The organism is Streptomyces sp. NPDC034049 (genome assembly GCF_055575575.1).
The window spans coordinates 115,343-173,013 of sequence record NZ_JBVISJ010000017.1 but is presented as its reverse complement, the minus strand read 5'-3'; the positions used below and the strand labels follow the sequence as shown (position 1 = coordinate 173,013).

Annotated in this window: 47 protein-coding genes (2 of these 47 running past the window's edge); 20 read left to right on the top strand and 27 right to left on the bottom strand. The window is 71.9% G+C overall.

The genetic code is table 11. From position 1 onward, the window contains the following. The 6 genes from ACZ52C_RS35755 to ACZ52C_RS35730 form a co-directional block, all read left to right on the top strand. Positions 1-772, top strand: the 3' portion of a protein-coding gene (locus tag ACZ52C_RS35755; protein WP_469078695.1) for a GTPase. It extends 1,475 nt beyond the left edge of the window; 772 of the gene's 2,247 nt are visible here — the last part of the coding sequence; its start codon lies beyond the left edge, outside the window; it ends in the stop codon at positions 770-772. Between the two features lie 255 nt (positions 773-1,027). Beyond that, on the top strand, positions 1,028-1,510 hold the full coding sequence (locus ACZ52C_RS35750) for a single-stranded DNA-binding protein (protein WP_469078694.1): 483 nt from the start codon (positions 1,028-1,030) through the stop codon (positions 1,508-1,510). 278 nt (positions 1,511-1,788) lie between these two features. Further along, positions 1,789-3,222, top strand: a complete 1,434-nt coding sequence (locus tag ACZ52C_RS35745) for a Cys-Gln thioester bond-forming surface protein (protein ID WP_469078693.1) — start codon at positions 1,789-1,791, stop codon at positions 3,220-3,222. 249 nt (positions 3,223-3,471) lie between these two features. Then, on the top strand, positions 3,472-5,136 hold the full coding sequence (gene ettA / locus ACZ52C_RS35740; RefSeq protein WP_469078692.1) for an energy-dependent translational throttle protein EttA: 1,665 nt from the start codon (positions 3,472-3,474) through the stop codon (positions 5,134-5,136). A gap of 6 nt (positions 5,137-5,142) precedes the next feature. Continuing rightward, positions 5,143-5,553, top strand: a complete 411-nt coding sequence (locus ACZ52C_RS35735) for an acyl-CoA thioesterase (protein ID WP_469078691.1) — start codon at positions 5,143-5,145, stop codon at positions 5,551-5,553. Beyond that, positions 5,550-6,242 (top strand): DUF8010 domain-containing protein, encoded by a 693-nt coding sequence (locus ACZ52C_RS35730; protein ID WP_469078690.1) that lies wholly within the window; start codon positions 5,550-5,552, stop codon positions 6,240-6,242. Before ACZ52C_RS35735 ends, ACZ52C_RS35730 begins: the two co-directional genes overlap by 4 nt. A 24-nt stretch (positions 6,243-6,266) precedes the next feature. Here ACZ52C_RS35730 and ACZ52C_RS35725 read toward each other — a convergent pair whose 3' ends face one another. Further along, entirely contained in the window at positions 6,267-6,680 is a 414-nt protein-coding gene (locus ACZ52C_RS35725) for a globin (RefSeq protein ID WP_319099437.1), read from the bottom strand. Positions 6,681-6,804: 124 nt separating this feature from the next. On the opposite strand from ACZ52C_RS35725, the gene ACZ52C_RS35720 reads away from it, so the two are divergent. Then, the gene (locus ACZ52C_RS35720; RefSeq protein WP_469078689.1) at positions 6,805-7,785 is read left to right on the top strand and encodes a methyltransferase domain-containing protein; all 981 of its coding nucleotides are present in this window, start codon (positions 6,805-6,807) and stop codon (positions 7,783-7,785) included. Between the two features lie 90 nt (positions 7,786-7,875). On the opposite strand, the gene ACZ52C_RS35715 is transcribed toward ACZ52C_RS35720, so the two are convergent. From ACZ52C_RS35715 to ACZ52C_RS35700, 4 genes are all read right to left on the bottom strand, one after another. After that, a complete protein-coding gene (locus tag ACZ52C_RS35715; RefSeq protein ID WP_469078688.1) occupies positions 7,876-9,738 on the bottom strand; it encodes an FHA domain-containing protein in 1,863 nt (620 codons plus the stop codon). Between the two features lie 148 nt (positions 9,739-9,886). Next, positions 9,887-11,233 carry a vWA domain-containing protein gene (locus ACZ52C_RS35710; RefSeq protein ID WP_469078687.1) on the bottom strand — a complete coding sequence of 449 codons (1,347 nt, stop codon included), beginning with the start codon at positions 11,231-11,233 and terminating at the stop codon, positions 9,887-9,889. Between the two features lie 142 nt (positions 11,234-11,375). Then, positions 11,376-12,695 carry a PP2C family serine/threonine-protein phosphatase gene (locus ACZ52C_RS35705; RefSeq protein ID WP_469078686.1) on the bottom strand — a complete coding sequence of 440 codons (1,320 nt, stop codon included), beginning with the start codon at positions 12,693-12,695 and terminating at the stop codon, positions 11,376-11,378. Next, positions 12,696-14,978 (bottom strand): serine/threonine-protein kinase, encoded by a 2,283-nt coding sequence (locus tag ACZ52C_RS35700; protein ID WP_469078685.1) that lies wholly within the window; start codon positions 14,976-14,978, stop codon positions 12,696-12,698. On the opposite strand from ACZ52C_RS35700, the gene ACZ52C_RS35695 reads away from it, so the two are divergent. Further along, a complete protein-coding gene (locus ACZ52C_RS35695; RefSeq protein ID WP_469078684.1) occupies positions 14,956-15,285 on the top strand; it encodes a hypothetical protein in 330 nt (109 codons plus the stop codon). The genes ACZ52C_RS35700 and ACZ52C_RS35695 overlap by 23 nt on opposite strands. Before the next feature lies 1 nt (position 15,286). On the opposite strand, the gene ACZ52C_RS35690 is transcribed toward ACZ52C_RS35695, so the two are convergent. The 11 genes from ACZ52C_RS35690 to ACZ52C_RS35640 all read right to left on the bottom strand — a co-directional run bounded on the left by ACZ52C_RS35690 (position 15,287) and on the right by ACZ52C_RS35640 (position 28,141). Further along, positions 15,287-16,612 carry a hypothetical protein gene (locus ACZ52C_RS35690; RefSeq protein WP_469078683.1) on the bottom strand — a complete coding sequence of 442 codons (1,326 nt, stop codon included), beginning with the start codon at positions 16,610-16,612 and terminating at the stop codon, positions 15,287-15,289. A gap of 67 nt (positions 16,613-16,679) precedes the next feature. Beyond that, complete coding sequence (locus ACZ52C_RS35685; protein WP_469078682.1) at positions 16,680-17,711, bottom strand: glutamate ABC transporter substrate-binding protein; 1,032 nt, start codon at positions 17,709-17,711, stop codon at positions 16,680-16,682. A gap of 35 nt (positions 17,712-17,746) precedes the next feature. Then, positions 17,747-19,225, bottom strand: a complete 1,479-nt coding sequence (locus tag ACZ52C_RS35680; protein WP_469078681.1) for a CHASE3 domain-containing protein — start codon at positions 19,223-19,225, stop codon at positions 17,747-17,749. A gap of 274 nt (positions 19,226-19,499) precedes the next feature. Then, on the bottom strand, positions 19,500-20,456 hold the full coding sequence (locus ACZ52C_RS35675; protein ID WP_469078720.1) for an N-acetylglucosamine kinase: 957 nt from the start codon (positions 20,454-20,456) through the stop codon (positions 19,500-19,502). Between the two features lie 95 nt (positions 20,457-20,551). Then, the gene (locus tag ACZ52C_RS35670) at positions 20,552-21,817 is read right to left on the bottom strand and encodes a 6-phospho-beta-glucosidase (protein WP_469078680.1); all 1,266 of its coding nucleotides are present in this window, start codon (positions 21,815-21,817) and stop codon (positions 20,552-20,554) included. Between the two features lie 7 nt (positions 21,818-21,824). Next, on the bottom strand, positions 21,825-22,724 hold the full coding sequence (locus ACZ52C_RS35665; RefSeq protein WP_469078679.1) for a carbohydrate ABC transporter permease: 900 nt from the start codon (positions 22,722-22,724) through the stop codon (positions 21,825-21,827). Then, positions 22,721-23,665, bottom strand: a complete 945-nt coding sequence (locus ACZ52C_RS35660; protein ID WP_469078678.1) for a carbohydrate ABC transporter permease — start codon at positions 23,663-23,665, stop codon at positions 22,721-22,723. The genes ACZ52C_RS35665 and ACZ52C_RS35660 overlap by 4 nt, the downstream gene beginning before the upstream one ends. 6 nt (positions 23,666-23,671) lie before the next feature. Continuing rightward, positions 23,672-25,009, bottom strand: a complete 1,338-nt coding sequence (locus ACZ52C_RS35655) for an ABC transporter substrate-binding protein (protein ID WP_469078677.1) — start codon at positions 25,007-25,009, stop codon at positions 23,672-23,674. Between the two features lie 136 nt (positions 25,010-25,145). After that, positions 25,146-26,393 (bottom strand): ROK family transcriptional regulator, encoded by a 1,248-nt coding sequence (locus ACZ52C_RS35650; RefSeq protein ID WP_469078676.1) that lies wholly within the window; start codon positions 26,391-26,393, stop codon positions 25,146-25,148. A gap of 154 nt (positions 26,394-26,547) precedes the next feature. Next, complete coding sequence (locus ACZ52C_RS35645) at positions 26,548-27,381, bottom strand: hypothetical protein (RefSeq protein WP_469078675.1); 834 nt, start codon at positions 27,379-27,381, stop codon at positions 26,548-26,550. A gap of 223 nt (positions 27,382-27,604) precedes the next feature. Then, positions 27,605-28,141, bottom strand: coding sequence for an HNH endonuclease (locus tag ACZ52C_RS35640; protein WP_451274134.1), 537 nt, complete (start codon positions 28,139-28,141; stop codon positions 27,605-27,607). 314 nt (positions 28,142-28,455) lie between these two features. On the opposite strand from ACZ52C_RS35640, the gene ACZ52C_RS35635 reads away from it, so the two are divergent. After that, a complete protein-coding gene (locus tag ACZ52C_RS35635) occupies positions 28,456-29,550 on the top strand; it encodes a mechanosensitive ion channel family protein (protein ID WP_469078674.1) in 1,095 nt (364 codons plus the stop codon). A 120-nt stretch (positions 29,551-29,670) separates the two neighbouring features. Here ACZ52C_RS35635 and ACZ52C_RS35630 read toward each other — a convergent pair whose 3' ends face one another. Genes ACZ52C_RS35630 through ACZ52C_RS35620 form a run of 3 tightly spaced genes read right to left on the bottom strand, consistent with a single transcriptional unit; the run spans position 29,671 to position 32,269 of the window. After that, entirely contained in the window at positions 29,671-31,029 is a 1,359-nt protein-coding gene (locus ACZ52C_RS35630) for an ABC transporter permease (RefSeq protein ID WP_469078673.1), read from the bottom strand. Beyond that, positions 31,026-31,739, bottom strand: a complete 714-nt coding sequence (locus tag ACZ52C_RS35625; RefSeq protein WP_469078672.1) for an ABC transporter ATP-binding protein — start codon at positions 31,737-31,739, stop codon at positions 31,026-31,028. The genes ACZ52C_RS35630 and ACZ52C_RS35625 overlap by 4 nt, the downstream gene beginning before the upstream one ends. After that, entirely contained in the window at positions 31,736-32,269 is a 534-nt protein-coding gene (locus ACZ52C_RS35620; protein ID WP_469078671.1) for a PadR family transcriptional regulator, read from the bottom strand. The genes ACZ52C_RS35625 and ACZ52C_RS35620 overlap by 4 nt, the downstream gene beginning before the upstream one ends. A 186-nt stretch (positions 32,270-32,455) precedes the next feature. Between ACZ52C_RS35620 and ACZ52C_RS35615 the strand changes: the two genes are divergently transcribed. From ACZ52C_RS35615 to ACZ52C_RS35605, 3 genes are all read left to right on the top strand, one after another. Then, positions 32,456-32,692, top strand: a complete 237-nt coding sequence (locus ACZ52C_RS35615; RefSeq protein ID WP_220648762.1) for a hypothetical protein — start codon at positions 32,456-32,458, stop codon at positions 32,690-32,692. Further along, positions 32,693-34,813 carry a 4-alpha-glucanotransferase gene (malQ, locus tag ACZ52C_RS35610; RefSeq protein WP_469078670.1) on the top strand — a complete coding sequence of 707 codons (2,121 nt, stop codon included), beginning with the start codon at positions 32,693-32,695 and terminating at the stop codon, positions 34,811-34,813. A 204-nt stretch (positions 34,814-35,017) separates the two neighbouring features. Continuing rightward, positions 35,018-35,269 carry a hypothetical protein gene (locus tag ACZ52C_RS35605; protein ID WP_451274120.1) on the top strand — a complete coding sequence of 84 codons (252 nt, stop codon included), beginning with the start codon at positions 35,018-35,020 and terminating at the stop codon, positions 35,267-35,269. A gap of 130 nt (positions 35,270-35,399) precedes the next feature. On the opposite strand, the gene ACZ52C_RS35600 is transcribed toward ACZ52C_RS35605, so the two are convergent. Then, on the bottom strand, positions 35,400-35,993 hold the full coding sequence (locus tag ACZ52C_RS35600) for a TetR/AcrR family transcriptional regulator (protein ID WP_469078669.1): 594 nt from the start codon (positions 35,991-35,993) through the stop codon (positions 35,400-35,402). A 109-nt stretch (positions 35,994-36,102) separates the two neighbouring features. On the opposite strand from ACZ52C_RS35600, the gene ACZ52C_RS35595 reads away from it, so the two are divergent. After that, positions 36,103-37,617, top strand: coding sequence for an FAD-dependent monooxygenase (locus tag ACZ52C_RS35595; protein WP_469078668.1), 1,515 nt, complete (start codon positions 36,103-36,105; stop codon positions 37,615-37,617). 99 nt (positions 37,618-37,716) lie between these two features. Here the strand turns inward: ACZ52C_RS35595 and ACZ52C_RS35590 are convergent, their stop codons facing one another. Then, entirely contained in the window at positions 37,717-38,235 is a 519-nt protein-coding gene (locus ACZ52C_RS35590; protein ID WP_469078667.1) for a MarR family winged helix-turn-helix transcriptional regulator, read from the bottom strand. A gap of 131 nt (positions 38,236-38,366) precedes the next feature. On the opposite strand from ACZ52C_RS35590, the gene ACZ52C_RS35585 reads away from it, so the two are divergent. Then, a complete protein-coding gene (locus ACZ52C_RS35585) occupies positions 38,367-39,377 on the top strand; it encodes an EamA family transporter (RefSeq protein WP_469078666.1) in 1,011 nt (336 codons plus the stop codon). 156 nt (positions 39,378-39,533) lie between these two features. Here ACZ52C_RS35585 and pepN (ACZ52C_RS35580) read toward each other — a convergent pair whose 3' ends face one another. Next, positions 39,534-42,113, bottom strand: a complete 2,580-nt coding sequence (pepN, locus tag ACZ52C_RS35580; protein WP_469078665.1) for an aminopeptidase N — start codon at positions 42,111-42,113, stop codon at positions 39,534-39,536. A 139-nt stretch (positions 42,114-42,252) separates the two neighbouring features. Further along, the gene (locus ACZ52C_RS35575) at positions 42,253-43,281 is read right to left on the bottom strand and encodes an aspartate-semialdehyde dehydrogenase (protein WP_469078664.1); all 1,029 of its coding nucleotides are present in this window, start codon (positions 43,279-43,281) and stop codon (positions 42,253-42,255) included. 356 nt (positions 43,282-43,637) lie between these two features. Between ACZ52C_RS35575 and ACZ52C_RS35570 the strand changes: the two genes are divergently transcribed. After that, the gene (locus ACZ52C_RS35570) at positions 43,638-44,168 is read left to right on the top strand and encodes an RNA polymerase sigma factor (protein ID WP_469078663.1); all 531 of its coding nucleotides are present in this window, start codon (positions 43,638-43,640) and stop codon (positions 44,166-44,168) included. Position 44,169: 1 nt separating this feature from the next. Further along, a complete protein-coding gene (locus ACZ52C_RS35565; RefSeq protein WP_469078662.1) occupies positions 44,170-45,108 on the top strand; it encodes a hypothetical protein in 939 nt (312 codons plus the stop codon). A gap of 105 nt (positions 45,109-45,213) precedes the next feature. On the opposite strand, the gene ACZ52C_RS35560 is transcribed toward ACZ52C_RS35565, so the two are convergent. Further along, positions 45,214-48,549 (bottom strand): S8 family serine peptidase, encoded by a 3,336-nt coding sequence (locus ACZ52C_RS35560; protein WP_469078661.1) that lies wholly within the window; start codon positions 48,547-48,549, stop codon positions 45,214-45,216. 224 nt (positions 48,550-48,773) lie between these two features. Here ACZ52C_RS35560 and ACZ52C_RS35555 point away from each other — a divergent pair, with 224 nt between their 5' ends. The 3 genes from ACZ52C_RS35555 to ACZ52C_RS35545 all read left to right on the top strand — a co-directional run bounded on the left by ACZ52C_RS35555 (position 48,774) and on the right by ACZ52C_RS35545 (position 52,633). Further along, positions 48,774-49,238: an NUDIX hydrolase gene (locus ACZ52C_RS35555; protein WP_469078660.1), complete on the top strand. Its 465-nt coding sequence runs from the start codon at positions 48,774-48,776 to the stop codon at positions 49,236-49,238. A gap of 355 nt (positions 49,239-49,593) precedes the next feature. Next, entirely contained in the window at positions 49,594-51,375 is a 1,782-nt protein-coding gene (locus ACZ52C_RS35550; protein WP_469078659.1) for a TIGR03767 family metallophosphoesterase, read from the top strand. A 112-nt stretch (positions 51,376-51,487) separates the two neighbouring features. Then, entirely contained in the window at positions 51,488-52,633 is a 1,146-nt protein-coding gene (locus ACZ52C_RS35545; protein WP_469078658.1) for a serine hydrolase domain-containing protein, read from the top strand. Positions 52,634-52,720: 87 nt separating this feature from the next. On the opposite strand, the gene ACZ52C_RS35540 is transcribed toward ACZ52C_RS35545, so the two are convergent. Then, the gene (locus ACZ52C_RS35540; RefSeq protein ID WP_469078657.1) at positions 52,721-53,788 is read right to left on the bottom strand and encodes a hypothetical protein; all 1,068 of its coding nucleotides are present in this window, start codon (positions 53,786-53,788) and stop codon (positions 52,721-52,723) included. Positions 53,789-54,080: 292 nt separating this feature from the next. Beyond that, positions 54,081-56,675, bottom strand: a complete 2,595-nt coding sequence (pepN, locus tag ACZ52C_RS35535; protein WP_469078656.1) for an aminopeptidase N — start codon at positions 56,673-56,675, stop codon at positions 54,081-54,083. A gap of 155 nt (positions 56,676-56,830) precedes the next feature. Here pepN (ACZ52C_RS35535) and ACZ52C_RS35530 point away from each other — a divergent pair, with 155 nt between their 5' ends. Further along, positions 56,831-57,484, top strand: coding sequence for a mycothiol-dependent nitroreductase Rv2466c family protein (locus tag ACZ52C_RS35530; protein WP_469078655.1), 654 nt, complete (start codon positions 56,831-56,833; stop codon positions 57,482-57,484). A gap of 31 nt (positions 57,485-57,515) precedes the next feature. On the opposite strand, the gene ACZ52C_RS35525 is transcribed toward ACZ52C_RS35530, so the two are convergent. Beyond that, positions 57,516-57,671, bottom strand: partial view of a hypothetical protein gene (locus ACZ52C_RS35525; RefSeq protein ID WP_469078654.1) — the 3' portion only. Its footprint extends 63 nt past the window's final position; only the last 156 of its 219 coding nucleotides appear in the window; the start codon falls outside the window, past its right edge; it ends in the stop codon at positions 57,516-57,518.

Here is a 57,671-nt window from a genome sequence, read left to right as displayed (position 1 = left end):
GGTGTACGCCAATCAGCGGCGCGCGGGACTCAGTGAGAGGGCGCGCGACGAGTTCGCCGCGCGCCTCGCGGACGCCGTCGGTGCCACCGCGGCGGGCGAGGCCGCCGAGCGCGCCTGGCTGCGCAACGCCAACCGGGCGTGCGGGACGCCCTGGCTGCGGCTGTGGCGCTGGTACCAGGGCCGGAGCGAGCCCCCGACGGGGCGGCTCGCCCTGACGGCGCCCGTGGACGAGGAGGCCACCGCCCGGCAGCGCGTCGAGCAGGCCGTGCGTACGTTGTCGGAGCGCGCGGCGAGGGGGCTGCCCCAGCCCTGGGCCCAGGCGGTGCGCGAGGCGGCCGTACGGGGGGCGCAGGGGCTGCCCGAGGCGCTGGACGAGCTGGCGGTGCGGGCCGGGGCTCCGACGGGTCGACCGCCGCGGCCGGGCTGGTGGCCGGCGGCGGTGCTCGCGCAGGCTTCCATGACGCTGGTGCAAGTCGTGGGTGGGCTGTGGCTGTTGGGGCAGATCATCGGCTTCATGGCACCGAATCTCGGGGTGCCGGTACTGCTGATGGTGATCGGCATCGTCGGTGGTCCGGCTGTCGAGTGGGGCTGCCGGCTGGCGGCACGCGGTCCGGCACGGCGGTACGGCGATGAGGCGGAACGGCGGCTGCGGGAGGCCGCCGCCGGGTGCGGACGGGCGCGGGTGCTGGAGCCGGTGGCCGCCGAGCTGCTGCGGTACCGGGAGGTGCGGGAGCAGTACGGACGGGTGCTGGGGGCGGCGCCGGTGCGGTGAGGCGCGGTGGCGCTGTCGTGGCGGTGGGGTGATCGGCGGCTCCCGCAGGGCCGGTTCACCCCCTCGGGTGACGGGGTTTTCCACAACCGGCGAGTAGCGCACAGGGCTCAGCGGGCTCGGCCCGACGGCGGCAGTCTGGACACGCGGCGAGCACAGCACCGCCGCACGACGGACGCAGCAGCCGTACGGGACGGGCCCGTGCGCGTGTCCGATGCCGTCGGCGTCCGACGCCGGCGTGAAGGAGGGGTTCGCGAGATGAACGAGACGATGGTGTGCGTGGTGGGGAACGTGGCGACGCAGCCGGTCTGCAAGGAGCTGTCGACGGGGTCCTCGGCCCGTTTCCGGCTGGCGGTGACCTCGCGGTACTGGGACCGGGAGAAGAACGAGTGGACCGACGGGCACACCAACTTCTTCACGGTGTGGGCCAGGCGCACGCTCGCCGCGAACGTGGCGTCGTCCGTCGCGCTGGGCGATCCGGTCGTGGTGCACGGGCGGTTGAAGGTGCGCACCGAACAGCGCGACGGGCAGACTCGGGTCTCGGCGGACGTCGACGCGGTCGCCGTCGGCCACGATCTGTCGCGGGGGACGTCGGCGTTCCGCCGGACGCCCAGGGGCGATGCGTCGATCACTGCCCCGTCCCCGTCGCAGCCGGAGCCGGCCTGGGAGACACCGCCGCCCGGCAGCCGGCTCGACCTCGCGGGCACCGAACTCCGCCCGGAGCCGGTCGGTGTGACGTGAACTCAGGCCCCCGGCCTCGCAATGCGGGTTCCGGTCGTGGTTCATAGGCGAACGCTCTGTGAAAGGTCAGTGCGTGCCCCTCATCGATTTGTCGATAGGTGCTGTTCGTGAGCTGTGCACCCGATAACGATTCCGATTCGGATCGGTTGTCCGACGATACGACTGGGAAGAGTGGTGCGCCGCATCCCTAGGATGCCGGACATAGCTCACGGGGCTTCTGATTCTGCTGGTGGGACCACACCCCCCACGTCAACGGGTCCTGCTCGAAGGGAAATTCTGTGGTTTCTTGGTTCACGGCGTCGATCTCCGGTCGGTCCGGGCGGGCCGCGCGCAGACGAAAGGCCGGCCGCATCGCCGCCGTCTCGCTCGCGTCCGGTCTCGTCGTCGCGGGTGCGATCGCCACCGCGAGCCCGGCCGTCGCCGACGAGGCACCGCGGAGCTCCGGCGGTGCGACCGCCACCATGGGCGGCCTCAAGACGTACGGGACGGCCGTGCTGCGTACCGACGAGGGCCAGGAACAGCAGCTCCCCGCAGGGCTGTTCGAGATGTTCGTCGACGGAGGCGGCACCCTGCGGACCTACTGCGTCGACGTCCAGAACCCGACGCAGAAGGACGCCACGTACCAGGAGACCCCCTGGAGCGGCACCTCGCTGGGCGCCAACAAGGACGCGGGCAGGATCCGCTGGATCCTGCAGAACTCCTACCCGCAGGTGAACGACCTCGCGGCGCTCGCCGGCAAGGCCGGGGCCCAGGGTCTCACCGAGCAGGACGCGGCGACCGGCACGCAGGTGGCGATCTGGCGGTACTCCGACGGGGCCGACGTGACGGCCCAGGACCCGGAGGCGGAGAAGCTCGCCGACTACCTGGAGAAGAACGCGCGGAACCTGGCGGAGCCGGCCGCTTCCCTCACCCTCGATCCGCCCGCGGTCTCCGGACGGGCCGGTGAGCGGCTTGGCCCGGTCAGGGTGCACACCAACGCCGACGGTGTGACCGTGGTCCCGCCCTCGGACGTGACGGCGGACGGCGTCCAGGTCGTCGACGCGGACGGTGAGGCCGTGACCTCGGCAGGTGACGGCAGCGAGCTGTACTTCGAGGTGCCCGAGGACGCCGCGGACGGCACGGCCGAACTGACCGTGCAGGCCTCGACCACCGTCCCCGTCGGCCGCGCCTTCGCCTCCGAGACCCGGAGCCAGACCCAGATCCTCGCGGGCTCCAGCGAGTCCACGGTCTCCGCGACGGCGACCGCGCACTGGGCCGAGAAGGGCGCCATACCCGCACTGTCCGCCGAGAAGAACTGCGCCGAGGGCGGCCTGGACATCACGGCCGCCAACGAGGGCGACAAGCCCTTCACCTTCGAGCTGATGGGGATCACGTACACCATCGAGGCCGGGGAGACCCGGACGGTCACGATCCCGCTGCAGGAGGACCAGGCGTACGACTTCACGATCGAGGGGCCGGGCGGCTACGCGAAGCAGTTCCGGGGCGTACTCGACTGCCGCACCGAGACCGAGGCCGGTGCGGGCGGTGACTCGGTCCAGACGCTGAGCGAGCCGAGCCCGGCGACGGTCGCGGGCGGCACGGTGACCGACACCGGCACCGACCTCGCCGAGACCGGCAGCTCCGGCGCGACCCCGGTGATCGGCGGCATCGCCATCGGACTGGTCGTGATCGGCGGCGCGGTGATGGTCGTACTCCGCAAGCGCAACCCCTGAGGAAGACGCCGGACGGAAACGCCGGTACGAGGACGGCGAGGACGTCAGGGAAAGAGCTCCTTGGCAACTCAACAGTGAGTGACCGCGCGATGACACGTGCGCCCGGCGCGGCCCCGGTACGCCCCACAGGCATCGGGGCCGCGTCGCTCGTACGGGAGGTTCACCATCCGGTTTCCGTCGAGGGCTGGCCGTGCGGCAAGATGGGTGGTACTGCCCACTGCCAGATCTCAAGTTGCCGGACGGTTTCTCTTGGCTGAGTACATCTACACGATGCGCAAGACGCGCAAGGCGCACGGCGACAAGGTCATCCTTGACGACGTCACGCTGAGCTTCCTGCCCGGCGCGAAGATCGGTGTGGTCGGCCCGAACGGTGCCGGTAAGTCCACCGTCCTCAAGATCATGGCGGGTCTGGAGCAGCCGTCCAACGGCGACGCGTTCCTGTCGCCCGGCTACACCGTCGGCATGCTCCTCCAGGAGCCGCCGCTGGACGAGTCCAAGACGGTCCTGCAGAACGTGCAGGACGGCGCCGCCGAGATCATGGGCAAGCTCCACCGCTTCAACGAGGTCGCGGAGCTCATGGCCACCGACTACTCGGACGCGCTCCTCGACGAGATGGGCAAGCTCCAGGAGGACCTGGACCACGCCAACGCCTGGGACCTGGACACCCAGCTGGAGCAGGCCATGGACGCCCTCGGCTGCCCGCCCGGCGACTGGCCCGTCACCAACCTGTCCGGTGGTGAGCGCCGCCGCGTCGCCCTGTGCAAGCTGCTGCTCGAGGCCCCCGACCTGCTCCTGCTCGACGAGCCCACCAACCACCTGGACGCCGAGTCCGTGCAGTGGCTGGAGCAGCACCTCGCGAAGTACCCCGGCACCGTCGTCGCCGTCACCCACGACCGGTACTTCCTCGACAACGTCGCGGGCTGGATCCTGGAGCTCGACCGTGGCCGCGCCATCGGCTACGAGGGCAACTACTCCACCTACCTGGAGACCAAGCAGACCCGTCTCAAGGTCGAGGGCCAGAAGGACGCCAAGCGCGCCAAGCGGCTCAAGGAAGAGCTGGAGTGGGTCCGCTCCAACGCCAAGGGCCGCCAGGCCAAGTCCAAGGCGCGTCTGGCCCGCTACGAGGAGATGGCCGCCGAGGCCGACAAGATGCGGAAGCTGGACTTCGAGGAGATCCAGATCCCGCCGGGCCCCCGCCTGGGCAGCGTCGTCGTCGAGGTCAACAACCTCAGCAAGGCCTTCGGCGAGAAGGTCCTCATCGACGACCTCTCCTTCACGCTGCCCCGCAACGGCATCGTGGGCATCATCGGCCCGAACGGCGCCGGCAAGACGACCCTGTTCAAGATGATCCAGGGTCTGGAGGAGCCCGACTCCGGTTCGATCAAGGTCGGCGAGACCGTCAAGATCTCCTACGTCGACCAGAGCCGCGAGAACATCGACCCCAAGAAGACGCTGTGGGCCGTCGTCTCCGACGAACTGGACTACATCAACGTCGGCCAGGTCGAGATGCCCTCCCGCGCGTACGTCTCCGCGTTCGGCTTCAAGGGCCCGGACCAGCAGAAGCCGGCCGGGGTGCTCTCCGGCGGTGAGCGCAACCGCCTCAACCTGGCGCTCACCCTCAAGCTCGGCGGTAACCTGCTGCTCCTCGACGAGCCGACCAACGACCTCGACGTCGAGACCCTGTCGTCGCTGGAGAACGCGCTGCTGGAGTTCCCCGGCTGCGCCGTGGTCGTCTCCCACGACCGTTGGTTCCTGGACCGGGTGGCCACGCACATCCTCGCCTACGAGGGCGAGTCCAAGTGGTTCTGGTTCGAGGGCAACTACGAGTCGTACGAGAAGAACAAGATCGAGCGCCTCGGTCCGGACGCCGCCCGTCCGCACCGCGCCACCTACAAGAAGCTGACCCGGGGCTGATCGATCTTGCGGCACATCTACCGCTGCCCACTGCGCTGGGCGGACATGGACGCGTACGGCCACGTCAACAACGTGGTCTTCCTCCGCTACCTGGAGGAAGCCCGTATCGACTTCCTGTTCCGCCCGGAGAAGGACTTCAAGCAGGGGTCCGTGGTGGCACGCCATGAGATCGACTACAAGCGGCAGCTGGTCCACCGGCACCAGCCGGTGGACGTCGAGCTGTGGGTCACGGAGATAAGAGCGGCGTCGTTCACGATCACCTACGAGGTCAAGGACCCGGACCAGGTCTACGTCCGGGCCTCGACGGTGATCGTGCCGTTCGACTTCGCGACCCAGCGGCCCCGGCGGATCACCGCCGAGGAACGCGAGTTCCTGGAGGAGTACAGGGATGACGAGGAGGGGGCCGTCGCCGCATGACGGTGCTCCACCTCGCCGACGAGGGGGAGGCCGCGGATCTCGCGGCCTTCCTCTCCCGGCTGCTCCACTACGACCGTGGAGCCGCGGTGCGCCTCCAGGGGGCCGGCACCGCGCTCGCCGTCTTCGGCCGACCGCCGTCCTTCGAGGTCCTGGCCATCCGAGCCGTGCGCCTCGCCAAGCCCTACGAGAACGGGCTCGACGCCACGCTCGACGTGACCGTGTCGGCCGGTGAACTCCTGGAGTCCATCGACGAGGCCGGCGCCACGGCCGTCGTCCCGGCGGCGGTGACCGGACCGCCGTGGGCCGGGGTGCTTCCCCCGCGCGGCGGCTGGCGCCCGGAGGAGGGGCTGCCCGCGCCGGACGCGCTCCGGGCGATGGTCTCCGCCGCGGTGCGTGAATTCCGGTCCCGCACCGAGGAGTTGCCGCCTGAACACCGGACCCGGGCCGAACTGGACGGGATCGGGCGGGAGATCTGGTCCCGTACGGTCGGGGACACACCGCTGCCGGTGCGCGCCGTGCACGCGGCCCAGTCGCTCGGCTTCCTCCGCACCCCGCGCGCGTCCGGCACGCCCGGGACGGCGACGCCGGGACTGTTCTCGTCGGGCGCGTGGCTCCGGCTGCGCACACCGTACGGGTCGATCGCCGTACGCAGGGCGGGACTGGGGACCCTGGGCGTCAGCGTCCGCTGAGCCCGGTGGCGGCCCTGGCTGTGCCTAGCCCGGGGCGTTGACCATCGAGGCGGCCGCGTAGGTGAGGTAGTTCCACAGGGTGCGCTCGTGCTCCTCGGAGAGGCCGAGGTCGTCGACGGCGTCGCGCATGTGCTTCAACCAGGCGTCGTGGGCGGCGCGGTCCACGGTGAACGGGGCGTGGCGCATACGGAGGCGGGGGTGGCCGCGGTTCTCGCTGTAGGTGGTGGGCCCACCCCAGTACTGGATCAGGAACAGGGTGAGGCGGTCCTCGGCCGGGCCCAGGTCCTCCTCGGGGTACATCGGCCGCAGGATCGGATCCTCGGCGACACCCTCGTAGAAGCGGCGCACGAGGCGCCGGAAGGTCTCCTCGCCACCGACCTGCTCGTAGAAGGTCTGCTCCTGAAGCGTGCCGCGCCGAATCTCATTCACGTTCCCCATGGTCTCAGACGCGGCGACGGAGGTCTTGAGGCTTAGGACCGGCGTGAAGCGGGCGGACCGGGCTATTCCGGACCCGCGGGCCGGGGTGCTCGCCTCTGGGGGCGTCCGGCCGCACAGTGGAGGTATGGGCACGCACTCTGTGGACCACGACTTGGAACGTCTCGCCGCCGAGGCCCGGTCGGCGCTGGTGCGTGAGATCGAGGCGAGCGGGGCGTGGGACGCCGATCCGCAGTGGCGGAAGGCCTTCGAGAGCGTCCCCCGACATCTCTTCGTCCCGTACTACTACGTGGGCGTCATGGGCGGCTTCGAGCGGCTGTGGGGCGAGGAACGCGACCCCAGGCGGCGGGCGCGCTGGATGCGGGGCGCCTACGCGGACACGCCGCTCGCCACGCGGGTGCGGGACGGCGAGCTGATCTCCTCCAGCAGTCAGCCGTCGCTGATGGCGAAGATGCTGGCCGAACTGGAGGTGCAGGACGGTGACCGGGTGCTGGAGATCGGTGCCGGCACCGGGTACAACGCCGCCCTGCTCGCGCACCGGCTGGGGGACGACCTGGTCACGACCGTCGATCTGGACGCCGACATCACGGAGGCGGCACGCAGGCATCTGGACGCCGCCGGATACCACCCGACCGTCGTCACCGGGGACGGGGCGCGCGGGGTGCCCGAGCGGGCGCCGTACGACCGGATCATCGCGACCTGCACGCTGCACTCGATCCCGCGCGCCTGGCTCGCCCAGTGCACCCCCGGCGCGCGCATCCTGACGCCGCTGGCCACGGGGCTCGTACGGCTTCGGGTGGAGGACGCCGAGCGCGCGGAGGGGCGGTTCCTGCACACCTCCGCGTACTTCGTGCCCCTGCGCGGGGGCAGTGAGCCGGAAGCGGTCCATCCGCATCTGGGCGGGCTGCCCCACCGGGCCAGGGACCACGAGCTCTTCCGGTTCCTGCTGGCCCTCACGGCGGCCAGTCTCGACCCGCACGAGGCGCTCGCCCTGTGGCAGCGCGAGGGGATGCCGTCCCGCGAGCGCTACGGCATCACGGTCCGCGGCGACCGTGCCTGGGCCTGGCTGGACGACCCGGAGGGGGCGTACGCCTGGCCGCTGCCGTGACCGGGGCCGGGGCCCGGGGCGGGCGGCGACGACTCAGGGCCGACCGATGTGCTCGGTCGGCCCTGAGCCGGTGTACTGCCGCGGGGCGGGTCAGCCCCGGCGGATCGTGATCGTCGTCCACGCGCCCACGTGAACCCGGTCCCCGTCCTGGAGGGGGATCGGCACGAAGGGCTGGATGGGCTCCTCGGAACCGTTGACCGTGGTGCCGTTCGTGGAGTTCTGGTCGACGACCGCCCAGCTGCCGTCGGGCTGCTGCACCAGGACCGCGTGCTGGTGGGAGACGCCCGGGTCCTCCGGCGGCACCGAGAGATCGATGTCGGGGGTGTCGCCGGTGGAGTGGCGGCGCCGTCCGATGGTGATCTGGTTGCCGGTGAGGGCGCGCCGCTGCTCCGGGGAGTACGCGGGCAGGTTCAGGCCGGCGGCCTCGGGGCCCGAGCGCTGCATCATCGCCATGAAGTAGTCGCGGTCGGGGCCGATGGTCGCGCTCCAGGTCGTCGGCGCCTGCGGGTACGCGGGGCCGGGCGGGGCCTGGGTGGCACCGGGCTGCGGGTAGCCGTAGCCACCCGGACGGGCACCCGCGCCGCCGGGACCGCCGGGACCGCCCGGGCCGGTCGACGGCGGGGAGATCACCCAGTCGTCGTCACCGCCGAACGAGGGGCCGCCTCCGGAACCGGGACCACCGGGGCCGCCGGGACCTCCGGGCTGCGGTCGCCGGGTCTCCTGCGGGAAGCCGGGCGGAGCGGGAGCGCCCGCCTGCTGGAACGCCTGCGGTGCTCCACCGCCACCCGGACCACCACCGTGACCCTGACCACCAGGACCCTGACCACCGGGTCCGCCCGGTCCGGGGCCGCCGGGGAAGCCGGACCCGCCAGGTCCACCCGGTCCGCCCGGTCCGCCCGGCCCACCAGGTCCGCCCGGCGTAGGCCCGGGGGGCGGCGGGACAGGTCGTGAGGGGTCGCCGCCGAAGCCGGAAGGACCGGGGCGTGAGGGATCGCCGCCGAAGCCCGAGGGGCCGGGGCGCGAAGGGTCACCGCCGAAGGCCGAGGGGCCGGGGCGCGAAGGGTCACCGCCGAAGGCCGAGGGGCCGGGGCGCGACGGATCCCCGCCGAACGCGGACGGACCGGACTGTCCAGGGCCGGACTGCCCCGGACCCGGCTGCCCCGAAGGCCCGCCGCCGAACCCGGAGGAACCCCCCGGACCCGACGGGCCGCCGGGACCGCCCGGACCCCCGGGACCACCCGGGCGTCCAGGGCCGCCGGGACCCTGACCACCGCCGGGTCCGCCCTGGGCCCCGGGACCGCCGGGCCCACCAGGACCTCCTGGGCCGCCCGGTCCGCCGAAGCCGCCGTTCGCGCCCGGTCCTCCGGGCCCGCCCGGAGGACCGGGCTCGCCGCCGAACGGCGGGCCCGACGGGATCGGCTCGGCAGGGCGGTTCACCTGCGAGGGGCGGGAGCTCTGGTAGTCGTACCCGTCACCGCCGCCGTAGGACGGCGGAGGCGGCTGCTGGAAGCGGAGCGCCGGGTTCCCGCCGGGGCCGCCCGGGCCGGGGCCGGGACCGCCGGGACCAGGGCCGCCCGGACCCGGTCCGGGCGCCGGAGGCCGCGGCGCGGCCGGGGTGTACGTGGTCGCCGTGTTGGTCAGGAAGTTCCACCGGCACTCCTCGCAGAAGGGCGCGCCGCCCTCGCGGGGCGTGCGGCACTGCGGGCAGAGTTCCGGCTCGGCGGCGAGGTGCGGTCGTCCACCGGGACCCCCAGGTCCCCCGGGACCCCCAGGTCCCCCGGGTCCTCCGGGGCCGCCCGGAGGCGGCGGAGGGGAGCCGGGCGGCGGGTATCCGTAACCGGCGCCCGGGGGCGGCGGTGGTGGCGGCGGGGGTACGGCACCGGCCATACGGTGACCGCAGACCTCGCACCAGTCGTCGGAACCCGACTGGTGTCCGTTCGGGCAGGTCGGCATGTCGGCGCTTCCCCCTCTCCTTTCCGGCCTCACGGCCGGTTCCTGTGGCCGCGACGGGCCGGTGTGGCCGCTTACCGACCGGATCCCCGGTGGGGGAGCCTGGCTCGTGTGCAGCGGTGTTTCCGGGTGTTTCTTGCTCTGTTTCCAGCTACTTCTTTACACGAACAGTCTTTGTCGACCGTGTCTCGAGAGTCATCTCGTCGGCCTCCGTGACCTTCGCCTTCAGTCGCACAGTACCTGTCGCCGCGTCGACCACGTCCACCACCTTCGCAAGCAGTTTCGCAGTATCCGCGTTCCCCGAGGCGCTGGCGAGTTGAACGGCCCGCCCCAGCTTGGCCGTTGCTCCGTCGAAATCTCCGGATTTACGGGCATCCAAACCTTGCTGGATGACTTGTGCCAATTCGGCCTGACCCGTGTAGTGCGCGACCTGGGGGTTGATCGACGTCGACGCGACCATGTCGTCGGTCCACACGGCCTTCACCAGCCCCTGGGCGCCGAGATTCTGCGCGGTGCCGTCGGGCTGCGGGATGACGAGGGAGACCCGGGCGGCCAGCATCTCCTGGCCGAGGTTCGCGGCCGGGACCTCGACGCACACGTGGTAGTCGCGGGACTCGTCCCCCCACGAGCCGGTCGGGTAGTCCCCGGCGCGCGGTCCGGCCTCGGTGCGGCGGTCGGTCAACTCCTCGACCGTGGGCGCCACTTGCTTCACGAACTTGATCCGGGTGCCGACCGGGGTCCACAGCCGGAGGGCGACGTCCGCGACCTCCTTGCCCATGGCCGCCTCCATCATCTGTGTGAAGTCGGCGGACAGGGCGGCCGGGTCCGCGACGATGTCGGCGGTGCCGAGCAGCGCGGAGGCGATGCCGGTGACCTCCTTCACCTCCCAGTCGGTACCCACTCCACGCGCGTCACAGGTGAACCGTCCGGCACAGGCGTCCAGCGCGGCCTTCAGGTCCTCCGGGGACTCGTGCTCGTTGCGGCCGTCGGTGAGCAGGATGCCGTGGCGGATGGCGACGTCCGCCGAGGCGAGCAGCCGGTCGGCGAGCCTCAGCCAGGTGCCGATGGCGGTGCCGCCACCCGCGCTGAGCCTGCGCAGCGCCTGCTTGGCCTGGTCCCGGGTGGCGGAGTCGGCGACCGCGAGCCGGCCGCCGCCGGGGTAGACCTCGCGGGCCACGTGGGTGCCGTCGATCACGGCGAAGTGGACGCCGTCGCGCAGGGTGTCGATCGCGGCGGCCGTGGCGTCCCGGGCATTGCGCATCTTGGTCGGCGGGTAGTCCATCGACCCAGAGCAGTCGACCATGAGCGCCACGGCGGCGGACGGGCCCTGCCCGGGTGAGTACAGGTGCGGCGCGGCGACCGCGCTGCCGATGGTGCCGCCGCCCGTCGCGCCGACCGTCACGATGGCGTTCACCTCACGGCCGCCCTCGGGCAGGTACTCGTTCTGGTACACCTCGACCGAGAACTGCGGCACGTTCGACTTCGAGAAATTGGCCATGCCTACTCTGATCCCCCTAGCGGCCCCACAGTGCGTGGGGTGATGACTGTGCGTGCCCGTACCCGGACCGGTCCCCTCCGGTCCGTCGGCCCTTCCCGTCCGGCCGCCGGGGCGCACGCGAACATCCGGCCCGCGCGCACCCTCAGGCCGATCCTGCCCCCTGCGGAGGGGCCGGGAACGGCAGGATCGCCACTGTTACGTTGTCGTGGCCACCTCCGTCGAGCGCGCGGCCGACCAGGACCTGCGCGCAGTGCAACGGCCGCTCGGCCGCGTCCAGGGGCACGGCCTCGGCCATCTCCTCGGCGGCCTCCGCGTAGTTCCACAGTCCGTCGGTGCACACCACCACTACACCCGGCCGGTCCGGCTTGAAGGAAGCGGTGTGCGGCTCCAGTTCGTACGCGTCGGCGCCGAGCCAGCCGGTGATCGCGTGGGCACGCTCGTCGGCGTACGCCTCGGCCTCGCTCATCAGTCCCGCGGACACCATCTGTGCCGCCCACGAGTCGTCCTCGGTGAGCCGGGCCGGGGGTGCGCTGCGGTCCACCGGCACCCAGTAGGCGCGGCTGTCGCCGACCCAGCCGACGACGAGCAGGCTCGCGGTGACGATCGAGCCGACGATGGTGCAGGCCGGCGCGTTCTGGTGCGGGGCGTGCTCCTGGGCCGTCTCCGGCTCCTCCGCGAGGGCGTTGACGGCGCTCGCGGCGGCGACGATCGCGTCGTGCATGGCCTGCTGCGGGTGGGTGCCGCGCGGGAGCGACTCCAGGACGGTCTCGTTGGCGGTGCGGGCCGCGGCGAGCGAGGCGTCGTCGGGGCGGGTCGCGGAGGACACGCCGTCGCAGACGATCGCGACGACCGCGGGGGAGCCGTCGGGCAGCGCGGTCGAGGAGATCGCGAACGCGTCCTCGTTGCGGTGGTGGCGCAGACCCCGGTCGCTGACCGCGGCGACCGCGCCCAACTCCAGTTCCATGTGGTCGCGTTCACGGGGCTGGGCGTGTCCGCAGTTCTCGCAGTAGCCGTCCCGGTCGACGCGGCCCGCGCGGCAGGCCACGCACACCTTCGTACCGGCCGCGGGGGTGGCGGGGTCGGCGGTGCGCGGGTCCGGCGGCTGGGGCGCGGCCAACGGGTACTCGTCGGGCTCGCGGGGCCGGTCGAACCGTACGCCCCGGCCCGGTCCTGGCAGTTCGCCGCCGCCGGAGTCGGTGCCCGGGATGTCGGTGGGACGGACCACCGGCGGGGGCGTGTCGGTGCTCGGTTCGGAGGCGACGGGCCAGTCCACGGGGCCGGCCTCGTCGGGGACGGCGGCCGCCGTCCCGTTCATGGTGAGGGTCGGATGGTCCGCCGGCGGTGCGGGGACCGCCGAGAGATCATGACCGCACGCACCGCAGAAGCGGTCGTCCGAGGCGAGGGGCCACTCGCAGATCGGGCACTTCGTCAGCGCGGTCGGCTGGGGCATCTGCGACATCAACTACACCCACGTCCGGGGGCGGTAACGGTTGGCACGTTCCACCAGGTCGATCCTCTCCTCGCCGCCTTGGGCGAGCCGGGCCAGTGTGCGGTACGACCGCTCCAGTCCGAAGCGGAGGCCGCGCTCGTCCAGCGTGCTGCCGAGCAGGACCCGCTCGCCGGTCGGGGGCGCGGCACCCTGGCCTCCGGAGAGTACCCAGTCCAGGGCGCAGCCAAGGACCTCTGTGGACAACTGCTCGCGGCGCACCGCGTCCAGACCGTACCCGCCGAGCGCCTCGACCTGCCCGGCGGCCGCGGTCAGATCGTCCAGGAACGGGGCGCCCGGCGCGGTTTCGGCGGTCCCGGCCGAGGGCGGCGCCGATTCGGCTCCGAGCGTCGCGTCCGCACGGTGTCTGAGCCGGGCCCGTACGGCGGCGACCCGGGCGGCGGTGTAGTGGATCGACGCCTCCGGTACGGACTCCAGGGTCCGGACGGCGTTCTGCCGGTCCCCGGCGGTCAGCCGCACCCGGGCGAGCCCGAACGCGGCGCTGACGAAGCTGGGGTCGGTCGTCCACACCAGGCGGTAGTACTCGGCGGCGTTGTCCAGCTGCCCCAGCACCTCGGCGCACAGGCCGAGGGCCAGCTTGGGGGCCGGTTCGCCCGGGAAGGCGTCGTAGATCGCGTCGAAGGACAGCGCGGCGTTCTCGTGGTCGCCGGTGGCGAGCGCGGCCACGCCCCGGTACCAGACCACCCGCCAGTCGTCGGGGTGGTCCCGCTCCAGGGCGTCCAGGGTGGCCAGGGCGATGGTGAACTCGGCCATCTCCAGCCGGGCCCGCAGCTCGCGCAGCCGCAGCTCCAGGGAGCCGCTGGGGGCCGCGTGCAGCGCTGTGATCAGCTCGGTCGGCGCGGAGGTGATCAGGCCCGCGAGGAACCCGGCGTTCGGGTCGCCCGGGTCCACGCGCGGGACGGGCAGCGCGAGGGCCGCGGCGGCGGTGTCGAGCTGCCGGGTGAGCCGGGCGGGGACGGCCGCGCCGGCGGTCAGCAGGGCGGGCGTACCGGAAGGCGAACCGGAAGGCGAACCACCGTTCCTGGTGGCCGGCTTGTCGCGGCGCGTGCCCAGCCGGGACACATCCCCGTCCAGCTTGGCGAACAGCTCCGTGTCCGTGACCTTCACCTCGGGGCCGAAGATCGTCGACAGGGCGGGCCGGGCCCGGCCCGTCTGGAGGGAGACGACCTCCCGCAGCACACCCGTCAGCTGCTCCGACATCTCCTGCGCGGAGGCGAACCGGCGGGCCGGGTCGGGGTCGGTGGCCCGGACCAGCAGCCGGTAGAAGGACTCGTACTGGCGGAAGACCTCGATGTTGTCCGGGTCGGGCAGGGAGTCCACGAAGACGTTCGTGTAGCCCTGGAAGTCGAAGGTGAGGACGGCGAGCGTGCGGGCGACCGTGTACAGGTCGGAGGCGACCGACGGGCCCACGTCGGCGACCTCGGGCGCCTGGTAGCCGACGGTGCCGTAGATGGCGGACTCGTCGTCGTCCATCCTGCGCACCGCGCCCATGTCGATCAGCTTGAGCTGGTCCTCGGTCTGGATCGCGTTGTCGACCTTGAAGTCGCAGTACAGCACGTTGCGGCTGTGGAGGTGACCGAGCGCCTCCAGGGCCTCGATGCCGTACGCGCACGCCTGCTCCACCGGCAGCGGATCGCGGCGCCCGTCCGGCGTGCGGCGGCCGTTGGCGATCTCCTTCAGCGACTTGCCGCCGACGTACTCCATGACGATGTACCCGTCCAGCGAACCGGTGCGCTGGTCGAGGTGCTCGACGAAGTTGTAGATGCGGACGATGTTGGAGTGCTCGATCTCGGCGAGGAAGCGGCGCTCGGAGATCGCGGCGGCCATCGCGTCCTGGTCGCCGGTGTCCAGCAGACCCTTCAGCACGACCCAGCGGTCCGACACCGCCCGGTCTATGGCCAGATAGATCCAGCCCAGACCGCCGTGCGCCAGACAGCCCACGACCTCGTACTGGCCGCGCACGATGTCGCCCGAGTGCAGCTTCGGCACGAAGGAGTACGGGTGGCCGCACTTGGTGCAGAAGCCCTCCGTGCGCCCCGGCCGGTCACCGCGGGCCCGGCCGACCGGCGCCCCGCAGTCCGAGCGCGAGCAGAACCGCTTCCGCTCGGGCACCTCGGCGGTCTCCAGCACCATCGAGCGCGGGTCGGGACGCGGCACGTCCGGCACCTGGACCAGGCCCACGCCGAGCCGCGCCCGCCCCGAGGAGCCGGCGGTCTTGCCGGAGCTGCGCACCGACACCGAGCGGCCCGTCGACCGGCCCGACAGGGCACGCGAGAGCCGGCCGGAGACCGAGCGGCGTGACTGCGAGGACCGGGCCGACGTGCGCGAGGAGCGCGAACTGCCGGAGCCGCGTGAGCCCCTGCCGCCCCCGGTGATGCCGGTGGGCGGGGAGTTGACCATGCCGCTCGCCGAGACGACCGGCGCCAGACCGCACTCGTCGCAGTACAGCTCGCCGCCGCCCACGTCCTCGTACGCACCCGAGCAACCGGGCCGCTGGCACGACTGCCGCGCCGTCTCCTCGCCCGCCGGGCTCTCCTCCGTCTGACTCACGGCTGTTCCTCCCTCCGGTCCTGGGGCGCAGGCTGGGCCGGTACCGACTGGCCCAGCAGTTCGGCGGCCGCCTGCTGGTAGCGCAGCACCGCCATCTCGGCGACGCGCAGATCACACGGGGCGCTCCACAGCATGCGGCGCGCCGCGTCGTACCGCTCGACCAGCAGCGAGTCCTCCGCGAAGCCGTGCCGGGCGACCTTCGCCTTGTACGCGTCGAGCCGGCCGCGCAGCTCCGCGCGGACCGCCAGGGGCGCCGTCACGGCCGTCAACGACTCGCGGGCCCGCAGCAGTTCGTCGTCCGCCTTCTGCTCCAGGGATTCGAGGAGCGGGGAGAGCCGGTGCCACTGCGCGTGTCTGCGGTACTCCGCCGCCATCGCCAACTGCTCCTGCAGCACCGTCGGCGGACCGCTCACCACGGGCACCTCCGTCGCGGCGATCTTCGCCAGCACCTCACCGCGCGCGCTGCGCGCCTCGGCGAGCGTGCGGTCCGCGCGGCTGAGCACGTCCCGCAGCTTCATCAGCCGCGCCTCCGCGTCCTGTCGGACCGTCAGCACGGCGTCGATCTCCCGCCGCACGTCGTCCAGGGCGCGTGCCTCGCGGTCGTACGTCGAGGTGTCCGGGCGGCCGCCACCGGGCGCCGAACTGCCGGGCGTGGGCACCCAGAAGGCCAGCGGGTCCGAGACGACCTGCTCACGGAGCCGGGTCAGGGTGCGGGTGATCCGCTCCAGGTCGTCGCCGGCCGGATGCTCGCCCGGGCGTACGCCCACGGAGTGCGCGAGTTGACGGGTGCGCTGGAGCTCGGCGGCCAGCAGATCGATTCTGGCCGGCAGCGCGGACCACACCGCGTCGGCGGCCACGACCATGTCCAGCGAGGACGCGTACAGGTCGTTCATCCGGTCCACGAGCGTGACCAGCGAGAACTGTTCGCTCAGCCGGGTCGTGCCCTGGAGCGTCGGCGCGTTCGCCATGGCCGTCGCGGAGCCGGCGACCGTGACCGCCTCGCCGCGCAGCAGTTCCGTCAGCTCCACCAGATCCTCACGGCTGGACCAGCGCCGCCGCGAACGGATCTCCCGGGCGCTGTGCAACGCGTCCGTGTACGCGTCGAAGTAGGCCCACAGCAGCGTGATCGACGCGTCCGCGGCGGTCCAGCGCTCCTTGGTGACGCCGGTCAGCTCGGCCCCTTCGAGCAGCCTGCGGCCCGCGTGGTCCTGAAGGGCGAGCAGCGAGGTCTCGATGGCCTCGTGCTCCGCGCCGAGCCGCGCGAGCGCACGGTCCACCTCGTCCCGGTCCATCACCGGCCCGGTGGATCCCGCGACGCCCATCGATCACCTCTCGCTGCTGTCGGTGTCCGTCAGTTGAATGCGGTCCTCTTACGTCGGTCCCGGTACGTCAGTCTCCGTACTGGGGCGAAGGCGGCCGGGACTGCGCCGAGTTCGTCCCGAGCGTCCCGGACAGCCACCTGTCGTAGGAGTTCTGCCAGCCGTCCTTGAGGTAGTCCACCAGCACCTGATTGACCCGGCGTACCAGATCGTCCGCCTCCAGGTTCATCGCCACGCCGTAGTACTCGGTCGTGAACGGCGCGCCCTTGAGGTCGACCGTCGGGTCCTGGGCGGCCTGGCTCGCGGCGAGGGCACCGTCGGTGACCACGGCGTCGACCTCGCCGAGCTGGAGCCTCACCAGGCAGTCGAGTTGGTTGGGGACGGTCAGGGAGATGTCGGCGGTGGCGGGCAGCTTGCCCGAGGTCCTGCCGGCCTCCAGGGTGGACAGGGCGGTGGAAGTGGCGGCCGTACAGATCTTCTTGCCCGCCAGCGTCTTGTCATAGCCCTTGATCGTCGAGGACTTGGGGGCCAGGACCTGCTGACCCGTCCTGAAGTAGGGCTGGGAGAAGGCGACGTCCTTCAGACGGTCGCAGCTGATCGTCATGGTGCGGACCACCATGTCGATCTCCTTCTTCTGCAACAGCGGGATGCGCTGGCTGGTGGGGATCGCCCGGAAGCGCACCTTGTTAGGGTCGCCGAGTATCTCCTCGGCGATGCGGTGCACTATGTCGATGTCGAAGCCCTCCAGCACGGCTTCGTCCTTCGTGCTGTTCGGGTCGCGGTAGCCCCAGCGGTAGCTGTTCTGGTCGACGCCGACCGTGATGACGTCGTTCTTCCGGATCCGCTCGATCGCGTCGCCGGAGGCGCTCGAGGAGGGCCGCAGGCTCCGCTTCTCGGGATCGCCCTTCTCCTTGCAGTCGTCCGCCCGCACCTGCGTGCCCCGGACCACGCCCGGGCCGCCGGTGCCCGTCGCGCCGTCGCCGCGGGTGCCCTTCACCGGCAGCACCAGGGCGAAGACCAGGGTCAGGGCGCAGAGGACCGCCATGGCGCCCACGCCGCCCCAGCCCCTGAGGCCGGCTCGCAGGCGTCGCAACGCGTGCATCGCTCCTCCTTCCACCGAGTCTCCTCCCGTCGCCGTCACCGGTACTCCGAAAGCCTGCGCCCGATGCCGAGCACCGCACCGGCCGCGCCCAGCACCGCCAGCACGGCGGCGCCCACGGGGAGACCGAGCATCGCGTCACGGCCGCCCTGGGCCGCCGTGGTGAACTCCCGCTTCTCGTAGTCGCTCGCGATGCCGAGGTTCGTGTCGACCTCGTCGAAGCAGTCGCCGGTCGGCTTGTCGCCGTCCGGGCAGTCGGTCGTGGACCTGCCGCCGATCACCTGGTCCAGAGCGCACTGGTAGTCGCCCTTGTCGTCGGCGGCGCGGGCCCTCTCGTGCCGTTTCAGCCACTCGTCCATCCCGAGACCGGCGGCCTTCACGGGCTTCGCGCCGCTGCTGTCGTCGGCCAGTTTCTCGGCGGCCGCCAGCTTGACCTCGAGATTGCGCATCTCGATCCCGAAGTTGTGGTCGAACTCGTCCACGTTCTTCTTCTGGCCCTTGTCCACGATCTCGATCGACTGCGCCCCGCGGCTGATGAGGGTCAGGTTCTCGTTGCCCCGTGCCGTGAGGGAGGCGATGCGCGCGTCGTTGAGGACGGTCAGGGACCGTACGCCGTGCTCGTAGGAGTCGTTCAGCCCCGCTCGGGCGACGGTGTGGCCGCCGGCCAGCCACAGCAGGACCACGGTGGAGGCGGCCGTCGCCGCGACCAGGCCGTGGTTCAACACCCGGTTGGTGCGCCGGTAGTTGCGGCGCTGGGCCCAGACGAGGCCGCCGATGGCGAGGACCCCGAGGCCGAGCGCGGCCCAGGGGTACGCCGTGGCCTCCGCGTAGTCGTCACGGAGCCGCTCGTTCTCGTTGTCGTAGATGCTCTGCGCCTCGTCGAGCATGACCTGCATCTTGTCGTTGGCGTAGCGCAGATAGGCGCCGCCCAGGGGGTAGCCCAGCCGGTTGTTGGCGCGGGCCCGCTCGACCAGGCCCTTGTACTCGGGCAGCAGGGCGTTCAGCTTGGCGATGCGTTCCTCGGAGTCGGAGCCGGACTTCGACGCGGTCGCGGCGAGGGCCAGCTGCTTCGCCGCCTCCCCCATCTCCCGCTCGTAGTCCTCACGCGACTGACGGGTCTCCTGCCCGCCCGCGAGGAATCCGCTGGACGCCGCCGTGTTGGCGGCGGCCAGCGAACTGTAGATCTCGGCGGCGGCGGAGCTGAGCGGCTGGCTGCCGTGGAGCACGTCGTCGGCGGCGGCCGCGCGGTCGTTCATCTGCCAGGCCGTGACGGCGCCGAACGTGACGACCAGGAGGGCGAGGACGGCACCGATGATGCGCAGCCGGCCGGGCTCGGTGGTCGCCGCGGCGCGCAACTGGTCGACGCCCTCGGCGAACGCGGTCCGGCGGGGCGGCCCGCCGTCCGGGGCCGGGGGCGGCACGGGGGTCCTCGACGGTGTGGCCTGGGGCGGCACGGCGGGGCCCGGGCCCGTGGGTGGTGCCGTCGGTGGCGCGCTGCCCTCCGGCGTGAATGTCACCTGACCTCCCCCTGGTCATCCGTCCATCGCTTCCGCCCGCTCGCACGGCCAGAGGTGCACGGCCGCCAGTATCGCCGTCGGGACTGACAACGCACAGACCTTGACTCGATCTTGTTCCCCGATCGTGTCCGTAGGCACTGTCCTCGTCGGATTCCGGCGCAGCACAAGGCTTCCCGCACCACCCCCTGCCCATGAATACGCGCTCCGATCGGGTTCGGTTCCCTGAGGTTCGAACGCGTTCGAGGGAGATCCAAGAGGGTGGCGCGGGGCGGGGTCAGCCTCGTTCGTAGTGCGCCCGCACGCGCGCGTGCACGCCGCGCGGCGCGCCCACGCGGTCGAGCCCGAGCAGCGCCGCGCCCAGCACCGGGCCTGCCGTGACCACCCGGGGCACCGCCTTGGGCGCGGCGGCGGCCAGCGCCTCGCGGATCCGGGCGTCGAGGAGGGGGTGCCGGGCGGCGAGGACACCGCCGCCGAGGAGGACGGGGGTCTCCTCGCCGAGGAGGTCCAGACGGGTCAGGGCCACCGTCGCCATGGCCACCACCTCCTCGGCCATACGGTCCACCAGCGAGCGGGCCACCGGGTCGCCGCCGGTCGCCGTGGTGAACAGGACCGGGGTCAGCTCATGGCGGCGGACGGCCGGGATGTGCCCGAGGTGCAGCGCCTCGACCAGGGCGTACACGGAGTCCAGGCCGAAGTGCGCGGGCAGCGTCTGGGCCAGTGCCGTGTGACCGCCCCGGCCGTCCTCGGCGCGTGCCGCGTGCCACATCGCCTCCTCGGCCAGGCCCCAACCGCCGCCCCAGTCCCCGGAGATGCGCCCCAGCGCGGGGAAGCGCGCGGTACGGCCGTCGGGGCGCATGCCGACACAGTTCACGCCGGCACCGCACACCACCGCCACGCCCCGCGGCTCGGCCACCCCGGCCCGCAGGATCGCGAAGGTGTCGTTGCGGACCTCGACGGTCGTGCCCCACGCGCGCGTGCGCAGCGCCGCCGCCAGGCGCTCCTCCTCCACGGGGAAGTCGGCGTTCGCCAGACACGCCGAGACATGGTCGACCGAGCGGAACCCGGCCTCGGCGAGGGCCCGCCGTACGACCTCCGCGAGGCCGTCGACCGCCGCCGTCACCCCGACGGCCGGCGGCTGGAACCCGCCGCCGCGCGCCGCGCCCAGCACCTCCCCGTCGGGCGCGACCACGGCCACGTCGGTCTTGCTGTTGCCCGCGTCGACGGCGAGCACGCTCCCGCGCACGCCCTCCCGCCCGCCGCGCCGGTCGTCACGCCCGCGCCGGCCGTCACGCCCGTGCGCGCCGCCCAGCCCGTGTGCGTCCTCGCTCATGCCCACGCGAGGTGCTCCCGGTTGTGTGCGAGCAGTCGGTCGGTGAGGGCCTCGGCGTACTCGTACTGGCCGATCAGGGGATGGGAGAGCAGGGCTCGGAACACCCGGTCCCGGCCGCCGCGCAGGGCCGCGTCCAGGGCCAGGTCCTCGTACGCGGTCACGTTCGCCATCAGACCCGCGTACAGCGGATCCACGGTCGGTACCGGCAGCGGGGCCGCGCCGTCCGGTCCCACGGCGGCCTGCACCTCGATCACCGCGTCGGCGGGCAGGAACGGCAGGGTGCCGCCGTTGCGGGTGTTCACCACCTGGTACGGGCTGCCCCCGTCGCCCAGCAGGGACGCGGCGAGGTCCACGGCCGCCTCCGAGTAGAAGGCCCCGCCCCGGCGGGCGAGCAGCGCGGGTTTCTCGTCGAGCGCCGGGTCGGCGTACATCTCCAGCAACTCCCGTTCCATCGCGCCCACTTCGGCGGCCCGGGAGGGCTTGGTGCCCAGCTCCCGCACGACCTCGTCGTGGGCGTAGTAGTAGCGCAGGTAGTAGGACGGGACCACCCCGAGGCGGTCCAGGACCGGGCGGGGCAGGCGCAGATCGGCGGCGATCGTTCCGCCGTGGTCGGCCAGCAGTTTCGGCAGCACGTCCTCGCCCGCCGGGCCACCGAGACGGACCCCGGTCTCCCAGGTGAGGTGGTTGAGGCCCACATGGTCCAGGTGGACCTCGGCCGGGGCCACCCCGAGATGCGCGGCGAACTTCCGTTGCAGGCCGATCGCCACGTTGCACAGGCCGACCGCCTTGTGGCCGGCCCGCAGCAGGGCGCGGGTCACGATCCCCACCGGGTTGGTGAAGTCGATGATCCAGGCCTCGGGGTTGGTCCGGCGCACGCGCTCGGCGATGTCCAGGACGACCGGCACCGTGCGCAGCGCCTTCGCCAGGCCGCCCGCGCCGGTGGTCTCCTGACCGACACAGCCGCACTCCAGCGGCCAGGTCTCGTCCCGCTCCCTGGCTGCCTGACCGCCGACGCGCAGCTGGAGGAGGACGGCGTCGGCGCCCTCGACGCCCCGGTCCAGGTCACCGGTGGTGACGATCCGGCCCGGGTGCCCCTGCCGGGCGAAGATCCGGCGGGCCAGGCCGCCGACCAGCTCCAGCCGGTCGGCGGCCGGATCGACGAGCACCAGCTCCTCGATCGGCAGCGTGTCCCTGAGCCGGGCGAACCCGTCGACGAGTTCGGGGGTGTAGGTCGACCCTCCGCCGACCACGGTGAGCTTCATAGTTGTATCAACCCTTAACTCCGGTCAGGGTGACGCCTTCGACGAACGCCTTCTGGGCGAAGAAGAACACGAGGATCACGGGGGCCATGACCAGCACGGTCGCGGCCATGGTCAGATTCCAGTCGGTGTGGTGCGCGCCCTTGAAGGATTCCAGGCCGTAACTGAGCGTCCAAGCGGCCGGGTTCTCGGAGGCGTAGATCTGCGGTCCGAAGTAGTCGTTCCAGGCGTAGAAGAACTGGAACAGGGCCACGGCCGCGATGCCCGGCTTCGCCATCGGCAGGACGACCCGCAGCAGGGTGCGCAGTTCGCCGCAGCCGTCGACACGGGCCGCGTCCACATACTCGTCCGGGATGGTCGTCAGGAACTGCCGCAGCAGGAAGATGGAGAACGCGTCCCCGAACGCCATCGGGACGATCAGCGGCCACAGCGAACCGGACAGGTCCATCTGCTTGGCCCAGAACAGGTACATCGGGATCACCACGACCTGGGGCGGCAGCATCATCATCGAGATGACCAGCATCAGCGCCACCTGCCGGCCCCGGAAGCGGAACTTGGCGAGCGCGTACGCCACGGGGACGGACGACACGACGGTGAGGACCGTGCCGAGGCCGGCGTAGAGAAGGGTGTTCTTCCACCAGGTCAGGAAGCCGGGGGTGGCCAGGACCTGGCGGTAGTTGCCCCACTCCCAGGTGTGCGGGAGCAGATCGCGGGTGAGCGCCTGCTGGTCGCTCATCAGCGAGGTCAGCACGACGAAGACGAAGGGCAGGGTGAAGAAGAGCGCGGCGGCCACGCCCAGGGAGTGGACGGCGATCCACTCCAGCAGGGCCCGGCGGCGGGCGATCCGCTCGCTGTCCGGGGCGGCCACGGCCGTCACGGGCTCGTCGCGCACGTCCAGTACCTGGGTCATCGGTCACCCGCTCCGATCAGTCCGCCCCGGCGCCGCATCAGCAGCGCGGTGAACACCATCGACAGGGCGAACAGCACGAGGGCGACCACACAGGCGGAGCCGTAGTCGAAGCGCTGGAAGCCCAGGTTGTAGACGAGCTGGGGCAGAGTCAGGGTCGACTTGTCCGGGTAGCCCGGCTCGAACTGCTGCCCGGAGCCGCCGATGACGCCGGAGGCGACCTTTCCGGCCACCAGGGGCTGCGTGTAGTACTGCATGGTCTGGATCACGCCCGTGACCACGGCGAACATCACGATCGGCGAGATGCTCGGCAGGGTCACGAACCGGAACCGCTGCCAGGCCGACGCCCCGTCCAGCTCGGCGGCCTCGTACTGCTCCCTGGGGACGTCGAGCAGCGCGGCCATGAAGATCACCATCAGGTCGCCCACGCCCCACAACGCGAGCGCGGTGAGCGCCGGTTTGGACCAGGCCGGGTCGGTGAACCAGCCGGGCGTCGGCAGGCCCAGCCCGTCGAGGACCGAGTTGACCGGCCCGGTGCCGGGATTCAGGAGGAAGACGAAGGCCAGCGTCGCGGCGACCGGCGGGGCGAGATACGGCAGATAGAACAGGGTGCGGAAGACACCCGTCCCGGTCCTGATCTTGGTGATCAGCAGACCGACGCCGAGGCCGAAGACCACCCGGCAGGTGACCATGACCAGCACCAGCCAGAGCGTGTTGCGCAGGGCCGGCCAGAACATCGGATAGTCGTTGAAGACGTAGGACCAGTTGCCCAGGCCGCGGAAGACCGGTGTGCCGAATCCGTCGTACCTCATCAGCGAGAAGTACACGGTGGACACCAGCGGATAGGCGAAGAAGACGCCGAACCCGATCAGCCAGGGGGACAGGAAGGCCACCGTCCGAAGCGCCGACCTGCGGCGCTTCGCGCGGAGAGTGAAGGTGGACATCGGGCGCTACTTCGCCTGCGCGATGTCGGTGTCGATCTGCTTCGCGGTCTTCTCCAGGCCCTTGTGGAGGTCCGTCACCTTGCCGGACTCGTACTGGTAGCCGAAGTCCTGCAGCGTCGTCTGGTACGTGGAGCCGTTGACGGAGGCCGGCGGGGTGTTCGAGTGCTTGTTCTGGGCGACGTCCAGGAAGGTCCGGAAGCCCTCGTCGACCTTCAGATCGGGCGACTTCAGCGCCGCGAACGTGGACGGCACGTTGTGGATCGCGTTGGCGAAGGAGACGACGGCCTCGGTGTCGGTCGTCAGGTACTTCACCAGCTCCCAGGCCGCGTTCTGCTTCTTGCTCTGCGGGGCGATGCCGATGATCGTGCCGGAGAGGAAGCCCTTGCCGTACTCGTCCGCCTCGTCGTCGGCCACGGGCATCGGCGCGGTGCCGATCTCGAAGTCGGTGCCGGCGGCCTCGGCCATCCCGAGCCGCCACTCACCGTCCAGCTGCATGGCCACCTGGCCCGTCTGGAAGGGGTGCTTGGCGCCCCATTCGTCGCCGAAGGTGTTCCGGTACTTCTCCAGCTTCGCGAAGCCGCCGAGCGAGTCGACCAGCTTCCTCTGGTACGTGAACATCTCCGCGAACGCCGGGTCCTTCGCGATGTTCGACGTGCCGTCGGCGTCGAAGTAGGCGTGGTCCCACTGCGACATGTAGTGGTCCACGACCGTCTCGTAGCCGTGGTAGTTCGGCATGAACCCGAGCTGCGCGTAGCTGTCGCCCTTGGTCTTCGTCAGCTTCTTCGCGTCCACGGCGAACTCGGACCACGTCTTCGGCGGCGCCTTGATGCCCGCCTTCTCGAACGCGTCCTTGTTGTAGTACAGCCCGTACGCGTCCCCCAGCAGCGGCAGCGCGCACCGGGTGCCCTCGAACTGGGTGTAGTCCAGCATCGGCTTCGGGATGATCTTGTCGAGGTCGAGCTTCGACTTCTCGATGAAGGGACCCAGATCGGCGAAGGCCCCGGAGGAGCAGAACTTGCCGATGTTGGACGTGGTGAACGAGGACACCACGTCCGGGCCGTTCGAACCGCCCGCCCGCAGCGCCTGGTTGAGCTTGTCGTCGTTGATGTTCCCGACGACCTTCACCGTGATGTTCGGGTGCTCCTTCTCGAACCGGTCCACGTTCGCCTGGATCGCCTCCACCTCGCCGGGCGCGCTCCACCCGTGCCAGAAGGTGATCGTCGTCTTGGCGTTCGGGTCGTCGGAGGCGGTGGACCCGGACTGCCCCGTACAGGCGGTGGCGAGCAGGGCGAGGGAGGCGGTGGCGGCGAGAGCGATCGCCGCGTTCTTGGATATTCCGGACATGGCGGAGTCTCCTGAGGGGGGGAAGGGGTGACCTGGGAGGAAGGGGGACGCGCCCGGGTGACTCAGGGGCGCGGGGAACTGCGCGACCGGCCACGGCGGGCCCGCAGTGTCGAGACGGTTTCTGACGCGGCCGGACTCAGCGGAGCGTCAACGTGTCGAAGACCTCGTCGCGGGTCGCGGCGAGCGCACTCTCCAACGCGCCGCGCAGGACCGGGTGTTCACGTACGTCGCCGAGGACGAGCCGCGGCCGGGAGGCGGCCAGCTCCGCCAACTCGGCCTCGACGAGCGCCCGCAGCGGCTCCCCACCGGCGGTCAGTGCCGTACCGCTGAGGACGACCAGCTCGGGGTCGAGCACGGCCACGAGTGACGCGATACCGGTCGCGAGTCCGGTGGCGTAGGTGGCCAGAAGTCGACGGTGGGGCCCGGCGTCGATGTCGGCGGCGGCACGGGACACGAGCGCCGCCGCGACCTCGGCGTAGGGCCCCTCGGGGACGTCGGTGATGCCCAGCTCGCGGGCGAGCCGGGGGATGATCTGCGAACCGGCGAGCTCCTGGAAGCCGCCGCTGTTCGCCTTGGTGACATGGCGGACCAGCGGCACACCCGGGACCGGCAGGAAGCCGACCTCGCCGGCGCCCCCGGTGAACCCCCGGTGCAGCCGCCCGCCGAGGACGACCGCGGCGCCGAGGCCGCCCTCGTTCCACAACAGCACGAAGTCGTCGTGGCCCTTGGCCGCGCCCAGTCGTTGTTCGGCCAGCGCGGCGAGGTTCACGTCGTTCTCGTACTCCACCGGCATGGGCAGCGCGGCGGCGAGTTCGTCGAGGAGGGCGGGGGAGTGCCAGCCGGGCAGGTGCGAGGCGTACCGCAGCCGCCCGGTGGTGGGGTCGAAGGCGCCCGGTGTGCCGATGACCAGCCGGCGCACGTCGGACCGGGTGAGTCCGGCGGCCTTGACCGCCCCGTCGAGGGCGGTGGTGACCTGCCGTACGACGGCTGCGGCGGGGCGGCGTCCGGGGGTGGGGACGGCGTGTTCGCCGACCGTGCGGCCGGTGATGTCGGCGACGGCGGCCAGGACGCGTTCGGGGGTGACGTCGAGTCCGGCGGCGTACGCGGCGGTCGGGTCGACCGCGTAGAGCTGGGCGTTGGGGCCGGGTCGGCCCGTGCCGGATCCGGCGGCGGCGGGGTCGCCGTCGCGGGGTCCGTCCGCGCCGGTGCCGGTGGCCACCACGAGTCCGGCGGCTTCGAGGCGGGCCAGGAGCTGGGAGGCGGTCGGCTTGGACAGCCCCGTCAGCCTGCCGAGGCGGGTCCGGGAGAGCGGCCCGTGCTCCAGCAGCAGATCGAGTGCGGCGCGGTCGTTCATGGCGCGCAGTACGCGAGGGGTTCCTGCCATGGGTCCGCCACCTGCCCAACTGTTAGGAAACTTTCCTATCGGATGCCAGGACGATAGGACTAGACCAGGCGAGCGTCAATATCCGGCCACGAAAAAGCCCCCGGGCGACGGATTCGTCGCCCGGGGGCCGGTGCCCGCCGCGCGGGCGGTGGTGCTACTTCACATCGACGAAGTCCGCCGCGGACGTCTTCGCCGCGGTGGTGGACGTACCGGCGAACTTGTAGCGGAACGAGCCGTCCTTCGACGCCTTCACGGTGGTGGACAGGGCCCCGCCCGTGCCGGAGGTCACCGTCTTCACGTCGGTGTACGCGGTGGCGCCCTCGGCCTTGAACTGCAGGGTGACCTGCTGGCCCTGGTAACCGGTGTAGACGCCCTTGCCCCAGTCGGCGCGGGTGAGCGCGCCCTTGACGGTCAGGGTGCGGCCCTTGACCGCCGGCTCCGGGGTGGCGTTGACGGTGACCTTGGATATCCGCTGGAGCTTGGCGGTACCGAGGTTGCCCCACAGGTCGAGGCCGGTGTGGACGCTGATGTGGCCGTCGGACTCGTCGAGGTCGATCGCCGTCTCGCTGTAGAGGGCGGCGGCCTTCCAGGTGGTGGCGTCCGCGGTCGTGTAGAGGTGGTCCTCCGGGTCGACGGTGAGCTTGGCCGAGCACGACTCGGTCGCCGTGGTGGCGGTCGTCGCGACGGTGGTGCAGACGGGCTTCGAGCTCGCCTCGATCGCGTTGTCGGTCTCCGCCAGCGGACCCCGGTAGAGGGCGATGATCAGGAAGTTCTTCTCGTAGTCGATGACGAGGTCGTCCGGCCGGGTGAAGCTGTACGTGACCGGCACGGTCACCGAGGCCTTGGTGCCGACCGCGATCGGCTTGCCGTTGTTGACCGTGACGGCGCCGAAGGTCAGGTCCGGCGAGTCGGCCAGCGCGGCGGGCGCGGCCAGGCCGGTGAGAGCCAGGGCGCCGGACACGGCGGCGCTGATGGCGAGCTTGCGCATGAATCCCCACATTCGAGGCGGGCCCCTGGGCGTTGCGCTCCAGAACAAGGGCCCGCTGTGGGGGTGACACTAGGCGATCACGGGTGCGGAGGGAATGCGGGGTACCTGTGAAGACGGTGATGAAGGCGCAGGTCAAGTGGATCTGAGTGTTCCGGACCCCTGCCCGCGGTGCGTACCGGGTGCCCCTGCGGCGAGGGCACCCGGCCATGCAAAACCCGGACCGTCAGGCGGAGATGCCGTCGATCCGGGCCAACGCGTCGTCCGCGCCGTACGGCTGCAGGTAGGGCAGCCAGCGCGGGTCCCTATGGCCCGTGCCGATGATGCGCCAGGCCAGCCCGGAGGGTGGAGCGGGTTTGTGACGGAGCCGCCAGCCGATCTCGACGAGATGGCGGTCGGCCTTGACGTGGTTGCAGCGGCGGCATGACGCGACGACGTTGTCCCAGACGTGCTTGCCCCCGCGACTGCGCGGGATGACGTGGTCGACGCTGGTTGCGACGCCACCGCAGTACATGCACCGGCCCCCGTCACGGGCGAACAGCGCCCTGCGGGTCAGAGGAACGGGCCCCCGATAGGGGACCCGGACGAATCGCTTGAGCCGGACCACGCTGGGTGCGGGGACTGTGACGGTCGCGCTGTGCAGATAGGCGCCGGATTCTTCCAGGGAGACGGCCTTGTTCTCCAGGACGAGGACGAGCGCGCGGCGGAGCGGTACGACGCCGAGCGGCTCGTACGACGCGTTGAGGACCAGGACGTGCGGCACGGATGCCTCCTTGTACGCCGGCGGCGCGTGGCTCGCGCCGTGGACGATCCGTAGTCAGTCTCCCCTCAGGCCTGGTGGAAGCGCCACCATGTCCCGGTAACGGGCTGGGAGTGTTTTCGACCACACCTCATTCATCCCCCGCCGTGTGCGCCCTTCACTCCCTGGTGAGCGCCTTGTCTCCCTCGAACATGGCGGCGACCTCCACACAATGCCCCGTTAGTGTGGTGGGCCTGCCCGTCCGGTGACCTTTCCGTGACCCGACGGATCTTGACCGCCGTACCGGAGGGCAGATATCGCACCTGGAGGTATCCGCCGTGTCGCCCGTTTCTTCCCTGCCCCTCCTACTGGCCGCCGCCACGCCGTCGCCGTCCCCCTCGGAGACGGCGACGACACCGGCCGTGCCGTCGCTGGAGGACGCCCAGGAGAGCGCGACCAACGCCGCCAGCTGGGTGGAGGAGAACTGGTCCACATGGCTGGCCATCGGTCTCCGCGTCCTGCTGATCGTGGTGATAGCGGCGGTGCTGAGAGTGTTCGTCCGGCGGGCGATCACCAAGCTCATAGACCGGATGAACCGCTCCGTCCCCGGCGTCGAGGGCGGCACCCTCGGCGGCCTGCTCGTCAACGTCGAGCGCCGCCGCCAGCGCTCCCAGGCCATCGGCTCGGTGCTGCGCTCGGTCGCGTCCTTCCTGATCCTGGGCACGGCCGCCCTGATGGTGCTCGCCACCTTCGAGATCAACCTCGCCCCGCTGCTGGCCTCCGCCGGTGTCGCGGGCGTCGCCATCGGTTTCGGTGCCCGGAACCTGGTCACGGACTTCCTCTCCGGGGTCTTCATGATCCTGGAGGACCAGTACGGCGTCGGCGACACCGTCGACGCGGGCGTCGCCTCCGGCGAGGTCATCGAGGTCGGCCTGCGCGTCACCAAGCTGCGCGGCGACAACGGCGAGATCTGGTACGTCCGCAACGGCGAGGTCAAGCGCATCGGCAACCTCTCCCAGGGCTGGGCCACGGCCGGCGTCGACGTCACCGTCCGCCACGACGAGGACCTCGACAAGGTCCGCCGCACCCTGATGGAGGTCGGCGAGGCGATGAGCAAGGAGGAGCCCTGGAACGAGCTCCTGTGGGGCCCCATCGAGGTCCTCGGCCTCGACGACGTCCTCCTGGACTCGATGGTCGTCCGCGTCTGCGCCAAGACCATGCCCGGCAAGGCCCTCACGGTCGAGCGGGAGCTGCGCTGGCGCATCAAGAAGGCCTTCGACGCGGCCGACATCCGCATCGTGGGCGGGGCGCCGGCCACCACGACCGACGACACGGACGACCCGAGCGCCGCGGTGGCCGCCCCGTCGGTCTACGCCAACACGACCTCACCCCAGTCGGAGCGCGCGACACCGATCGCGCCGGCGGCGAAGTAGGCGGCAGCGCGTCCGGTGCCGCCGCACCGGTTCAGCACGTTCGTTCGACGGCGTCCCAGGAAGCCCCCCGTGGCCTCCCGGGACGCCGGGTCCGATGCGCCTGCCGTCATGCGCCCGCCGTCACGCGTACCGCAGCTCCGTGGGCCGGATCGCCCGCCTGAGCAGCGGCAGGGAGGTGGCCGCCGCGAGGAGACAGGCGCCGTAGATCGCGACGGGCACCAGCAGCGCCCCGAACGGCAGGACCGAGGTGCCGCCCATGGCCGTGGCGTACACGAAGGCGATCGTCGTGCCGCCGGCCCCGCCCACCAGTACCGAGGGCGCCAGCGGCAGAGCGGTCTCCAGGAGCAGGGCCCGGCCCAGCACCTCGTACGGCACCCCGGCGGCGACCTGCGCGGCCAGGCCCCGGCGGCGGGTGGCGAGCGACTCGGCGGTGCCGACCGCCAGCCCGAACAGGGTGACGGCGAAGCCGACGACGATGGCGGCGGCGGTGAAGTTCAGGCCGGTGATGTAGAAGTCGGCCCTCTCGGCCAGGTAGTCGTACTTGTCGATCTCGGCGAGCATCGCCTGCCGTACGCCGATGTACCCGCTGCCGACCACGGCCCCCATGATGACGGCCGCGTGGGTGCGGGCCGCCGCCCACGGATCGTCGCGCAGCCGCTCGGCGGCGATCAGGACCGCCGCGTTCTCGGCGCGCGCGGCGAGCAGCCGCCCGGTGAGGGTCGAGACGATGCCGGACAGCAGCACCGCGCCCGCGCCCACCGCGAGCAGCGCGCCGCAGACGATCAGCGGAGCCTGGCCGGACGAGTAGGCCATGTTCCGGGTGGTGTTGGCGACGGAGAGGACCGCCACGAGTACCAGCAGCGTCACCGCTGCCAGGAACACCCACACCGGCCCCCGGCCCGTGCTCGGCCCCACCCGCCGCACCCAGCCCAGCGGCGAGGCCACCACCCGGCGCAGCGCCAGCACGCTCACCAGGGCGCCCAGCACCGGCACGCCCAGCGCCACCAGCACGATCACGATCCAGGCGACGAGGGTGGGACTCCGCCACTCGCTCAGCAGGAACACCACGAAGGCGACCGTGGTGACCAGCGAGCCGGCCAGGCAGGCCAGCCCCGTCTCCAGCGCCGCGATCCGGCGCACCTGGCCCGCCGACGCGCCGGCCAGTCGAAGCCCGGCAAGCCGACGGTCCCGGTGGACGGCGCCCACCCGGGTGCACTGGCCGAGGAAGCCGAGGACCGGGACCAGCAGGAACAGCAGGGTCACGATCACCCCGGAGCGCTCCCCGGGGTTGTCCAGCAGCCCGGCGGCCAGGTCCACGTGGTAGCGGCCCCTCAGGGAGGCCAGCACCCCCGCCGCCAGGCCGAACGCCGTCGCCAGCGCCGCACCCGTCCCCGTGAGCGCCACCCGCCACCACTCGCGCCGGTCCGAGCCCCGCGTGAGCAGAAGCGCCAGGCGCAGATCGTTCCTCAGCTCCTTCACCGGGACACCTCCACCGTCACGTCGGCCTCCGACACCACGACGCCGTCCTTCAGCAGGACCTCCCGGTCCGCGTACGCCGCGGTCTGGGCGTCGTGCGTGATCAGCAGCACCGCCGTACCGTTCTCCCGGGCCGCGTGCGTCAGCGCCGTCATCACCTGCTCGCTCGCCAGGGAGTCCAGCGCGCCGGTCGGCTCGTCCGCGAACACCACCTTCGGCGCGGTCACCAGCGCCCGGGCCAGCGACACCCGCTGGGCCTGGCCGCCGCTCATCTCCCCGGGCCGCTGCTCCTGCTGTCCCCGTACACCGAACCGCTCCAGCCACTCGCCGGCCCGCTCCCGTGCGGCCCTGCGGTCCGTCCCGGCCAGCAGCAGCGGCAGCGCGACGTTGTCGACGGCCGTCAGCTCGGGTATCAGCTGCCCGAACTGGAAGACGACTCCGAAGTCCGTCCGGCGCAGTGCGCTGAGTTCCTTCTCGGGGAGCTGGTCGAGCCGCTTCCCGGCGTACGCCACCGAGCCCTCGTCCGGCCGGACGATGCCCGCCAGGCAGTGCAGCAACGTGGACTTCCCGCTGCCGCTGGCGCCCGTGACGGCGAGGATCTCGCCCTCCCGCAGCTCCACCGAGGCACCGCGCAGCGCCCGGGTCCTGCCGTGCTCCTTGACCAGTTTGCGGGCCGTGAGCAACGGCGCGGGACGGGCGTTCTTCTCGTTCATGCTGCGTCTACCTCCGCGGTCAGGGTGGTCAGCCGGGCCGCGGTGGTGTTCATCCAGCGGAGGTCGGCGTCGAGATGGTTGAGGGCGTAGTCCGCCGCGAGCACGGTCGAGAGGTCGGCGCCCGGCGTGGTCTTCACGGAGGTCAGCTCGCGCATGCGCGCCATGTGCGCGGCGCGCTGCGCCCGTAGGTAGGCGGCCGGGTCGCCGTCGGCGAGGATCGAGACGACGAGCTTGGCGAAGATCTCGTTCGTCACGAACGGCGCGGGCGCGGTGATCTCCCCGGCCCACTTGGCCAGCTCGCGCGCCCCCTCGTCCGTCGAGCGGTACATCGTCCGCTCCGGACCGCTGTCCGCCTCGGTGCCGTCGACCTCGGCCAGGCCGTCGCGGACCAGTCGTTGCAGGGTCGTGTAGACCTGCCCGTAGGCCAGCGGTCGGGCCTGCGGGAAGCGTTCGTCGTGCCGTCGCTTGAGGTCGTAGCCATGGCTCGGCCCGCCGGCGAGCAGCCCCAACAGGATGTGACGAGTGCTCATGGCCCCCAGTATGCACTGAGTACATGTACTGAGTGAATAGTGGGCGCGGGGTGGGATGCGGAATCCCACGTGCGAGTGAGCAACACCACGATGTCCGCCCACCCACGTCTGCGGCGGCGCCCACTGGGTAGGGCTGGAGTACCCCGGACCCGCACCTCATCGCCGTACGACGACTAGGAGGCCCCCGTGGCCACGTTCACCCCCCTCCCGACCCAGGCCCGCTCCAAACGCGAGGCGGAGCCCTACGAGCTCCACGAGCCGCACGTCTGCGTCTTCAGCGCCGAAGGGCCCTGCGCCGACGTCCCGCTCACCAGCGAGCCGCCGCTCCCGGACGCGGCCCCGCTCACCAGCGAGCCGCCCCTCGCCGACGCGGCTCCCCTCACCAGTGAACCCACGTCCCACGGCGCCGCATCGGGGGTCTAGATGACAGAAGCTCCAGGGGGTTCGAGCCCGACGCCCGACACCCCGCTGGCCCGGCTCGCCGCCCTGCACGGTGTCGCCACCTCCTACAGCCCCTCCCCGGACCGTACGGTCGCGGCCTCGGACGCCGCGGTCGTGGCCGTCCTCGCCGCGCTGGACGTCGACGCGAGCACCCCCGAGGCCGTGCGCGCCGCCCTCGCCGCGCGCGAACGGCAGCTGGACGCACGGCTGTTGCCGCCCACCCTGGTCCAGTGGGCCGACGGCGAACCCCCCGCCGCGCTCACCGCCCTCCCCGACGGCACCCTGCTGAGCGTCGAGACCGAGCAGGGCGAGGCGCGCTCCACCACGCGGGAGCTGCCCCCGGGCGTGCACACCCTGCGCGCCACCGCCCCCGACGACCGCACCGCTGAAGCCCACCTGGTCGTGGCCCCCGCCCGGCTGCCCGCCCCGCCCGGCCGCACCTACGGTCTCCTCGTCCAGCTCTACTCCCTGCTCTCGCAGCGCAGTTGGGGCATGGGCGACCTCGGTGACCTCGCCGAGCTGTCGGCCTGGGCCGGCCGTGCCCTCGGCGCCGGATTCGTCCAGGTCAACCCGCTGCACGCGGCCGTGCCCGGCGCCCCCACCGACCCCTCCCCGTACCGCCCCTCCTCCCGCCGCTACCCGGACCCCGTCCACCTGCGCGTGGAGGACGTACCGGAGTACCCGTACGCCCTCTCGGGAGCCGCCAACGACTCGTCCGCCGACGACCGCGAACGCCTCGCCGCGCTGCCGGAGCGGGCCGCCCGCCTGCGGGAGTCCGTGCTGGCCAAGGGCGAGCTGATCGACCGGGACGCGGTGTGGGACCTCAAACGGCAGGCGCTGGAACTGGTGCGCGCCGTACCGCTCGGCCCCGGGCGGCGCGCCGCGTACTGGGACTTCCTCGCCGAGGAGGGCCAGGCACTGGAGGACCACGCCACCTGGTGCGCGCTCGCCGAGGTCCACGGCTCCGACTGGTCGCGCTGGCCCCCCGGCCTGCGCGACCCGCGCTCCGCCGAGACCGCCCGCGCGCGCGGCGAGCTGATGGACCGCGTCGACTTCCACACCCGCCTGGCCTGGCTCACCGACGCCCAGCTCGGCACCGCGCAGCGCTCCGCGCGCGACGCCGGCATGCCCATCGGACTGGTGCACGACCTGGCGGTCGGGGTCCACCCCGGCGGCGCCGACGCCTGGGCCCAGCAGGAGTACTTCGCGGCCGGCATGTCCGTCGGCGCGCCCCCCGACGCCTTCAACTCCCGGGGCCAGGACTGGGGCCTGCCGCCCTGGCGCCCCGACCGCCTCGCCGAGTCCGGATACGCCCCCTACCGGCGCCTCCTGCGCGCCCTGCTGCGCCACGCGGGCGCCCTCCGCATCGACCACGTCATGGGTCTGTTCCGCCTCTGGTGGGTCCCGCAGGGCGAGGCCCCGACCGAGGGCACGTACGTCCGCTACGACGCCGACGCCATGCTCGCGATCCTGGTCCTGGAGGCCGCGCGGGCCGGTGCCCTGGTGATCGGCGAGGACCTGGGCACGGTCGAGCCCGGCGTACGCGAGGCGCTCGACGCCCGCGGGGTGCTGGGCACGTCCGTCCTCTGGTTCGAACGCGACTGGGAGGGCACGGGCCGGCCGCTCCCGCCCGAACGCTGGCGCGCGAACTGTCTCGCCACCGCCACGACGCACGACCTGCCGCCCACCGCCTCCCGGCTCACCTGCGACCACGTCGACCTCCGCCACGGCCTCGGCCTGCTCACACGATCCCTGGACGAGGAGCGGGCGGAGGCGGCCGCCGACGCGGGGGAGTGGCTGGCGCTCCTCGCCCGGCTGGGGCTGCTGGACGGGGCCGGCGGGGGTGTCTCCACGACCTCAGAGGAGGCGCAGATCCAGGCCCTCCACCGGTTCCTGCTGCGCACCCCCGCCCGGATGGTCGGCCTCTGGCTGCCGGACACGCTGGGGGACCGCCGGCCGCAGAATCTGCCGGGGACGTGGGACCAGTATCCGAACTGGCGCCTGCCGATCGCCGACGCGGCGGGCCGGCCGGTGACGCTGGAGGAACTGGCGGCGTCGCGCCGGTTGCACGCGCTGGTGGACGTGCTGCGGGGCGCCCAGTAGCTCGGGGGTGCGGGTTGCGTTGGCGGGTGCGGCTCCGGTGGGGGGCGGGCCTGAAAAGCACGGGGCGCAGCCCCTGCTTTTCAGGGGCGCGGGGAACTGCGCGAGAAGCCCCACCCACCCGCACCCGCCCACGAGACAGGCACCCCCGAGCTATAAGGCGCCCCCGCCCGAGCGGAGCTCCCCCGCGTTCGTTACCGTTAGCGCGTGGACAAGAAGAACGCCCTGCGCGCCGGCGCCCTGGCTGCCGGTACGACGCTGATGATGCTGCTCATGTCGTCCCCCGCCCTCGCGCTGACGCCCGACGACGGCGACGACCCGGGCCCGGGCCTCAGCGTGATCGAGACGCTCGGCCTCTTCGTCGTGGCGCCGCTCGCCCTGTTCGCGGTGATCGCCGGCCTCGTCATGGTCCTGGACAGGTCCACGGACCGTCAGCCGAAGGCCAAGGCGAAGGCCTGACCGCCGGGCGAAGGCCTGACCGCCTCCGCCCCGCCCCTCTCGACACGTCTTCCGCGAGGGCACCCTCCGCACCACCGGTGCGCCGAGGGTGCCCTCGCCGCGTGTCGGCCCCCTCCGGAGGGAGAGCGGGCTACGCCCGGTGCGCCGTGAGGTACCGCTGCACCGTCGGCCCCATCCACTCCACGATCTCCTCGCGGCTCAGCGCCACGGTCGGCCCGAACCGCAGGACGTAACGCGTCAGGGCCAGCCCCAGCACCTGTGACGCGCAGAGCGCCGCCCGGGTCGCCGCCTGCTCGGGGCGCGGGCACACCTGCCGGGCGAGCGGCAGCAGCTGGTCCCGGAAGACCCCCTGCATCCGTTCCGCGCCCGCCTCGTTCGTGGTGCCGACCCGGAGCATCGCCGTGAGCATCTCGTTCTCCTCCCAGAGGTCGAGGAAATGGCTCACCAGCACCCGGCCCACGTCCCGCGCGTCGAACGCGCCCGGGTCCGGCAGCCGCAGATCGACGTCGAGCGCGGCGGCGTACAGCCCCTCCTTCGAGCCGTAGTACCGCATGACCATCGACGGATCGATCCGCGCGTCCTTGGCGATCGCCCGGATCGTGGCCCGGTCGTATCCGTCGGCCGCGAACCGTTCGCGCGCCGCCTGGAGGATCGCGTGACGGGTGGCGTCGGAGCGGCGGGGCGCTCGTGCGGAAGCAGGGGGCGCGGGTTCCGTATCGGTCATGCCAACAAACGTAGGCCAACACCTGTTGACAGTCCAGAGCTGCGTCCTTACGTTGTCAACAGGCGTTGGCCAACAATCGTTGGCCAACACACGTCGGCAGGAGGCCGCCATGAACGGCAAGCACGACGACAGCACCCCGCGCGACATCATCGTGGTGGGCGCCGGGCCCACCGGACTGCTGCTGGCCGGCGACCTCGCCGCCGCCGGTGTCCCCGTCACCCTCGTCGAGAAGCGCGAGCACCGGATCAGCAACCTCTCCAGGGCCTTCGTCGCACACGCCCGCACCCTGGAGCAGCTCGACGCCCGAGGCATCGCCGACGCGCTGGAGGCCAAGGGCCGTCCCCTCGACCGCATCGCCCTCTTCGGGCGCCTCTCCGTCCGCCTCGACACCCTGCCCTCCCGCTTCAACCACCTCCTGGTGATCCCGCAGTACGAGGTCGAGAAGATCCTGGAGCGGCGGGCGGTGGAGGCCGGCGTGCGGTTCCGGTACGAGACGGAGGTGACCGCCGTCGAGCAGGGCGGGGGCGCGGGCGAGGCCGGGGACCCGGACGGTGTCACGGTCGACGTACGGACGGCGGACGGCGCGACGGACCGGCTGACCGCCGCGTACGTCGTCGGGACGGACGGGCACCGCAGCGCGGTGCGCCGAGCGGTCGGGCTGCCGTTCCCGGGGAAGTCCGTCATCCGTTCCGTGGTCCTCGCGGACGTACGGCTCGACGAGCAGCCGGAGGAGGTGCTGACCGCGAACGCGGTCGGCGACGCCTTCGCCTTCATCGCGCCCTTCGGCGACGGCTACCACCGGGTCATCGGCTGGCACCGGGGCCACGACGTCCCCGACAGCGAGCCGCTCGAACTCGACGAGGTCAGGGAGATCACCCGGCTCGCGCTCGGCCGCGACTACGGCATGCGGGACGCCCGCTGGATGTCCCGTTTCCACTGCGACGAACGCCAGGCCCCCGCGTACCGGGTCGGCCGGGTCTTCCTCGCCGGTGACGCCGCCCATGTGCACACCCCGGCCGGCGGGCAGGGCATGAACACCGGCCTCCAGGACGCCGCGAACCTCGGCTGGAAGCTCGCCGCCGTCCTGGACGGCCACGCGGACCCGGCTCTGCTCGACAGCTACCAGGCCGAGCGCCACCCCGTCGGCCGGGCCGTGCTCCGCAGCAGCGGCGGCATCGTCCGTCTCGCGATGGCGAAGTCGCCCTGGGCCCTGGCCCTCCGTGCCGCCCTGACCACCGTCGTCAACCACGTGCCCCCGGCCCGCACCCGAGCGATCGGCCGGATCACCGGCATCGGCTACACGTATCCGGCCCCGCGCGGCGCCCACCGCCTGGTCGGCACGCGGGTACCGGACGTCGCCCTCACCACCGGCCGCCTCTACGAGTCCCTGCGCGGCGGCCGCTTCGTCCTCATCACCCCGCGCGGCACGGACCGGCCGGCCCTCCTCGGCGCCCGCGAGGACCGCCTCGCTGTCGCGGCCTGGACGAGCGACCGCCGCACCACCGTCCTGGTCCGCCCCGACGGCTACGTGGCCTGGGCGGCGGAGGGCGCGGACGGCGCGGCGGTCGAGGCGGCGCTGGGGGAGTGGCTGGGCAGGGCGGCTCGGCGGCTGCCCATCGGGTGACGGGCAGCCGGGCCGGCTGGGCGCGACTCCCCGCGAGCTCCCCGCGAGCTCCCCGCGCGACTCCCCGCACGGCTCCCCGGGTGGTGGCCCGATCCGGGCTCACGCCCCCGTGCCCACCACCAGCAGTCGCAACAGGTCGGCCAGTTGGCCGGCCTGTTCGGCGTTCAGGTGGGCGAGTGCCTCGGTCTGGACGGCGAGGCCCACCTGGACGGCCTCGTCGATCAGGCGCAGACCCTCCTCGGTGAGGGTGACCTGGAGGGCCCGGCGGTCGTGCGGGTCGGGGGAGCGGCGGAGGAGGCCCGCGCGTTCGAGCTTGTCGAGGCGGCCGGTCATGCCGCCGGTGGTGAGCATCAGGGTGGCGGAGAGCTGGCGGGGCGAGAGCGTGAACGGCTCGCCGGACCGCCGCAGGGTCGCGAGCACGTCGAACTCGCCGCGCGAGATCCCGAAGCGCGCGTAGGTCTTCTCCATCCGGTCGCCGAGGGTCCGGGAGAGCCGGTTGACGCGGCCGAACACCGCCATCGCGGTGGTGTCGAGGTCGGGTCGCGCCGCCGCCCACTGGTCGATGATCGCGTCGACGGGGTCGCGGAGAGGCCTGCCGGGCTCGGAACGCGGGTTCATGGGGTGAGTATCGGGCGCCGATGGGTCGGCCGCAAGAAAGTGGCTTGACGGAAAGTTGCTTAGCGCTAAGCTAATTGCAAGCAAGCTATCGAGCCCGAAGAAAAGGCCCTCCTCCGCGAAGGACGCGTCCCATGACCGCGCACACCGCGAATGCCACCGCGAATGCCGCGAACGCCCCGCACACCGGGAGCCGTCTCTCCCTCATCGCCCTCACCGCGCTCGCCCCCATCTCCTGGGGCACCACCTACGCCGTGACGACGGAGTTCCTGCCCGCCGACCGCCCCCTGTTCACGGGCCTGGTGCGGGCGCTCCCGGCGGGCCTGCTGCTCCTGGCGATCTCGCGCACCCTGCCGCGCGGTGTCTGGTGGGGGAAGGCCGCGGTGCTGGGCGCGCTGAACATCGGCGCCTTCTTCCCGCTGCTCTTCCTCTCCGCGTACCGGCTGCCGGGCGGTATGGCCGCGGTCGTCGGCTCGGTCGGCCCGCTGTTCGTCGCGGGCCTGGCGACCGTGCTGCTGGGGGAGCGCCCGACCGTACGCACCCTGCTCACCGGGATCGCGGCGGCGCTCGGCGTCAGCCTGGTCGTGCTGAAGGCGGCCGGCGCGCTGGACCCGGTCGGCCTGGTCGCCGCGCTCGCCTCCACCGCCTCCATGTCCACCGGGACGGTCCTCACCAAGCGCTGGGGGCGCCCCGCCGGAGTCGGCCCCCTCGCCCTCACCGGCTGGCAGCTGACCGCGGGCGGCCTGCTGATCGCCCCGCTCGCCCTGCTCGTCGAGGGCGCGCCCCCGGCCCTGGACGGCCGTGCGATCGGCGGCTACCTCTACCTCGCCCTCGCCAACACCGCCGTCTCCTACTGGCTCTGGTTCCGGGGCATCGGCCGCCTCTCCGCCACCCAGGTCACCTTCCTCGGGCCGCTCTCCCCGCTGACTGCGGCCGTGGTCGGCTGGGCGGCCCTCGGCCAGGCCCTCACGCCCCTCCAGCTCCTCGGCATGGCCATCGCCTTCGGCGCCACCGTCCTGGGCCAGCTCCGCCCCCGCCCCACCGGCCTCCTGACGACCCCGACCCCGACGGCGCCCCCGGCGGGCCGCCCCCGGCCGGCAGCGTCGCTCGTCGGTCGAGCCGCCCAGGACCCGGTCCGGCACTGACGAAGGCGCTGACGAAGACGGCGGGGGCGCCCGGTGAAGTCACCGGGCGCCCCCGCCGTCATGGACCGTCATGGACCGTCATGGACCGTCATGGACCGTCATGGACCGTCATGGACCGTCATGGACCGTCATGGACTGTCGTGGCAGAGCCCCTCGTCACTCCGAGGGCGCCGCCGCGTCCGCCTCCTGGGCCCGCAGGGCGCGCTCGACGCCCGAGCGGGACTCCGAGACCAGGCGGCGCAGGGCCGCGTTGGGCTCGGCGGCGCTCAGCCAGGTGTCGGTCTTGTGCAGGGTCTCCGTCGAGACCTGGACGGTCGGGTAGAGGCCGACCGCGATCTGCTGGGCGATCTCGTGCGACCGGGAGTCCCAGATGGACTTGACGACCTCGAAGTACTTGTCGGTGTACGGGGCGAGGAGGTCACGCTGGTCGGTCTGGACGAAGCCGCCGATGACCGCCTCCTGGAGCGCGTTGGGCAGCTTGTCGGACTCGACGACCTGGGACCAGGCCTCCGCCTTCGCCTCGGGCGTCGGCCGGGAGGCACGGGCGGTCGCCGCGTGACGCTCACCGGCGGCCGTCCTGTCGCGCTCGTACTCGCCGGCGATCTCCGCCTCGTCGTAGCGGCCCACCGCCGCGAGCCGCTGCACGAACGACCAGCGCAGCTCGGTGTCGACGGCCAGCCCCTCGATCGTCTGCGTCCCCTCCAGCAGGGCCTCCAGCAGGTCCAGCTGCTCGGGGGTGCGGGCGGTCGCGGCGAACGCGCGGGCCCACGCCAGCTGGTGGTCGGAGGCGGCCTCGGCCGCGCGCAGGTGCGCGAGCGTGGCGTCCGTCCAGCGGGTCAGCAGCGCCTCGCGGGTCGTCGGGTCGGCGTACAGCTCGATCGCCAGCTTCACCTGCCGTTGCAGGGACTGCACGACACCGATGTCGGACTCCTTGCCGATGCCGGAGAGCACCAGGGACAGGTAGTCGCGGGTCGCGAGTTCGGCGTCGCGGGTCATGTCCCAGGCCGAGGCCCAGCACAGCGCGCGGGGCAGGGAGGACTCGAAGTCCCCGAGGTGCTCGGTGACGAAGGCCAGCGACCGCTCGTCCAGGCGGACCTTGGCGTACGACAGGTCGTCGTCGTTGAGGAGGACCACGGCCGGGCGGCGCTTGCCCACCAGCTGCGGCACGGCGGTCAGTTCACCGTCGACGTCCAGCTCGACCCGCTCGTCCCGGACCAGCTTGCCGCTGTCGTCGTCGAGTTCGTACAGGCCGACCGCGATGCGGTGCGGGCGCAGCGTCGGCTCGCCCTTCGCGCCCGTCGGCAGCGCCGGGGCCTCCTGACGGATCGCGAAGGAGGTGATGACGCCGTGCTCGTCCGTCTCGATCTCCGGGCGCAGCACGTTGATGCCGGCCGTCTCCAGCCATGCCTTCGACCAGGCCTTCAGGTCGCGGCCGGAGGTCTCCTCCAGGGCGCCCAGCAGATCGGACAGGCGCGTGTTGCCGAACGCGTGCGCCTTGAAGTACGCCTGCACGCCCCGGAAGAACTCGTCCTGGCCGACGTACGCGACGAGCTGCTTCAGGACGGAAGCGCCCTTCGCGTAGGTGATGCCGTCGAAGTTGACGAGGACGTCGTCCAGGTCGCTGATCTCCGCCATGATCGGGTGCGTGGACGGCAGCTGGTCCTGCCGGTACGCCCAGGTCTTCATGGAGTTGGCGAACGTGGTCCAGGAGTGCGGCCAGCGCGAGCCGGGGGCGTCCGCCTGGCAGGCGATCGACGTGTAGGTGGCGAACGACTCGTTCAGCCACAGGTCGTTCCACCACTCCATCGTCACCAGGTCGCCGAACCACATGTGGGCCAGCTCGTGGAGGATGGTCTCGGCGCGGACCTCGTACGCGGCGTCCGTCACCTTCGAGCGGAAGACGTACTGGTCGCGGATGGTCACCGCGCCCGCGTTCTCCATCGCGCCCGCGTTGAACTCCGGTACGAACAGCTGGTCGTACTTCTCGAACGGGTAGGCGTAGTCGAACTTCTCCTGGAACCAGTCGAAGCCCTGCCGGGTGACCTCGAAGATCGCGTCGGAGTCCAGGTACTCGGCGAGCGAGGGACGGCAGTAGATGCCGAGCGGCACGCTCTGCCCGTCCTTCTCGTACACGCTGTGCACCGAGTGGTACGGGCCCACGATGAGCGCCGTGATGTACGTCGAGATCCGGGGCGTCGGCTCGAAGACCCAGATGTCGTCCTTGGGCTCCGGCGTCGGCGAGTTGGAGATGACGGTCCAGCCGGTCGGGGCCTTCACGGTGAACTGGAAGGTGGCCTTCAGGTCCGGCTGCTCGAACGACGCGAAGACCCGGCGCGCGTCCGGGACCTCGAACTGGGTGTACAGGTAGGCCTGTTCGTCGACCGGGTCGACGAACCGGTGCAGGCCCTCACCGGTGTTGGTGTAGGCGCAGTCGGCCACGACCCGCAGGATGTTGCGGCCCTGGAGCAGGCCGGGGAGCGCGATCCGGGAGTCCTCGAAGACCTCCGCCGGGTCCAGCGCGTCGCCGTTGAGGGTCACCTCGTGGACGGTCGGGGCCACCAGGTCGATGAAGGACGTCGCGCCGTTCTCCGCGACGTCGAAGCGCACCGTGGTGACGGACCGGTAGGTACCGCCCTCCTGCGCGCCGGAGAGGTCGAGATCGATCTCGTACGAGTCGACGCTGAGCAGCGCCGCCCGCTGCTGAGCCTCGTCGCGGGTCAGGTTTGTGCCAGGCACGCGGTCATCTCCTCGGTATGTGTGGGTTGCGCCATCCTTCCATGGGTCGACGCGGCATGGGACGGGGCGCCCCACCGGCATCCGGTGGGGCGCCCCGTCCGCGTACGGTCGGCCTGCCTGCTGCTGCTTCCCGTTCGGCTCAGCCGTTCTGCTTCTCGTTCAGCTCCGCCGCCACCAGCTCCGCGATCTGGACCGCGTTCAGCGCGGCGCCCTTGCGGAGGTTGTCATTGGAGACGAACAGGGCGAGGCCGTTGTCCACGGTCTCGTCGGCGCGGATGCGGCCCACGAAGGACGGGTCCTGACCGGCGGCCTGGAGGGGGGTCGGAATGTCGGAGAGGGCGACGCCCGGCGCGCCGGCCAGCAGCTCCGTCGCGCGCTCCACGCTGATCGGACGGGCGAAGCGGGCGTTGATCTGGAGGGAGTGCCCGGAGAAGACCGGGACACGGACGCAGGTGCCGGAGACCTTCAGACCGGAGATCTCCAGGATCTTGCGGGACTCGTGGCGGAGCTTCTGCTCCTCGTCCGTCTCGTGCAGACCGTCGTCGACGATCGAACCCGCGAGCGGGAGCACGTTGAAGGCGATGGGCCGCTTGTAGACGCCGGGCTCGGGGAAGTCGACCGCCGAGCCGTCGTGCGTCAGCTTGTCCGCGTCGGCCGCGACCTTCTGGACCTGGCCGTGCAGCTCCGCGACGCCCGCGAGACCGGAGCCGGAGACCGCCTGGTAGGTGGCGACGACCAGCGCTTCGAGGCCCGCCTCGTCGTGCAGCGGACGCAGCACCGGCATCGCGGCCATCGTCGTGCAGTTCGGGTTGGCGATGATGCCCTTGGGGCGGTCGGCGATCGCGTGCGGGTTCACCTCGGAGACCACGAGGGGCACCTCGGGGTCGCGGCGCCACGCGGAGGAGTTGTCGATCACGACCGCGCCCTGCGACGCCACCTTCTCGGCCAGCGCCTTGGAGGTCGCGCCGCCCGCGGAGAACAGGACGATGTCGAGGCCGGAGTAGTCGGCGGTCGCCGCGTCCTCGACCGTCACACCGTCGAGGACCGACCCGGCCGAACGGGCGGACGCGAACAGGCGCAGCTCGCGCGTCGGGAAGTCGCGGTCCTTGAGGATCTTGCGCATGACCGTGCCGACCTGACCGGTGGCTCCGACGATTCCGACCCTCACGGCGACTCCTTTGACGTGGCTTGTGTGTGTCTGCGGCATGACCGAGGCCTTTCCATCATGCGGTCAGCCCGGGTCCGCCTGTCCAATCCTTTGACCGGAACGCTCGCAGGACGGGACGGGCCCACCCCCGGCGCGGGAGCCGCTTCTTTGGCCGGCGCCCCCGCTGAGCTGGAGAAATTCGTCCTACGGCGGCTCCGTGCCGCAAGCTGTGCTGCCTCGACCCTGCCCACGTCACCCGGACGCACGCGAAGGTGTGACGTACGCCTCTGCACCCCGCCGCGCATGTCGTGCCGAACCCGTGAACGTTTCGGCCCGCGACGGCGTCGTAGGGGAAACGCGGGAGGGGAGGGGTGGCTGTGCTGCGCAGAAAGGCGCGCCACGTCGAGGGGGTCCGGGAGCCGGAGGACCCGCTGGACGCGGCCCAGGAGCGGCGGGTGAGGGCCGTGCTCGCGCTCGGCGGTGTGCCGCAGTCGGACCTGCTGGACGGGGTACAGCAGGTACGGCTACGGCTGCTGGAGCGGGCCGCGAGCGGCCGGGAGGCGCCACGGGACGTGTCCGCGTGGGCGGCGGTGGTCGCCTCCAACCTGGCGATGGACTGGCACCGCGCCAAGCGCCGCCAGGAGCGCCTCGGCGAGCGGCTGGCCTCGCTGCGCCAGCACGAGCACCCCTCGGACGAGGATTCCAGCGTGCTCTCGCTCGCCGTCGCCCGGGGCCTGGACGGGCTGCCCGACGCCCTGCGCCAGGTCCTCGTCCTGCGCTTCTACGCCGACCTGCCGGTACGCGGGATCGCCGACGAGCTCGGCATCCCCGAGGGCACCGTCAAGAGCAGGCTCCACTCGGCGGTCCGCGCCCTGCGCACCCGCCTGCACGAGGACGAGGTGGTGTGACATGACCGCCCGAGACGACAGCCGGCGCGACGCCGTGCCCGAGGCGCTCCCCGCGCACGACGAGCCCCCGTACGACGAGCCCCCGTACGACGGCCCCGCCTACGCCGGTATGGACGCGCTGATGGCGGCCCTGCTCGACGAACCGCTGCCCGAGGACGCGCTGCGGGACGCCGAGTTCGTGGCGTCCCACGAGGCGGCCGTCGCCGACCTCGCCCTGCTGCGGGAGCAGCTCGGACTGATCGGCGACGCGCTGGCGGCGCCGGGCGAGGAGGCCGTGACCGGGGTCGCGCCGGGGCGAGCCGGGGCCGCGCGGCCGGGGGACACGGCCGGTGCCGAGACGGAACCCGGGCAGGTGTCCGGGCCCGCGACGGCCCCCTCCGCGTCGGTGACCCCCCTGCCGTCGCGGCCGTCCCGCGCCCGGCGCGCCCTGCGGCTCACCGCCGGCACCCTCGCCGCCGCGGCCGCCGCCTCCGTCGTCCTCGTCATCGGCTGGGGGGCCCTCCAGTCCGGCAGCGGGGCGAGCAGCGCGAAGTCGTCCGACGCGGACGTCTCCAAGGAGTCCGGCGGCGACGCCGGGAGCCTGGACAGCGACAGGCGGGACGGGTCCGCCTCGCTCAGCCAGGAGGGGTACGTGGCCTGCGCCCGCGTGATCGTGGAGGGCACCGTCACCGAGGTCGAAACCGTGTCGGGGGGCGCGCAGGACCGGATCACGGTGGAGGTGGGCCGCTGGATCAAGCCCGAGAAGGGGGAGGAGCGGATCGTCTTCCCCATGAGCCAGGACGTCGACCCCCGGCTGGCGAAGGGCGACCACGTCCTCCTCGGCTTCCCCGGGGACAGCGCGCAGCCGGACATCTGGACCACGAAGGAGGCGGAGATCGCCCGGGAACGGGCCTGGATCGAGGCGGCGCTGCCGGAGTCGAAGAGGATCACGTGCGACTGAGCCGCTGAGCCGCTGAGCCGCCGGGCCGACAAGGGGGAGGGGCGGGTGTCCATGTGGACACCCGCCCCTCCTTTGCCTCGGTACCGCTCACGCGCTACCGGCGCACTACGGCGTGACCTTCTCGATCCGCACGCTGCCGGTGCCCGCGGCCGTGCCGCGCGCGTTCACCAGCTGCACCTGGCCGAAGAACTCCCGGCCGGCCGGCGCCTCGGCGGCCGCGACGACGTCACCGGAGACGGTGGTCGACTGACCGGTGCCGAGCTTGACGGCGGTGTCCGCGACCTTCACCTCGCCGAGGGCGGAGGAGAAGAACACGTCGCGGTAGTCGTACGCGGTCGACCCGGAGGGCACCGCGTAGCCGACGACCTCGATGGTGTACGTACCGGCAGCCGGCTTCGGGACGGAGACGGCCTCCTCGGAGTCGCCGTCCGCGGAGCTGGCGACCTCGGTGCCCGCGGCGTCGCGGACGTACAGGTCGAGGTCCGCGCCCGTGTCCGCGGTGTTGCCGATGGCCACGTCCAGGGACTCGGCGCCCGCGGGCACCTCGACCGTGGTCGTCTGGGTGACACCGGTGGCGATGGTCGGCCGGTCGGTCTTGGCCGAGCCCAGCGGGCCGCCCGCCAGCTTGCCGTCGACGGGGGCGAGGGCGTTGGTCACCTTCCAGGAGGCGGCGGTCGGGGTGCCGACCTTGGCCTCGGGGACGGTGACGACCTCCGGGTCGAAGCTCGCGCCGTAGACCGCGAAGTTCAGCTTGTAGGGGTTGTCGAGCAGCGGCGAGGTCCGGCGCGACTCGACCTCGATCTCCCAGACACCGGGCTGCGGGTTGGCGTACGAGCGCACGTCCGGCTTGCAGCCCCCGCCGTCCTGGAAGTTGCTGTAGCAGGTCAGCGAGCTGGTGCTCTCGACCGCCAGACCGTACGGGTGGTTGGCGATGAACCGGGTCTGGCTCTTGTCCTTCAGCCCGCTGATCGCGACCTCGAGGGTCTTGGCGCCCTCGGGGACGGTGATGAAGTACGACTTGAAGGAGTTGCGCTGGACCGTGCCGGACGCCGAGTGGGCGTACTTCAGCGGCGTGGAGACGACCACCGTGTTGAGGACCTGCCGGTCGATGCCGACCGTCTTCGGGTCGTCGACCTCCAGGATCGCGCTGCTGATGCCGGAGTTCTCCGGCTTGGCGGCGATCTTCACGGTGACCGGCTTGTTCAGCGGCAGGGAGACCACGTCGTCGCCGACGATCCGGAACGTGTCGTCCCGGTTGTTCTCCAGGTGCAGCTCGTGGCGGATCGCCTTGTCGGCGCCGGACGTACGGGTGATCGTCACCTCGTACGTCTTCTTCTGCCCGACCTTCAGGCCGCCCTCACGGTCGTAGATGCCGGTGCCGAAGCCCGGCGTCTTCAGCGCGAAGTCGATCGCGGTGTCGACGGGGGCCTTGACCGAGTACTCGTGCGCGGTCGCGCCCGCCTTCACCGACTTCCACGCGTCGACGATGTTCATCAGGCCCGCACCCTCGGCGTACGCCTGGACACCGCTGATGTGGTCGGCGGTCGAGGTCAGCGCGGTGCGCAGCTTCGCGGGCGGCAGGTCGATGCCCTTCTGCTTCGCGGCGCTGAGCAGCAGTGCGGAGGCGCCGGTGGCCTGCGGGGAGGCCATCGAGGTGCCGTTGAGCATCTGGTAGCCGGCCGGGAGCGTGTAGCCCGCCTCGGGGGCGATGACGCCCGGCAGCCAGGTCTGCGCGGTGTTCACCGCGGCGCCCGGCGCCACCAGGGTCGGCGTGAAGCCGCCGTCCTCACGCGGGCCGCGCGAGGAGAAGTTGAAGAGCTGGTAGTCCTTGGCGACCTGCGAGCCGTAGTTGGACGCCCAGGTCTCCTTGGAGATGGACGCGCCGACCGAGATCACCTTGTCGGCGAGGCCGGGGTCGCCGATCGTGTTGGCGCCGGGGCCGGAGTTGCCGGCCGAGATGACCAGCTGGACGCCGTAGGTGTCGATGAGGCGCGTGTAGAGCTCGGCGCGCGCGTTGTTGCCGTCGTTCAGCGCCGGGAGGCCGCCGATGGACATGTTGACGATGTCGACGCCGCGGTTGACGACGAGGTCGATCATGCCCTCGGTGAGCGCGATGTTGGTGCAGCCGGGGCCGAACTCGCAGGCGCGGGAGGAGACGATCTGCGCACCGGGCGCGGCGCCGTTCATCCGGCCGCCGAACAGGCCCTTCGCGGCGGTGATGCCGGCGACGTGGGTGCCGTGCTCGCTGGAGATCAGACCGATGTTGACGAAGTCGGCCTTCTTGCCGACCCAGTCGCCCCCGAAGGGGTCCATCGGGACGTCCTTGCGGTACTCGACGACGAACGGCTGGCGCTCGGCGACCTCGGTCGACGGGTCGTCGGTGCCGAAGTAGCCGATCTGGTAGCCGTCCTTGTACGGCTTCATCGGCTTGTCGTCGGTGAAGTCGAAGTTCTGGTTGACGTCGACGGTGACCGTGCCGGCCGCCGCGTCGTAGAGCACGCCCCACGCGTCGGTGGTGTCGCCGTCCCGGTTCACGTCACCGGCGGCGTCACCGGCCGCCGTGACGGACTCGCGGAAGGTGTTGACGGAGTACGAGCCCGCGGGCGCGGTCCAGGTCCGGCCGGCGTAGGTGAAGGTGGGCCCGGCGACCGAGTTGGTCATCGGGCGCCAGCTGCCGTCGCCGTCGACGATCGGGTCGGTGGACGTCACCCAGTCGACGATCTTGCGCTCGCCGGTGGAGGTCTTCTGCAGCGCGGGGTGCGCGAGGTCGACACCGGAGTCCAGGACGCCGATGGTGACGCCCCGGCCGTCCGCCTTCGGGTTCTGCTTCACGAAGTCGACGGCGCCCGTCTCGAAGGACGGGTTGTACGGGTTCTCGGCCGGGGTGTTCTTGCCCGGAGCCGGGTACGTCTTCGCCGCCGTGGCCTGCGACTTCGCCGCCGTGGCCTGCGACTTCGCGTCCTTGGCCGAGACCGGCGAGGGGTCGTCGAGGACGATCTCCTGGCGCAGGTCGATGCCCTGGACGGAGGAGAGCTTCGCGGCGGCCGAGATGGCCGAGTCGGCGCTCTTGGTCGGGACCGTGGCGCGGACGTAGCCGAGCTTGTCGTAGGTGCGGCCCACGGAGCCGCCCTTGACCGCGTCCAGCTGCTCGGCGACCTGTTCGGTCTTCCCGGGCGTGGTGGCGATCATCATCGTGACGTTCTTGTCGCCGTCGGCCTTGGCCTCGGCGAGCAGATCGGCGTCGGTCGAACCGAGCTTGTCGTGCGCGGACTTGACGCCGCCGTCCGAGGGGACGGCGGCGGACGGGTCGTCCGCCGAGAAGGCCAGGGGTATCGGCCCGGCCGCGGAGAGCGCGGCGACCAGTCCCGCGGCCACGGCTATGCGGGCCACGCGTCTCGCACCCGGGCGGTTGCCGGGGTGGGGGGTGAGGGTCATCAGCATCCCTGTAGGTAAGGAATTCAGGTGAGAACGAACATTGATGATCCGAGCGGCGGGTTCGGATCGGTCCGGTCCGTTATGCGGTGCCGGATGGTCGCTCAGCCTTACCGAAGTGACACATGTTTGGGGAGAGTTGACCGAGGCGGGATTGTGTCATGGCGTAAACCCGCCACGTGTGAGAGGCGGGACGACCGCGCATGAGGGGACATTTTGGCTAACGTCTGTGCATGCGCACGGAGTTGAGGGTGGCGGCCTACGCCGTCTGCGTCCGCGACGGACACCTGCTGCTGGCCCGCTGGGTCTCCCGGGACGGTGGCGAGAAGAAGTGGACCCTGCCTGGCGGGGGCATGGACCACGGCGAGGACCCGTACGCCACGGTCGTCCGCGAGGCCGCCGAGGAGACCGGCTACACCGTGGAGCCCACCGCCCTCCTCGGCATCGACACCGACCGACGCACCTACCCCCGCCGCCTCGGCGCCGTCGCCGACCACCAGGCGCTCCGCATCGTCTACGAGGCCCGCGTCACCGGCGGCGACCTCCGCCACGAGACGAACGGCTCCACGGACATGGCCGCCTGGCACCCCCTGGACGAGATCCCGGCCCTCATCAGGGTGGGCCTGGTGGACGTGGGCCTACGCCTGTGGCGGGAGCGCCCGGGAAACGGCCACTTGACGCCACCGGTGCCCCGATAGGCGCGCGGGGCAGTGCTGAATATGCGGCTACCGCCGCGGGGCGCGAACAACCACGACGCACCCGCACTCACCGAAGCTCCGAAGCCCCCGCGGCGAACAGGTGCCGTACCCCGCCAGATGAACAAGGAGTGACCCCCTCCCTTCCCTCCCCCTCACATTCGGGAACCCCCAGGGAACGCAGACCGTCCCCGAAGATCGACGTACGGTGATCGGCGCCACCCGTTGCGGCGTCGTTAACGTCCAGGCCACCCCGGCTGCCAAGCATCGAGTACGAGCGGGAAACACCGTCGGCCGCACCCGGGCCGGAGGCCCCCGCGACCACTTCCGAAGCGTTCGCACTCGGGGAGACCGCGCCATGTCGCGCATACGCTCAGTCGCCGCCGCCGCCACCAACCCTGACCGCCGGGCCTTCCTCGCCGCCACCGGCGCGGTCGGCCTCGCCGCGGGCGTCGGCTTCGCCCTGCGGCCGGAGACCGACGCCCACGCCGCCACCTCCGCCGCCGACCGTGCCGCGGCCACCGAGGTCCCCTTGGCCAACCTCTCCAACAGAGAGGCCCCGGCCGCGCCGCTCGCCCCGTACACCCGGGGCACGACCCTCGCCTCGGTCGCGGCCCCGCGCACCTCCTCGGGCTACCGCCGGCTCGGCAGCGGCCCGGCCTGGGCACGGGTCGTGCGCGGCGACCTCGCCACCCCCAAGTCCGGTCGCGAGAAGCGCCGTACGGCCCTGGCGTCCTTCGTGCAGTTCACCGACCTGCACGTGGTGGACGTCCAGCACCCGCTGCGCTACGAGTACCTGCGCGCCCAGACCGCCAGCGCCTGGCGCCCGCAGGAGGCGCTGTCCGTGGCCGGCGCGGTCTCGCTCGTCGAGCGGGTGAACGCGCTGCGCGGCGCCCCGGTCACCGGCTCCCCGCTGCACTTCGTGATGACGACCGGCGACAACACCGACAACAACTCCAGGACCGAACTCGACTGGTTCCTGAAGGTGATGAGCGGTGGCCGGGTCACCCCCAACTCCGGTGACCCGCGCCGCTACGAGGGCGTCCAGAGCAGCGGCCTCAAGCTGTACTGGCAGCCGGACGCGGCCCTCCGCGACGCCGACAAGCAGCTCGGCTTCCCCCGCCTGGACGGCTTCCTCGCCGCCGCGATCCGCGAGGTCAACAGCCCCGGCCTGAACGTCCCCTGGTACTCCACCGTCGGCAACCACGACTCACTGCCGGGTGGTTGCTACGCCCCGGGCGACTCCTTCTTCGCGGACTTCGCGGTCGGCGGCAGGAAGCTGATGACCCTCGACGAGAAGGTCGGCAAGGCTCTCTGGGACAACGTCAAGAGCGGCGGCGACCCCCGGGGCGCCGACTGGAAGGCCGTGCTCAAGTCCCAGGCGAGGAAGATGCGTGCGGTCACCCCCGACGAGAACCGCGCCCCCTTCACCCCGCAGGAGTACCTCAGGGCCCACCTGGACCCGGCGCACACCGGCCCCGGCCCGGTCGGCCACGGCTACTCGCAGGCCAACCTCGACGCCCGCACCCAGTACTACGCCTTCCGCATCGCCGACGACGTCATCGGCGTCAGCCTCGACTCCACCGACCCCGGCGGGCACTACGAGGGCTCGCTCGGATCGGCCCAGCTCACGTGGCTGGACCGCACGCTGAAGGAGGCGGCCGAGGACGGTTCGTACGCCGTCGTCTTCAGCCACCACACCAGCACGTCGATGCGGAACCTGCGCAAGGACCCCGCCCGCCCGAGAGAGGCCCGCCACGGGGGCGACGAGGTGCTGGCCCTGCTCGGCCGCCACCGCAACGTCCTGGCCTGGGTGAACGGCCACAGTCACCGCAACCGCATCACCCCGCACCCGGTCTCGGACGGCGGCTCCTTCTGGGAGATCTCCACCGCCTCCCACATCGACTTCCCCCAACTCGCCCGCGTCATCGAGCTGGTGGACAACAAGGACGGCACGCTCTCCGTCTTCACCACCCTCATCGAATCGGCCGCCCCGCACGCCACCGACTTCACGGACCTCTCGCAGACCGGCCTCGCCGCCCTGTACCGCGAGCTCTCCTACAACGCCCCCGGCCGACGCGACACCCTCACCGGCACGGCCGGCGACCGCAACACGGAGCTGGTGCTCCGCAAGGGCTGAATACCGCTCAACTGGCGCGCACCTGCTCAACCTGCCCGCCCGTCCCGGTGTCCCCCCTCGCGACCGAACGTTCTCGGAGCCGCCGAGAATGTCGGTGCGAAGGGGGGACCACATGTCAGCACGCACAGCACGCAGGGGTCTGGTGACGGGCATCGCCGTGGCCGTGGCGGTGGCGGTGGCCGCACCGGCGGCCATGGCGGCGCCCGCGAGAGACGACCACGGCGCGACCCAGGAAGCCATGGACGCCAATGTGAAGGAAGGCGTCGTGGGCGTGGCTCTCCAGGCCATGACCAAGGAGGGCGTCTGGAAGGCCACCTCGGGCGTCGGCGACCTGAGGACGGGCGAGGCACGCAGCGCCCACGACCGCTTCCGCGCGGCCAGCATCACCAAGACTTTCGTGTCGACGGTGGTGCTTCAACTGGAGGCGGAGGGACGCCTGTCGCTCGACGACAAGGTGGACAAGTGGCTGCCGGGCCTGGTGCGCGGCAAGGGGAACGACGGCCGGAGGATCACACTCCGCCAGCTCCTCAACCACACCAGCGGCATCTACAACTACACCGACGACGACGACTTCCAGCGCGCGTTCTTCCTCGCGGAGGGCTTCTTCAAGAACCGCCACCGCACGATGACACCGGAGCAACTGGTCGGGATCGCCACGAAGCACAAGCCGGACTTCGCGCCCGGTACTTCCTGGAATTACTCAAACACCAACTACGTTCTGGCCGGGATGGTGATCGAGAAGGTCACGGGCAACTGGTACGGCGACGAGATCCGCCACCGCGTCATCGAGCCGCTCGGCCTGCACGGCACGAAGATCCCCGGCACCGACCCCACGGTTCCCGGCCCCCACAGCCGGGCCTACTCGAAACTTGCCGAGACAACGACCGGCAAGACGTACGACGTCACGGAGTACAACCCGTCGGCGGCCAACTCATCCGGCGAACTGATCGCCAGCCCCGGCGATCTGAACCGCTTCTACTCGGCGCTCATGCGTGGCAAGCTCCTGCCGAAGCGGCAACTCGCCGAGATGAAGACCACCGTCCGGGTCGACGGCAAACGGACCGGCTACGGCCTCGGCCTTGTCGAGCGAAAGCTCTCCTGCGGCGTCCAGCTCTGGGGCCACAGCGGCGGCATTCACGGCTCCCTCTCCGAGGCCGTCACCACCAGCGACGGCAGCCACTCCCTCGCCTTCAATTTCAACAGCGACTGGACGGGAGACAGCCTGTCGATCATGGAGGCGGAGTTCTGCGGCAAGTAGCCGGGCCCTCCGGCGGGGTGACATGAGGAAGGGCCGCCGAACGGGCGGCGGCCCTTCCTCTCCCCTCCTGCCGGCCCGAGTTCCCGATTACCGGGGAAGCACCACGACATAGGCCGCCGGATCCCGGTCGCACGACGCCATCAGCGCGGTGCGGACCACGGCCGCCTGCTGTTCCAGTGAGTCACGCAGCTTCCGGGGCGTGACGTGGACGACGGTGATGCCGAGCCGCTCCAGCAGCTCCCGCTTGCGGGCGTACTCGGACCACAGCGCGTCGTCCTCCTGGCGCGGGGCCCGGGTGTCCAGTTCGAGCGCGACGGCCTGCTCCGGCCAGTACGCGTCGAGGCCGCCGAGGTGTGGACCGCCGGGAAGGCGCAGGTCGACGTTCCAGACGGGGTCGGGCAGGGCGTGTTCGCGGACCATCCGGTACAGCTGGTCCTCCGCGACGGCCCGCCCCTCCGCCAGCAGCGACTCCACCGCGTCGGCCACCTGCGGACGGTTCAGCAGCCGCGCCTCCGTCAACTCCCGGATCACGGCGGCGGGTTCGGTGTGACCGCCGCGCACCGCCTCGGTCAGCAGCCGACGCACGGTGGCCGCGTCGGAGATCTCCCCGACCGCGTCCGCCAGGGCGCGCGGCACGGGGGCGACGGGCAGGCCGGTCACGTACGACGGGGTCGGTACGGACGGGGTGCGGACGATCCGCGCGCATCCCACGGTCCGCAGGCGGCGCAGCCGGGGGACCAGGATGTCGATCGTGTCGAGGGACGGGAGCGGGGGAGCGGACGAGAAGCCGTGCAGCGTCAGGGCGGCGAGCCCGGTGATCACCGCGTCCGTGTAGCGGGGCATGGCGGCCGGGCGGGGCTCGTCGGCGTTCGGCTGCGCGGGCACGCCGGCGGCGCCGGTGGAGGTGTCGCGGAACGGTGAGCGGGCCGCGTACGAGAGCACCGCGTGCAGGCGCTCCTCCGAGGTGGGCGGGCCCGGGTGCAGCAGGAACACACCCGGCAGGATCTGCTGCCAGGAGCCACCGGGCCGGCACCGTTCGTTCGTCTCGGCGGCGGTGACACCCTGCGCGCGCAGCTGCGCGGCCGTCAGCACCCGGCGCGTGACGTCCGAGGGGCGACGGAGGGGGCGGGGGGAGAGCGGGGTGTTGTGCGTCATGACCGGGAGGTTCCCGCGTCGGCCCCGCCCAGGAACCTCTGTTACACGCTCGTCGACAAATCAGGACAAGACCGCACTAAAGTACGTGCGTTCGACTGCCGATATCCGCTGGTCCACACGGGGACGGGAAAAGGTTACGGCTCCGATTACCCGAATTTCGTAACCCTGAACCGGGGCGGGTGGTCGCGTGGTTCCCCGCGCCCCTGGAAGGGCCGCGCCCATTCCCGGCGCGGACCCGGCCCCCGCCGCGCGGCGGTTGCCGGGTGCGCAACACCCCATCGTCCAGCGGCAGTCACCCCGCCGCCGCGTCACACTCCTGCGCCCGCAGCGCCCGGGCCAGGTCGTCGCGGGCCTCGATCACCAGCCTCCGCAAGGCCGGCGGCGCCGTTTCGTGCGAGGCGAGCCACGCGTCGGTCGCGTCCAGCGTCGCCGGCGAGTCCTGGAGCGACGGGAACAGCCCCCGCACCACATCCATCCCGATCTGGATGGACCGCTCGGCCCACACCCGCTCGATCACCGCGAAGTACTTCTCCGCGTACGGCGCCACCAGCTCCCGCTGGGACGGCCGCGAGAACCCGGTGATCGTCGCCTCGACCAGCGCGTTGGACAGCGTGTCCGACTCCACCACCGACGCCCAGGCCTGCGCCTTGACCGCCGCGGACGGCCGCGCCGCCAGGCACCGCACCTGGTGCCGCTTGCCGGAGGCCGTGTCGTCCCGCGCCAGCTCGGCGGCGAGGACCCCCTCGTCGGCGACCCCGTGCGTCGTCAGCGGCTCCAGGAACGCCCACCGCAGCTCCTGGTCGACCTCCAGTCCGTCGACCTTCTCCGACCCGGTCAACAGCCCCTGCAACACGGCGAGTTCGGCCTCGCCCGACGCCATAGAGGCGAAGAACCGGGCCCACGTCAGCTGGTGCTGGCTGCCCGCCTCGGCCGCCCGCAGCTCCCGCAGCGCACCCTCCGCGAGCAGCCGGCCCCCGGTCTCCCGCCACGCGGGCGCCGCGTAGTGGGTGAGCGCCGAGCCCGCCCACGCGTGCAGCATCTGGAGCACACCGATGTCGGACTCCCGCCCCGCGAACCGCAGCACGAGGTCGACGAAGTCCCGCGCCGGCAGCAGCGCGTCCCGCGTCAGGTTCCACAGCGCCGACCAGCACAGCGCCCGCGCCAGCGGGTCGGCGATGTCACCGAGCCCGGCCCGCAGCGTGTCCAGAGACGCCGCGTCGAACCGGATCTTGCAGTACGTCAGGTCGTCGTCGTTGACCAGCACCAGCGCCGGCGCCTCGGCCCCCGCCAGCTCGGCCACGACCGTACGCGGCCCGTCCACGTCCACCTCGACGCGCGCGTACCGCTCCAGCGGGCCCGAGCCGTCCTGCCCGTTCGCCCGCCGGTAGAGGCCGATCGCCACCCGGTGCGGCCGCAGCTCGGGGTGCGACTCCGCCGCCTCCTGCACCACCGCCAGCTCGTCGATGCGGCCCTCGGGGTCGAGCAGCACCTGCGGGGTGAGGGAGTTGACGCCCGCCGTCTGCAGCCAGGCCCGCGACCAGGACGCCATGTCCCGCCCGCTGGTCTCCTCCAGGACCGACAGCAGGTCGCCCAGCTTCGTGTTGCCGTACGCGTTCCGCTTGAAGTAGCGCCGGGCGCCCTCCAGGAACGCCTCGCGCCCCACGTACGCCACCAGCTGCTTCAGCACCGAGGCGCCCTTGGCGTAGGTGATGCCGTCGAAGTTGAGCTTGGCGTCCTCCAGATCACGGATGTCGGCCGTGATCGGGTGGGTGGAGGGCAGCTGGTCGGCGCGGTACGCCCAGGACTTGCGGTTGTTGGCGAAGGTGATCCAGCCGCCCGTGAAACGGGTCGCCTCGACCATCGAGAAGGAGCCCATGAAGTCCGCGAAGGACTCCTTCAGCCACAGGTCGTCCCACCACACCATGGTCACCAGGTCGCCGAACCACATGTGCGCCATCTCGTGCAGGATGACGTTGGCCCGCCGCTCGTACGACGCCGCGGTGACCTTGCCGCGGAAGATGAACTCCTCGCGGAAGGTGACCAGTCCGGGGTTCTCCATGGCGCCGAGGTTGTACTCGGGCACGAACGCCTGGTCGTACTTCCCGAACGGGTACGGGTAGTCGAAGTGGTCGTGGAAGAAGTCCAGGCCCTGCCGGGTGATCTCGAAGACGTCGGCGGAGTCGAAGTAGGGGGCGAGGCCCTTGCGGCACATCGCGCCGAGGGGGATCTCCAGCCGGGTGCCGTCCTCGAAGGTCCGCTCGTAGGTGTCGGTGACGTAGTGGTACGGGCCCGCGACGATCGCCGTGATGTACGTCGAGATCGGCTTCGTCTCGGCGAACCGCCAGACGCCGTCCGTCTGCTCGCCGACCCCGTTGCTCCACACGACCCAGCCCTCGGGGGCGCGCACCTCGAAGCGGTACGGGGCCTTGAGGTCCGGCTGCTCGAAGTTCGCGAAGACCCGGCGGGAGTCGGCCGGCTCGTACTGCGTGTAGAGGTAGACCTCGCCGTCCTCGGGGTCGACGAAGCGGTGCATGCCCTCGCCGGTGCGGGAGTAGGCGCACTGGGCGTCGACCACCAGCTCGTTCTCGGCGGCCAGGTCGTCGAGGGTGATCCGGGCGCCGTCGAAGACCTCGCTCGGGTCGAGGTCCTTGCCGTTGAGCGAGAGCGCCGTCACCCGCGGCGCGACCAGGTCGGCGAAGCTCGACGCGCCCGGGTCGGCGCACCGGAAGCGGATCGTCGTCACCGACCGGAAGGTGCGCGGCTCGCCGCCGGGGCCACCGGCGTCGCCGACGGCGGACCGCAGGTCGAGGGAGACCTCGTAACCGTCGACGGACAACAGCGCGGCCCGCTCCTGGGCCTCGTCACGGGTCAGATTCTCACCGGGCACGGGCGGCACTCCCTCGGGGTGGTGTTCAGTATGCGGACAGTCCGATCCTGCCATGCACCGCGGGAATGGCCGGGGCGGTCCCCGGTGTTGCCGGGTTGTCGCCCGTTAGACCGAGCCCGCCCGACTTCGCCTTTCTGTCTCTTCCGAGGAGAACCATGACCGAGCAGACCTCCGGCAAGACCCCTGTCGACTTCTGGTTCGACCCGCTGTGCCCCTGGGCCTGGATGACCTCGCGCTGGGTCCTGGAGGTGGAGAAGGTCCGCGACATCGAGGTCCGCTGGCACCTGATGAGCCTCGCGGTACTGAACGAGCCCAAGATCGACGAGCTGCCCGAGGAGTACCGCGAGCTGCTGGAGAAGAAGGCGTGGGGTCCGGTACGGATCGTCATAGCCGCCCAGGAGGAGCACGGCGCCGAGGTTCTCGGTGACCTCTACACCGCGCTCGGCACCCGTATCCACAACCAGGGCGAGGGCCCGGAGAAGGAGACGGTCGCCGCCGCCCTGAAGGAGGTCGGCCTGCCCGACTCCCTCATGGACCACTGGGACTCCACCCCGTACGAGCCGCAGCTGCGCGCCTCCCACAAGGAGGGCATCGACAAGGTCGGCCAGGACGTCGGCACGCCCGTCATCGCCGTCCCCGGCGCCGACGGCGAGCAGATCGCCTTCTTCGGCCCGGTCGTCACCCCCGCCCCGAAGGGCGAGGAGGCCGCCAGGCTCTGGGACGGCACCCTCCTCGTCGCCTCGGTCCCCGGCTTCTACGAGATCAAGCGCTCCCGCACCCAGGGCCCGGACTTCAGCAACCTTCTTTAGGGCTCGGTTCGCAGGGCGACCGGCGCTTTGGTCACCGGAAGGACTCAGGAAGAGTCAAACCCTCGCTCTGTTTGCCGTACGGCTGGACGAACAGGCAACGGCCCTTCTCGCCGTGGTTGGCGCAGCGCCACCAGCCGGCCGGGTTCTTGCCCAGGGACTCCAGGTACAGCCGCACCGCTTTGTCCGC

What these genes read in the sequence shown, in the direction of transcription:
- ACZ52C_RS35665 (WP_469078679.1), bottom strand. Translation starts at nt 22,724, where the DNA reads ATGACCCAGGTACTGGACGTGCGCGACGAGCCCGTGACGGCCGTGGCC.
- ACZ52C_RS35655 (WP_469078677.1), bottom strand. Translation starts at nt 25,009, where the DNA reads ATGTCCGGAATATCCAAGAACGCGGCGATCGCTCTCGCCGCCACCGCC.
- ACZ52C_RS35670 (WP_469078680.1), bottom strand. Translation starts at nt 21,817, where the DNA reads ATGAAGCTCACCGTGGTCGGCGGAGGGTCGACCTACACCCCCGAACTC.
- ACZ52C_RS35650 (WP_469078676.1), bottom strand. Translation starts at nt 26,393, where the DNA reads ATGGCAGGAACCCCTCGCGTACTGCGCGCCATGAACGACCGCGCCGCA.
- ACZ52C_RS35540 (WP_469078657.1), bottom strand. Translation starts at nt 53,788, where the DNA reads ATGACGCACAACACCCCGCTCTCCCCCCGCCCCCTCCGTCGCCCCTCG.
- ACZ52C_RS35715 (WP_469078688.1), bottom strand. Translation starts at nt 9,738, where the DNA reads ATGCCGACCTGCCCGAACGGACACCAGTCGGGTTCCGACGACTGGTGC.
- ACZ52C_RS35595 (WP_469078668.1), top strand. Translation starts at nt 36,103, where the DNA reads ATGAACGGCAAGCACGACGACAGCACCCCGCGCGACATCATCGTGGTG.
- ACZ52C_RS35530 (WP_469078655.1), top strand. Translation starts at nt 56,831, where the DNA reads ATGACCGAGCAGACCTCCGGCAAGACCCCTGTCGACTTCTGGTTCGAC.
- ACZ52C_RS35550 (WP_469078659.1), top strand. Translation starts at nt 49,594, where the DNA reads ATGTCGCGCATACGCTCAGTCGCCGCCGCCGCCACCAACCCTGACCGC.
- ACZ52C_RS35710 (WP_469078687.1), bottom strand. Translation starts at nt 11,233, where the DNA reads ATGGCCAATTTCTCGAAGTCGAACGTGCCGCAGTTCTCGGTCGAGGTG.
- ACZ52C_RS35685 (WP_469078682.1), bottom strand. Translation starts at nt 17,711, where the DNA reads ATGCACGCGTTGCGACGCCTGCGAGCCGGCCTCAGGGGCTGGGGCGGC.
- malQ (WP_469078670.1), top strand. Translation starts at nt 32,693, where the DNA reads ATGACAGAAGCTCCAGGGGGTTCGAGCCCGACGCCCGACACCCCGCTG.
- ACZ52C_RS35545 (WP_469078658.1), top strand. Translation starts at nt 51,488, where the DNA reads ATGTCAGCACGCACAGCACGCAGGGGTCTGGTGACGGGCATCGCCGTG.
- ACZ52C_RS35585 (WP_469078666.1), top strand. Translation starts at nt 38,367, where the DNA reads ATGACCGCGCACACCGCGAATGCCACCGCGAATGCCGCGAACGCCCCG.
- ACZ52C_RS35750 (WP_469078694.1), top strand. Translation starts at nt 1,028, where the DNA reads ATGAACGAGACGATGGTGTGCGTGGTGGGGAACGTGGCGACGCAGCCG.
- ACZ52C_RS35725 (WP_319099437.1), bottom strand. Translation starts at nt 6,680, where the DNA reads ATGGGGAACGTGAATGAGATTCGGCGCGGCACGCTTCAGGAGCAGACC.
- ACZ52C_RS35600 (WP_469078669.1), bottom strand. Translation starts at nt 35,993, where the DNA reads ATGACCGATACGGAACCCGCGCCCCCTGCTTCCGCACGAGCGCCCCGC.
- ACZ52C_RS35565 (WP_469078662.1), top strand. Translation starts at nt 44,170, where the DNA reads ATGACCGCCCGAGACGACAGCCGGCGCGACGCCGTGCCCGAGGCGCTC.
- ACZ52C_RS35590 (WP_469078667.1), bottom strand. Translation starts at nt 38,235, where the DNA reads ATGAACCCGCGTTCCGAGCCCGGCAGGCCTCTCCGCGACCCCGTCGAC.
- ACZ52C_RS35625 (WP_469078672.1), bottom strand. Translation starts at nt 31,739, where the DNA reads ATGAACGAGAAGAACGCCCGTCCCGCGCCGTTGCTCACGGCCCGCAAA.
- ACZ52C_RS35645 (WP_469078675.1), bottom strand. Translation starts at nt 27,381, where the DNA reads ATGCGCAAGCTCGCCATCAGCGCCGCCGTGTCCGGCGCCCTGGCTCTC.
- ACZ52C_RS35660 (WP_469078678.1), bottom strand. Translation starts at nt 23,665, where the DNA reads ATGTCCACCTTCACTCTCCGCGCGAAGCGCCGCAGGTCGGCGCTTCGG.
- ACZ52C_RS35720 (WP_469078689.1), top strand. Translation starts at nt 6,805, where the DNA reads ATGGGCACGCACTCTGTGGACCACGACTTGGAACGTCTCGCCGCCGAG.
- ACZ52C_RS35555 (WP_469078660.1), top strand. Translation starts at nt 48,774, where the DNA reads ATGCGCACGGAGTTGAGGGTGGCGGCCTACGCCGTCTGCGTCCGCGAC.
- ACZ52C_RS35560 (WP_469078661.1), bottom strand. Translation starts at nt 48,549, where the DNA reads ATGCTGATGACCCTCACCCCCCACCCCGGCAACCGCCCGGGTGCGAGA.
- ACZ52C_RS35620 (WP_469078671.1), bottom strand. Translation starts at nt 32,269, where the DNA reads ATGAGCACTCGTCACATCCTGTTGGGGCTGCTCGCCGGCGGGCCGAGC.
- ACZ52C_RS35730 (WP_469078690.1), top strand. Translation starts at nt 5,550, where the DNA reads ATGACGGTGCTCCACCTCGCCGACGAGGGGGAGGCCGCGGATCTCGCG.
- ACZ52C_RS35690 (WP_469078683.1), bottom strand. Translation starts at nt 16,612, where the DNA reads ATGGGCGTCGCGGGATCCACCGGGCCGGTGATGGACCGGGACGAGGTG.